45 protein-coding genes, 1 tRNA gene, 2 rRNA genes, 4 pseudogenes and 1 riboswitch (1 of these 53 cut by a window edge) are annotated in these 57,671 nt (G+C 61.0%); of the genes and pseudogenes, 26 read left to right on the top strand and 26 right to left on the bottom strand.

Going from position 1 to position 57,671, the window contains the following annotated elements:
• The 4 genes from MF410_RS21760 to MF410_RS21745 all read left to right on the top strand — a co-directional run.
• Positions 1 to 475: the 3' portion of a FadR/GntR family transcriptional regulator gene (locus MF410_RS21760; RefSeq protein WP_097629976.1), read on the top strand. It extends 281 nt beyond the left edge of the window; the window shows 475 of its 756 coding nt (coding positions 282-756); its start codon lies beyond the left edge, outside the window; its stop codon occupies positions 473 to 475.
• Between the two features lie 55 nt (positions 476 to 530).
• Positions 531 to 1,679, top strand: a complete 1,149-nt coding sequence (dgoD, locus tag MF410_RS21755; protein WP_097629975.1) for a galactonate dehydratase — start codon at positions 531 to 533, stop codon at positions 1,677 to 1,679.
• 97 nt (positions 1,680 to 1,776) lie between these two features.
• Complete coding sequence (locus MF410_RS21750) at positions 1,777 to 2,178, top strand: DoxX family protein (protein WP_097629974.1); 402 nt, start codon at positions 1,777 to 1,779, stop codon at positions 2,176 to 2,178.
• 75 nt (positions 2,179 to 2,253) lie between these two features.
• Positions 2,254 to 3,033 carry an SDR family NAD(P)-dependent oxidoreductase gene (locus tag MF410_RS21745; protein WP_097629973.1) on the top strand — a complete coding sequence of 260 codons (780 nt, stop codon included), beginning with the start codon at positions 2,254 to 2,256 and terminating at the stop codon, positions 3,031 to 3,033.
• A gap of 18 nt (positions 3,034 to 3,051) precedes the next feature.
• On the opposite strand, the gene MF410_RS21740 is transcribed toward MF410_RS21745, so the two are convergent.
• Positions 3,052 to 4,269, bottom strand: coding sequence for an adenylate/guanylate cyclase domain-containing protein (locus MF410_RS21740; RefSeq protein ID WP_097629972.1), 1,218 nt, complete (start codon positions 4,267 to 4,269; stop codon positions 3,052 to 3,054).
• A gap of 64 nt (positions 4,270 to 4,333) precedes the next feature.
• Positions 4,334 to 5,359 carry a LacI family DNA-binding transcriptional regulator gene (locus MF410_RS21735; protein ID WP_097629971.1) on the bottom strand — a complete coding sequence of 342 codons (1,026 nt, stop codon included), beginning with the start codon at positions 5,357 to 5,359 and terminating at the stop codon, positions 4,334 to 4,336.
• Between the two features lie 92 nt (positions 5,360 to 5,451).
• Between MF410_RS21735 and MF410_RS21730 the strand changes: the two are divergent.
• The 3 genes and pseudogenes from MF410_RS21730 (at position 5,452) to MF410_RS21720 (ending at position 8,552) form a co-directional block, all read left to right on the top strand.
• Positions 5,452 to 6,638, top strand: a pseudogene (locus MF410_RS21730) (phytanoyl-CoA dioxygenase family protein).
• 88 nt (positions 6,639 to 6,726) lie between these two features.
• Positions 6,727 to 7,548, top strand: a complete 822-nt coding sequence (locus tag MF410_RS21725) for an SDR family oxidoreductase (protein ID WP_097629969.1) — start codon at positions 6,727 to 6,729, stop codon at positions 7,546 to 7,548.
• Positions 7,549 to 7,640: 92 nt separating this feature from the next.
• On the top strand, positions 7,641 to 8,552 hold the full coding sequence (locus MF410_RS21720) for an SMP-30/gluconolactonase/LRE family protein (protein ID WP_097629968.1): 912 nt from the start codon (positions 7,641 to 7,643) through the stop codon (positions 8,550 to 8,552).
• 3 nt (positions 8,553 to 8,555) lie between these two features.
• Here the strand turns inward: MF410_RS21720 and MF410_RS21715 are convergent, their stop codons facing one another.
• The 5 genes from MF410_RS21715 to MF410_RS21695 all read right to left on the bottom strand — a co-directional run bounded on the left by MF410_RS21715 (position 8,556) and on the right by MF410_RS21695 (position 13,623).
• Entirely contained in the window at positions 8,556 to 9,305 is a 750-nt protein-coding gene (locus MF410_RS21715) for a ThuA domain-containing protein (protein WP_097629967.1), read from the bottom strand.
• Positions 9,306 to 9,326: 21 nt separating this feature from the next.
• Entirely contained in the window at positions 9,327 to 10,409 is a 1,083-nt protein-coding gene (gene ugpC / locus MF410_RS21710; protein WP_097629966.1) for a sn-glycerol-3-phosphate ABC transporter ATP-binding protein UgpC, read from the bottom strand.
• 18 nt (positions 10,410 to 10,427) lie between these two features.
• The gene (locus tag MF410_RS21705; protein ID WP_097629965.1) at positions 10,428 to 11,339 is read right to left on the bottom strand and encodes a carbohydrate ABC transporter permease; all 912 of its coding nucleotides are present in this window, start codon (positions 11,337 to 11,339) and stop codon (positions 10,428 to 10,430) included.
• A 1-nt stretch (position 11,340) separates the two neighbouring features.
• Positions 11,341 to 12,228: a sugar ABC transporter permease gene (locus MF410_RS21700; protein WP_097629964.1), complete on the bottom strand. Its 888-nt coding sequence runs from the start codon at positions 12,226 to 12,228 to the stop codon at positions 11,341 to 11,343.
• A 102-nt stretch (positions 12,229 to 12,330) separates the two neighbouring features.
• Complete coding sequence (locus tag MF410_RS21695) at positions 12,331 to 13,623, bottom strand: extracellular solute-binding protein (RefSeq protein ID WP_097629963.1); 1,293 nt, start codon at positions 13,621 to 13,623, stop codon at positions 12,331 to 12,333.
• Between the two features lie 204 nt (positions 13,624 to 13,827).
• Here MF410_RS21695 and MF410_RS21690 point away from each other — a divergent pair, with 204 nt between their 5' ends.
• The 3 genes from MF410_RS21690 (at position 13,828) to MF410_RS21680 (ending at position 18,226) form a co-directional block, all read left to right on the top strand.
• Entirely contained in the window at positions 13,828 to 14,835 is a 1,008-nt protein-coding gene (locus MF410_RS21690) for a Gfo/Idh/MocA family oxidoreductase (RefSeq protein ID WP_097629962.1), read from the top strand.
• Between the two features lie 6 nt (positions 14,836 to 14,841).
• The gene (locus tag MF410_RS21685; RefSeq protein WP_097629961.1) at positions 14,842 to 15,840 is read left to right on the top strand and encodes a LacI family DNA-binding transcriptional regulator; all 999 of its coding nucleotides are present in this window, start codon (positions 14,842 to 14,844) and stop codon (positions 15,838 to 15,840) included.
• A 139-nt stretch (positions 15,841 to 15,979) separates the two neighbouring features.
• Positions 15,980 to 18,226, top strand: coding sequence for a glycoside hydrolase family 2 TIM barrel-domain containing protein (locus tag MF410_RS21680; RefSeq protein ID WP_239620049.1), 2,247 nt, complete (start codon positions 15,980 to 15,982; stop codon positions 18,224 to 18,226).
• Between the two features lie 6 nt (positions 18,227 to 18,232).
• Here MF410_RS21680 and MF410_RS21675 read toward each other — a convergent pair whose 3' ends face one another.
• The 4 genes from MF410_RS21675 to MF410_RS21660 form a co-directional block, all read right to left on the bottom strand.
• Entirely contained in the window at positions 18,233 to 19,348 is a 1,116-nt protein-coding gene (locus MF410_RS21675) for an ABC transporter ATP-binding protein (RefSeq protein ID WP_239620047.1), read from the bottom strand.
• Between the two features lie 3 nt (positions 19,349 to 19,351).
• Positions 19,352 to 20,323 (bottom strand): carbohydrate ABC transporter permease, encoded by a 972-nt coding sequence (locus MF410_RS21670; RefSeq protein ID WP_131711868.1) that lies wholly within the window; start codon positions 20,321 to 20,323, stop codon positions 19,352 to 19,354.
• Positions 20,320 to 21,273, bottom strand: a complete 954-nt coding sequence (locus MF410_RS21665) for a sugar ABC transporter permease (RefSeq protein WP_131711869.1) — start codon at positions 21,271 to 21,273, stop codon at positions 20,320 to 20,322. The genes MF410_RS21670 and MF410_RS21665 overlap by 4 nt, the downstream gene beginning before the upstream one ends.
• A 111-nt stretch (positions 21,274 to 21,384) precedes the next feature.
• Positions 21,385 to 22,644, bottom strand: coding sequence for an ABC transporter substrate-binding protein (locus tag MF410_RS21660; RefSeq protein ID WP_239620044.1), 1,260 nt, complete (start codon positions 22,642 to 22,644; stop codon positions 21,385 to 21,387).
• 307 nt (positions 22,645 to 22,951) lie between these two features.
• On the opposite strand from MF410_RS21660, the gene MF410_RS21655 reads away from it, so the two are divergent.
• The 4 genes and pseudogenes from MF410_RS21655 (at position 22,952) to queE (ending at position 25,890) form a co-directional block, all read left to right on the top strand.
• The gene (locus tag MF410_RS21655; RefSeq protein ID WP_097629988.1) at positions 22,952 to 24,013 is read left to right on the top strand and encodes a LacI family transcriptional regulator; all 1,062 of its coding nucleotides are present in this window, start codon (positions 22,952 to 22,954) and stop codon (positions 24,011 to 24,013) included.
• Between the two features lie 86 nt (positions 24,014 to 24,099).
• A pseudogene (gene queC, locus MF410_RS21650) lies at positions 24,100 to 24,809 on the top strand (7-cyano-7-deazaguanine synthase QueC).
• Positions 24,809 to 25,165, top strand: a complete 357-nt coding sequence (gene queD / locus MF410_RS21645; RefSeq protein WP_097629990.1) for a 6-carboxytetrahydropterin synthase QueD — start codon at positions 24,809 to 24,811, stop codon at positions 25,163 to 25,165. The pseudogene queC and the gene queD overlap by 1 nt, the downstream one beginning before the upstream one ends.
• Positions 25,162 to 25,890: a 7-carboxy-7-deazaguanine synthase QueE gene (gene queE, locus MF410_RS21640; RefSeq protein ID WP_097629991.1), complete on the top strand. Its 729-nt coding sequence runs from the start codon at positions 25,162 to 25,164 to the stop codon at positions 25,888 to 25,890. Before queD ends, queE begins: the two co-directional genes overlap by 4 nt.
• A gap of 13 nt (positions 25,891 to 25,903) precedes the next feature.
• On the opposite strand, the gene MF410_RS21635 is transcribed toward queE, so the two are convergent.
• The 6 genes from MF410_RS21635 to MF410_RS21610 form a co-directional block, all read right to left on the bottom strand.
• Positions 25,904 to 27,127 carry an adenylate/guanylate cyclase domain-containing protein gene (locus MF410_RS21635; protein ID WP_097629992.1) on the bottom strand — a complete coding sequence of 408 codons (1,224 nt, stop codon included), beginning with the start codon at positions 27,125 to 27,127 and terminating at the stop codon, positions 25,904 to 25,906.
• A 101-nt stretch (positions 27,128 to 27,228) separates the two neighbouring features.
• Positions 27,229 to 28,203, bottom strand: a complete 975-nt coding sequence (gene nrdF / locus MF410_RS21630) for a class 1b ribonucleoside-diphosphate reductase subunit beta (protein ID WP_097629993.1) — start codon at positions 28,201 to 28,203, stop codon at positions 27,229 to 27,231.
• A gap of 116 nt (positions 28,204 to 28,319) precedes the next feature.
• The gene (gene nrdE / locus MF410_RS21625) at positions 28,320 to 30,524 is read right to left on the bottom strand and encodes a class 1b ribonucleoside-diphosphate reductase subunit alpha (RefSeq protein ID WP_097629994.1); all 2,205 of its coding nucleotides are present in this window, start codon (positions 30,522 to 30,524) and stop codon (positions 28,320 to 28,322) included.
• Positions 30,503 to 30,907, bottom strand: coding sequence for a class Ib ribonucleoside-diphosphate reductase assembly flavoprotein NrdI (nrdI, locus tag MF410_RS21620; RefSeq protein WP_097629995.1), 405 nt, complete (start codon positions 30,905 to 30,907; stop codon positions 30,503 to 30,505). The genes nrdE and nrdI overlap by 22 nt, the downstream gene beginning before the upstream one ends.
• A 16-nt stretch (positions 30,908 to 30,923) precedes the next feature.
• The gene (nrdH, locus tag MF410_RS21615) at positions 30,924 to 31,145 is read right to left on the bottom strand and encodes a glutaredoxin-like protein NrdH (protein ID WP_097629996.1); all 222 of its coding nucleotides are present in this window, start codon (positions 31,143 to 31,145) and stop codon (positions 30,924 to 30,926) included.
• Positions 31,146 to 31,402: 257 nt separating this feature from the next.
• A riboswitch (cobalamin riboswitch) is annotated at positions 31,403 to 31,630 on the bottom strand.
• A gap of 204 nt (positions 31,631 to 31,834) precedes the next feature.
• A complete protein-coding gene (locus MF410_RS21610; protein ID WP_097629997.1) occupies positions 31,835 to 34,129 on the bottom strand; it encodes a heavy metal translocating P-type ATPase in 2,295 nt (764 codons plus the stop codon).
• 71 nt (positions 34,130 to 34,200) lie between these two features.
• Between MF410_RS21610 and MF410_RS21605 the strand changes: the two genes are divergently transcribed.
• Both MF410_RS21605 and MF410_RS21600 read left to right on the top strand, forming a co-directional pair.
• Positions 34,201 to 34,623 (top strand): helix-turn-helix domain-containing protein, encoded by a 423-nt coding sequence (locus tag MF410_RS21605; RefSeq protein WP_012559073.1) that lies wholly within the window; start codon positions 34,201 to 34,203, stop codon positions 34,621 to 34,623.
• Positions 34,624 to 34,690: 67 nt separating this feature from the next.
• Positions 34,691 to 35,899, top strand: coding sequence for a TIGR03862 family flavoprotein (locus MF410_RS21600; protein ID WP_097629998.1), 1,209 nt, complete (start codon positions 34,691 to 34,693; stop codon positions 35,897 to 35,899).
• 47 nt (positions 35,900 to 35,946) lie between these two features.
• On the opposite strand, the gene msrB is transcribed toward MF410_RS21600, so the two are convergent.
• Entirely contained in the window at positions 35,947 to 36,429 is a 483-nt protein-coding gene (msrB, locus tag MF410_RS21595; RefSeq protein ID WP_097629999.1) for a peptide-methionine (R)-S-oxide reductase MsrB, read from the bottom strand.
• Positions 36,430 to 36,640: 211 nt separating this feature from the next.
• Here msrB and MF410_RS21590 point away from each other — a divergent pair, with 211 nt between their 5' ends.
• The 10 genes from MF410_RS21590 to MF410_RS21545 all read left to right on the top strand — a co-directional run bounded on the left by MF410_RS21590 (position 36,641) and on the right by MF410_RS21545 (position 48,619).
• A complete protein-coding gene (locus MF410_RS21590) occupies positions 36,641 to 37,600 on the top strand; it encodes a helix-turn-helix domain-containing protein (RefSeq protein ID WP_097630000.1) in 960 nt (319 codons plus the stop codon).
• Positions 37,601 to 37,769: 169 nt separating this feature from the next.
• The gene (gene adh, locus MF410_RS21585; RefSeq protein ID WP_097630001.1) at positions 37,770 to 39,278 is read left to right on the top strand and encodes an aldehyde dehydrogenase; all 1,509 of its coding nucleotides are present in this window, start codon (positions 37,770 to 37,772) and stop codon (positions 39,276 to 39,278) included.
• Between the two features lie 202 nt (positions 39,279 to 39,480).
• On the top strand, positions 39,481 to 39,873 hold the full coding sequence (locus MF410_RS21580) for a DUF779 domain-containing protein (protein WP_097630002.1): 393 nt from the start codon (positions 39,481 to 39,483) through the stop codon (positions 39,871 to 39,873).
• A gap of 139 nt (positions 39,874 to 40,012) precedes the next feature.
• Positions 40,013 to 40,609, top strand: a complete 597-nt coding sequence (locus MF410_RS21575) for a DJ-1/PfpI family protein (protein WP_131711864.1) — start codon at positions 40,013 to 40,015, stop codon at positions 40,607 to 40,609.
• Positions 40,610 to 40,632: 23 nt separating this feature from the next.
• Complete coding sequence (locus tag MF410_RS21570) at positions 40,633 to 40,983, top strand: ribbon-helix-helix domain-containing protein (RefSeq protein WP_097630004.1); 351 nt, start codon at positions 40,633 to 40,635, stop codon at positions 40,981 to 40,983.
• Positions 40,984 to 41,141: 158 nt separating this feature from the next.
• A complete protein-coding gene (locus MF410_RS21565; RefSeq protein ID WP_097630011.1) occupies positions 41,142 to 41,849 on the top strand; it encodes an SDR family NAD(P)-dependent oxidoreductase in 708 nt (235 codons plus the stop codon).
• Positions 41,850 to 41,993: 144 nt separating this feature from the next.
• On the top strand, positions 41,994 to 43,127 hold the full coding sequence (locus MF410_RS21560; protein ID WP_097630012.1) for a calcium:proton antiporter: 1,134 nt from the start codon (positions 41,994 to 41,996) through the stop codon (positions 43,125 to 43,127).
• Between the two features lie 131 nt (positions 43,128 to 43,258).
• A complete protein-coding gene (locus tag MF410_RS21555) occupies positions 43,259 to 44,023 on the top strand; it encodes a DUF4239 domain-containing protein (RefSeq protein WP_179867211.1) in 765 nt (254 codons plus the stop codon).
• A 175-nt stretch (positions 44,024 to 44,198) separates the two neighbouring features.
• The gene (locus tag MF410_RS21550) at positions 44,199 to 45,395 is read left to right on the top strand and encodes an efflux RND transporter periplasmic adaptor subunit (protein ID WP_239620041.1); all 1,197 of its coding nucleotides are present in this window, start codon (positions 44,199 to 44,201) and stop codon (positions 45,393 to 45,395) included.
• A 41-nt stretch (positions 45,396 to 45,436) separates the two neighbouring features.
• Positions 45,437 to 48,619 carry a multidrug efflux RND transporter permease subunit gene (locus tag MF410_RS21545; RefSeq protein WP_239620038.1) on the top strand — a complete coding sequence of 1,061 codons (3,183 nt, stop codon included), beginning with the start codon at positions 45,437 to 45,439 and terminating at the stop codon, positions 48,617 to 48,619.
• Between the two features lie 14 nt (positions 48,620 to 48,633).
• On the opposite strand, the gene MF410_RS21540 is transcribed toward MF410_RS21545, so the two are convergent.
• The 8 genes and pseudogenes from MF410_RS21540 to MF410_RS21505 form a co-directional block, all read right to left on the bottom strand.
• Positions 48,634 to 48,963, bottom strand: coding sequence for a hypothetical protein (locus tag MF410_RS21540; protein WP_097630008.1), 330 nt, complete (start codon positions 48,961 to 48,963; stop codon positions 48,634 to 48,636).
• Entirely contained in the window at positions 48,960 to 49,748 is a 789-nt protein-coding gene (locus tag MF410_RS21535) for a DUF2092 domain-containing protein (RefSeq protein WP_097630013.1), read from the bottom strand. Before MF410_RS21535 ends, MF410_RS21540 begins: the two co-directional genes overlap by 4 nt.
• 201 nt (positions 49,749 to 49,949) lie before the next feature.
• Positions 49,950 to 50,740: pseudogene (locus tag MF410_RS21530) on the bottom strand (hypothetical protein).
• A gap of 366 nt (positions 50,741 to 51,106) precedes the next feature.
• Positions 51,107 to 51,337, bottom strand: a pseudogene (locus MF410_RS21525) (transposase domain-containing protein); the annotation flags it as partial.
• A gap of 41 nt (positions 51,338 to 51,378) precedes the next feature.
• Positions 51,379 to 53,907 carry a HAMP domain-containing methyl-accepting chemotaxis protein gene (locus MF410_RS21520; RefSeq protein WP_097630010.1) on the bottom strand — a complete coding sequence of 843 codons (2,529 nt, stop codon included), beginning with the start codon at positions 53,905 to 53,907 and terminating at the stop codon, positions 51,379 to 51,381.
• A 265-nt stretch (positions 53,908 to 54,172) separates the two neighbouring features.
• Positions 54,173 to 54,249 (bottom strand) — tRNA-Met (locus MF410_RS21515).
• Between the two features lie 127 nt (positions 54,250 to 54,376).
• Positions 54,377 to 54,491 (bottom strand): 5S ribosomal RNA (gene rrf, locus MF410_RS21510).
• Positions 54,492 to 54,682: 191 nt separating this feature from the next.
• Positions 54,683 to 57,482, bottom strand: a 23S ribosomal RNA gene (locus MF410_RS21505).
• Positions 57,483 to 57,671: the final 189 nt, after the last annotated feature.

Genomic DNA, 57,671 nt, shown 5'->3' with positions numbered 1-57,671 from the left:
CGCTGACGTGCTTGAATGGATGGGTCCCTATATCAAGGATTTCGACCTGCTCGGCTGCATTCTCGAAGCCCGCCGCACCATCGAACCGGCAGCCGCCGAATATGCTGCCGAGCGCGCCAGCGCCCAGGAGATCGCCGATCTCGACAAGGCCTGGCGGCAGATGCGTGACAGTGCCGGCGACCCGGAAAGCTTCACCGATGCCGATGTCATGTTCCATACGGTGCTGCTGACGGCTAGCCACAACCAGGTCTTCCGCCGTCTGTCGAGCGCCATTCATGCGGCGCTGAAATATGCGCTGCATGCCTCCAACATCGGCGTCGAGAATCGCGAGGATGCGGTGCTCGTTCACGGCCAGTTGGTCGAGGCCTTGCGCATGCGCGACAAGGCCGGCGCCCGCGACTGCGCCAACCGCATGCTCGATCTAGCGGTGCGCGATCTTGCCGCCGCCGAAAAAGCGATCGGCAGAACGAAATAAGCAATCCGCGGCTGGCCGCCCGTCAAAAAATCTGAAGAGAGACTGAAGAGCAGCGATGAAGATCACCAAACTCACCACCTATATCGTTCCGCCGCGCTGGCTGTTTTTGAAGATCGAGACCGACGAGGGCATCATCGGCTGGGGCGAACCGGTCGTCGAAGGCCGCGCGCTGACCGTCCAAGCCGCCGTCCACGAACTGGAAGACTATCTGATCGGCAAGGATCCCTTCTTGATCGAGGACCACTGGACGGTGATGTATCGCGGCGGCTTCTATCGCGGCGGGGCTGCCCATATGAGCGCCATCTCCGGCATCGACCAGGCGCTGTGGGACATCAAGGGCAAGGCCCTCGGTCAGCCGATCCATTCCCTGCTCGGCGGCCAGCTGCGCGACCGCATCAAGGTCTATTCCTGGATCGGCGGCGACCGTCCTGCGGATGTCGCCAACAATGCCAGGGAGGTGGTCGCCCGCGGCTTCAAGGCGATCAAGCTCAACGGCTGCGAGGAAATGCAGATCGTCGACACCAACGAGAAGGTGGAGAGGGCGGTCGAGACCATCGCCGTCATCCGCGAGGCGATCGGCCCGCATATCGGCATCGGCGTCGATTTCCACGGCCGCGTGCACAAGCCGATGGCCAAGGTTCTCGCCAAGGAACTCGAACCCTACAAGCTGATGTTCATCGAGGAGCCGGTTCTTTCGGAAAACAAGGAGGCGCTGCGCGACATCGTCAACCATACCTCAACGCCGATCGCGCTTGGCGAACGGCTCTTTTCGCGCTGGGACTTCAAGCAGGTGCTGTCGGACGGTTATGTCGACATCATCCAGCCGGATCTGTCGCATGCCGGCGGCATCACCGAATGCCGCAAGATCGCGGCGATGGCCGAAGCCTATGATGTGGCGCTGGCGCCGCATTGCCCGCTGGGGCCGATCGCACTCGCCGCCTGCCTGCAGGTCGATGCCGTCAGCTATAATGCCTTCATCCAGGAACAGAGCCTCGGCATCCATTACAATACGGGCAACGACATCCTCGACTACATCTCGAACAAGGAGGTGTTCCAATATGCCGATGGTTTCGTCTCGATCCCGCAGGGGCCCGGTCTCGGCATCGAGGTCGACGAGGCCTACGTCATCGAGCGCGCCAGGGAAGGCCACCGCTGGCGCAACCCGATCTGGCGCCATGCCGACGGCAGTTTCGCCGAATGGTAAGAAGAAAGGGTCGCGCCAGCGGCCCTTTTTTCATTCGCCGTGTAGCAAATCTGTCGTCTCGTCCGTCATGGTGGAAACGCAAACAGGAGATCCTACGATGGCAAGAGCAACTGCAATCATCGTCGCCCGCATCATTTTCAGCTTCATCTTCTTCATGGCCGCCGGCTTCAAATTCGCCGATATCGGCGCGACGGCGGGTTACATCGCCGCTGCCGGTTTTCCGATGGCGACATTCCTTGCCTGGGTGGCGGCCTTCTTCGAGATCGCCCTGGCGCTCGCTTTCATAACCGGGGCCTTCTTCACCGAGGCCAGCCTGCTGGCGGGCATCTACGTGATCTTCCTTGCCTTTGCTTTCCACGGGCCATCCCATTGGCAGCAGAACCAGGCCGAATTCGGCTTCTTCGTCGATCACTTCACCTTCCTCGCCGGCCTGCTCTTTGCCGCCGTCCATGGACCGGAGAAATGGGCATTGCGGCACAGCCTCCTCGGAGAGCTTTAACGACCCGCTCTCCCTCCGGAACCAACAGCCATGCCGAACATTGGCTTAGCGGCAAACGGCAAGGAGAGCCCGCCCATGGAACTACAGGGAAGGATCGCGTTGGTGACGGGCGCTGGATCCGGCATCGGCAAGGCGGCCGCATTGAGACTCGCCGCCGACGGAGCAAGGGTCGCCGTCTTGAGCCGCACCGCCGACGAGGTCGAACAAACCTGCGCCGAGATCAAGGCGGCGGGGGGCGAATCGATCGCGTTGATCGCCGACACCAGCGAAGAGGCGCAGATGCGCAGCGCCGTGAAGCAATTGACCGATACGTTCCACGGCCTTGACATCGTCATCGCCAATGCCGGCATCAATGGCGTCTGGGCGCCGATCGACGATCTGAAGCCGGATGAATGGGATAAGACCATCGCCGTCAATCTGCGCGGCACCTATCTGACCTTGCATCTGACGGTCCCCTACCTGAAAAGAAATGGCGGCTCGATCGTCGTCGTCTCCTCGATCAACGGCACCCGGACATTCACGACGCCGGGCGCAACCGCCTATACCGCAACCAAGGCCGGCCAGGTCGCCATGGTCCAGCAACTGGCCCTCGAACTCGGCCGGCACGGCATCCGTGTCAATGCCGTCTGCCCCGGCGAGATCGAGACCAATATCGGCGCCAACACGAATAGCCGGCATCGCGACGAGACCGAGGTTCCGGTCATCTGGCCGCAAGGGGATATCCCAATCGCCGGCGGCAAGGCGGGCAAGAGCGAGGACGTCGCCGAAACCATTCTCTTCCTCGCCTCAGACCGGGCCCGGCATATCACCGGCACGCCGATCTGGATCGATGGCGGCCAGGGGCTGCTGCGATAGGCCTGCGTCCTGCGACGATCAGGCGCTCAGCCGGGCGTTATCGAGCGTATAGAGTTCCTGCGCGCGCTGCACGCCGCGCAACGCATAACGTCCGACACAGGCAAGTGCCGCGCGCTGTTCCTCCGGTATCGCTGTGGCGAAATCGGAGGAGATCAACAGGTTGAGATCCACTGATCGGCACATCGAAGCGATGCGGCTGACCTCGTTGACGGCAGGGCCGATGACCGTGAAGTCCAGCCGGTCCTGACTGCCGATATTGCCGTAAAAGACGTCTCCGATATGCAGGCCGATATAGACATCGGTCGTTGGCCGGTCGCCGGCTTTGCGTTCGGCATTGAGCTTGGCGAGCTTTTCCCGCAGAAGCGCTTCGGCGTGGAGCGCCGCACGACAGGTCTCCGCCGGCACCTCGCCCTTGAAGATCGCCAGCACGCCGTCGCCGATCAGCTTCAGCACATTGCCGCCGGATTCGTGGATCGCCGTGATCACCGCCTCGCTATAGTCGTTGAGCAACGGGATGATCTCCTCCGGCGGTACGCTGTCGGATATCTTTGTGTAGTTCAACAAATCCGAAAACCAGAGTGCGGCGGAAATCCGCTCCGATTTGCCGCGACTGATCTTGCCCTCCATGACCTGACGCGCCGCGTCCTCGCCGAGATAGACTTCGGCGATGGTGCGGGCGATCCGCCCGAGCCCGATGCACTTGATCGCCAGTCCCAGCACCGGCACCAGCTTGCGCAGGATGGCGAGGTCGTGATCGGAAAAACCCTCGGGATGTTTGGTCGCGAAATGCGAGAAGAAACAATCCATTTCGCCGATCGTGCCGGCCTCGCTGAAACGATGGACCATCGCTATGAAATCCGTATGGCCGGCTTCAGCGATCGTATCGAGCAGGCTGAAATCGATCGGATCGCCAAAGCCGAGGCGCCGGCGTATCTCCCGTTCATTGTTGGCCCAGAGATAATAAAAGGCCGAGCGCTGCCAGTTCGCCGCGGCCTCCCCGGAGCTCGTCGAGCCATATTCGAACTCGGCCTCGATCTCCTCCTCGCTGTCCCAGCGAAAGGCGCGGCCCTCATGCACCGGGTGCAGCGTATCCATCAGCGCCAGGCCGCGGTCGAGCGGCAGCCCGGCATTGCGGCAGGCCGCGCAGAAACCGGTCATGAGCTCGGCTTCCGAGGCGCCCTTTAGTCCCTGCTCCGTGATCCAGGCTGCAATTGTGCTGACGTCGCTATAATCCATGCCGCTCACCTTCACTCTCGCCCAAGCTGTAGTCCGAATTCGGCATCGAAGGAAGCCGATTGGCTCAATCGCCGACGGGCATGTTGTAGGGCGTGACGATTTCGACCGATGAGAGCGAGGCCGGAACCGCCCGACCCGGTGACGTCGCTCGGCCCATGATCGCCCTGAAGGCCGAACGCGCATCTGTCCTGAGATCATGGTGGAGCACGAAGCCGATCCGGCGGGCGGCAAGCAGCGCGCGGTTGTCGACGTCGAGATCATGAGCGACGAAGACGTGGACCGGGCGTTTGGCCGCATCGAAGGCCGCCAGCACCGCTCGGTTGCCGCCACCGATCGAATAGACTGCATTGATGGTGGGATCGGCAGCAAGTGCAGCCGCCGCAAGCGTTCCCGTCGCCGTATCGGTGCCATGCCCCTCGCTGATTTCGGTGATGCCGATTCCGGGATAACGGGCGCGAATGATGCGGCGAAAGCCGATCTCGCGCTCCTCCTCGCCGCGAAACCGCCCGCTCGACAGCGTCACCAGCACCTTGCCGCCACCGCTCGCGAGCACTTCACCGATCAGATAGGCCGCGGTCTCGCCCGCCGCCCGGTTGTCGGCGCCGGCATAGGCGATGCGCGCCGAATTCGGCAGGTCGGTCACCAGTGTTACCACTGGAATGCCCGCCGCATCCGCCCGCGCGACGGCAGCGGCCACCTCGGCAACGTCAGGCGCCTTCAGCACGATGCCGTGTGTGCCGCGCAGCCGGATGCGGTCGAGAAGCTGCACCATCTCGGCCGGCTTCATCACCTCGGCGAAAAGGAACCGGCAGCGGAAGACCCCGGGCAGGAAGGCCGCCATCTCCGCCTCGAAGGCGGCGCGCACCGCATCGCTGAAACGCTGAGGCGTCTCCATGACGATATCGATCGCCAGCATGCGCCCACTCGTCACCGCTCCGGCCTTCTGCTTTTCGAGTTCGGCAATCGCCGCCTGCACCCGCATTTCCGTCTGCTGGCGCACACCCGGCCGCCCGTTCAGCACCCGGTCAACGGTCGCGGTGCTCAATCCGGCCTGGAAGGCAATGTCCTTGACGAGGAAGAGATGGGCCATGGAATCCGCTTGATGGTTTTTTGATGGATTTCTGATCTATATCACCCGGCATCGCCGCGTATAGTGCCTTCATCGAAAGAGGAGGAGCCATCATGAAAACCGACAATCAGCAGAAATTGCGCGCCGACCGTGTCTGGCTCAGCGAAGACAGCTGCGATCTCGAGGATTTTCGCCGCCTGTCGGAAAAGACCACCGTGCTTGCCGATTACCCTACGGCTTCTGCCGTCGAAAAAACGTGCTGATCTATGACAGCCGCAAGGTGACGGCGGCGGCGGCAACGCCGGAGGGCCGGCGCGCCGTGCTGGCCGAGATCTGCGAGGCCTTCGGCGATGGTCCCGGCGTCGCCGTCTTCAAGCATGCGTACGAGGATACCGCCATTATCGACCGCGCCAGCGTGGTCTTCGATCAGATCATCGAGGAGCAGCACCGCACCTCGACCGGCGGCGGCGATCACTTCGCCAAGCCCGGCGCCAACGACCGCATCTGGAATTCACTGGAAAAACATTGCCTCGCCGATCCCGCGAATTTTGCCGAATATTACGGCAATGCCATCGTCGCACTGGCAAGCCAAGCCTGGCTCGGCCCAAGCTACCAGATGACGGCCCAGGTCAACCGCGTCAATCCGGGGGGCGCGGCACAGTCGGCCCATCGCGACTATCATCTCGGCTTCCAATCGTCCGCGGTGATCGAGCAGTTTCCGGTGCATGTGCACCGGCTTTCGCCGGTGCTGACGCTGCAGGGTGCGGTCGCCCATTGCGACATGCCGCTCGAAAGCGGCCCGACGCTCTTCCTGCCGCACAGCCAGACCTATGTGCCGGGCTATCTCGCGCTCAAGCGCCAGGAATTCCGGGATTATTTCGAGGCCAACCACATCCAGCTGCCGCTCGAAAAAGGCGACGTCGTCTTCTTCAATCCCGCCCTCTTCCACGCCGCCGGCACCAACCGCTCGGCCGATATCAAGCGCGTCGCCAACCTGTTGCAGGTCTCCTCTGCCTTCGGCCGGGCGATGGAAACGGTCAATCGCGAAAAAATGAGCGCCACGCTCTTTCCCACCCTGAAGACATTGCAGGACAGGCTGTCGCCCGACGAGATCGCCAATGCCGTTGCCGCCTGCGCCGAAGGTTATTCCTTCCCGACCAATCTCGATCGAGATCCCCCGCTTGGCGGCCTGGCGCCGAAGACGCAGGCGCAGCTGATGCACGAGGCGTTGAAGGAAGGCTGGAGCGACGAAGCCTTTGCGGCGGCACTTGCAGAACAGGCGCAGAAGAAGCTGAGCTGACTAAGGATCTGGAGCCGACCCGCACTGAAATAAAAGCCTCCCGCACCCCCGCGGGAGGCCATTCGCATATCACCACCAAGGGAACCACATGAGCACAGATCACGGCCGCCTCGACGGCAAGATCGCCATCGTCACCGGCGGCACGCAAGGGTTGGGCGCCACTATCGCCCGTCTCTTCGCCGAACGCGGTGCTGAGGGCATCGTCATTTGCGGCCGCAACGAAGCCAAGGGCCAGGCGAAGGCCGCGGAAATCTCGGCCGCAACCGGTGTGAAGGTTGTCTACGTCATGGCCGACCTCGGCAAGGTCGAGGACGCCAGGAATGTCGTACAGGCCTGCGACGAGGCCTTCGGCCGGGTCGACGCGCTGATCAATGCCGCCGCCATCACCGATCGCGGCACCATCCTCGACACCAGCCCTGAACTCTTCGACGCCATGTTCGCCGTCAACGTGCGCGCACCGTTCTTCCTGATGCAGGAGACAATGAAGGTCATGCGCCGCGAAAAGACCGAGGGCACGATCGTCAACATCGGCTCAATGTCGGCCAAGGCAGGCCAGCCCTTCATCGCCGCCTATTGCGCCTCCAAGGGGGCGTTGGAAACGCTGACGAAGAATACCGCCTATGCGCTGCTGCGCAACCGCATCCGCGTCAACGGCCTCAACATCGGCTGGATGGCCTCCGAAGGCGAGGATCGCATCCAGCGCGAATATCACGATGCCCCCGCCGATTGGCTTGAGAAGGCGGCAGCCGGCCAGCCCTTCGGCCGTCTCGTCGACCCGCACGAAGTGGCGCGCGCCTGCGCCTACCTATCGTCGGCCGAATCCGGCCTGATGACCGGCTCTGTCATCTGCTTCGACCAGTCGATCTGGGGTGCCTATGACGGCTCGCCGCACCCGGTGGCGGCTCTCTAAAAACTGAGCCCGGCATTTCCCTCGCCGGGCTCTGGCACCTGCCGATATTTGCCGCTAGGAAAAGGTCAGCAGCATTCAGGGAGGAAACCGGCGTGGCCGACAATCCGCTTTACGACATCCGCGACGAACGCTTCGGCGCTCTGGTCATCGGCAGCGCAGCCCTCGAGGAGCTCTATTCCGGCTGCCGCTGGACCGAAGGCCCGGTGTGGTTTTCCGACGTGGACTGCCTGCTCTGGAGCGATATTCCGAACGAACGCATCATGCGCTGGACGCCGGATGGCACGGTCTCGGTCTTCCGCTCGCCCTCCAACTATGTCAACGGCAATACCCGCGACCGGCAGGGCCGGCTGGTCTCCTGCGAACATGGCGGCCGCCGCGTCACCCGCACCGAGCCGGACGGCACCATCACCGTTCTCGCCGACAGCTACAAGGGCAAACGACTGAACTCGCCGAACGATGTCGTCGTGCATTCCGACGGCGGAATCTGGTTCACCGATCCGACCTACGGCATCCTCTCGGATTACGAGGGCCACAAGGCAGAGCCCGAACAGCCGACCCGCAACGTCTACCGCATCGATCCCGCAAGCGGCGCGATCGAGGCCGTCATCGAGGATTTCATCCAGCCGAACGGCCTTGCCTTCTCGCCCGACGAGACAAAACTCTACATTGCCGATTCCGGCTCGGCAAAACATGAAGTGCCGCGCCATATAAGATTTTTCGACGTCGTCGACGGCAGGAAGCTTACAAACAGCCGCTATTTCTGCAGCCTCGATATCGGCAATCCTGACGGTTTCCGCTTCGATGTCGGCGGCAATCTCTGGACAAGTGCGTCCGACGGCGTGCACTGCTTTTCGCCGGACGGCACCCTGCTCGGCAAGATCAGGGTGCCGCAGACGGTGTCCAACCTCACCTTCGGCGGGCCCAAGAAGAACCGGCTGTTCATCACTGCGACGCGCTCGGTCTATTCGATCTATACGAAGACCAACGGCGCCCAATATCCGTAAGGATCAGCCCTTCACGGCATCCGGCCTGCCATGCAGCGGCTCGGCGCGGTGCCAGTTCTCCAGGATGCGGCCGTCCGTATGCTTTTGCCGCGCCCAACGGATGCCGTTCGAGATCACCTTGTGCACGGTCTTGTCGTGATAGATCGGATAGGTTTCGTGGCCGGGGCTGAAGAAGAAGATACGCCCGCGCCCACGCTGGAAGGTGCAGCCACTGCGGAACACTTCGCCGCCGGAATACCAGGAGATGAACACCAGCTCGTCCGGCTGCGGGATGTCGAAGGGCTCGCCATACATTTCCGAGGCATTGACCTCGAAATAGGGCGGCAGCCCCTCGGCGATCGGATGTGAGGGATTGACCACCCACACCCGCTCCAAGTCTCCATCCGTCGTCTCGCGCCAGGAAAGATTGGCATTGGTGCCCATCAGCCGGCGGAAGAGCTTGGAATGATGGCCGGAATGCAGCACCAGAAGGCCCATGCCCTTCAGCACCCGCTGCTGCACGCGCTCGATCAGCCCATCGCTGACCTCCTCATGCGCCATATGCCCCCACCAGAGCAGCACGTCGGTATTATCGAGCACGCTGTCCGGCAGGCCTTCATCGGGATCATCGAGCGTGCCGCGGCGGATTTCGAAATCCGGATGGGCGATGCCGGCGGCGATCGCGCCGTCGATACGATCGGGATAGATCTCCTGAACCTCCCTATGGAGCTGCTCGTGGCGTCCTTCGTTCCAGATGGTGACCTTGATTGTCATAGCATTCCTCGATGTTAGCTGTCAGGCGGTTGCCGGACGGATCACCCGTCCGGCGGAATCGAACAGAAGGCAGGCGGCGGGATCGGCGGTCAGCGACACGCGATCGCCCGGCCGCACACCAATATCGCCCTCGGCACGCACGACAATCGGCTGCTGCCCGGAGCCGACGGTCATGTAGGTCTCGACGCCGAGCCGCTCGACGATGACCACTTCGGCCGTGAAATGTCCCTGCCCTTCCGGCGCGATCTTCAGATGCTCTGGCCGGATGCCGAGTTTGGCCTCGCCCTGTGGCACCGCGCCATTGGCATCGGCAAGATCGAGCAACAGCCCGATCGGGCTGTCGAGATGCAACGCACCCACCGAGGTCCGCGTTGCGGTGACCGGGATGACGTTCATCTTAGGCGAGCCGATGAAGGTCGCGACGAATTCATTCTGCGGCTGATGGTAGAGCGACATCGGCGCGCCCTCCTGTGCCACCAAGCCCTTGTTCAGCACGACGATGCGGTCGGCCATCGTCATCGCTTCCACCTGGTCGTGGGTGACGTAGACGACGGTCGCCTTCAGCTCGCGGTGCAGGCGCTGCAGCTCGGCGCGCATCTGCACGCGCAAGGCCGAATCGAGGTTCGACAGCGGCTCGTCGAACAGGATCAGCGACGGCTTCTTGATGATGGCGCGACCGATCGCCACCCGCTGACGCTGGCCGCCGGAAAGGGCGGCCGGGCGGCGGTCGAGATAGTCGGTGAGCTGCAGGATCTCGGCGACGCCTTCCACCTGCCGGCGGATCTCCGTCTCCGGCACCTTTTTCAGGCTAAGGGAAAAGCCGATATTTTCGGCAACGGTCATATGCGGATAGAGCGCATAGGACTGGAACACCATGGCGATGCCGCGTTTGTCGGGCGGCACGTCGTTGATGCGCTTGCCGTCGAGGACAAGATCGCCTTCGTCGATGCCTTCGAGGCCGGCGATCATGCGCAGGAGCGTCGACTTACCGCAGCCGGACGGACCAACGAAGACGGCGAATTCCCCGTCTTCCACAGTGATATCGACGCCCTTGATGACTTCGAGCGCGCCGTAGAACTTGCGAACGTTTCTGAGATTGATCATCCGTTTCTCCTCTTGATCTCAGCCCTTCACGCCGCCCGAAAAGGTCTGGACGAGGAAGCGCCGCGCAAAGCCGAAGGCGACGACGGCCGGCAGCAGATAGATGAAGGCCAGCGCGGTCAGCAGGCCGTAGTCGATCTCATTGATGCGGAGAAAAGCGCGGAAGAGGCCGAGCGGCAGCGTCTGCAGCTCCGGCGACGATAGGAAGATGAGCGGCAGCAGAAAATCGCCCCAGGCCGACATGAAGGCGAAGAGCCCGGCGGCGGCAAGCCCCGGCAGCGCCAGCGGGATCAGCACCCGGCGGATGCGCTGGATCAGCGTTGCTCCGTCCATCAGCGCCGCCTCTTCGTAATCCCTCGGCAGCCCGTCGAAGAAGGTCTTCATGATCCAGAGCGCCAGCGGCAATTGCATCGTCGCCAGCACCAGGATCAGCCCGAGATAGCCGTCGATGAAGCCGGTCCAGCGCATGATGTCGCGGGCATAGCTGCCGAAGATCGGCCTGAGCACCGCCGCCTCCGCATTGTTCAGCGTCAGCAGGAATTTATAGAGCGGCACGACGAGCGCCGTCGGCGGCAGCACGCGGATGAGCAGGATCGCATAGAGGAACGGCAGCTTCCACCAGGCACGGGTGCGCGACAGGGCATAACCGCCGAGCCCCGCCAGCACCATGACCAGCAACGTGGCGCTGCCGACGACGAAGAGCGAGTTGAATAGCCACTTAGCCCCGTCTTCCTTGGTGAAGACTTTGACGTAATTGGCGAAGGTCCATTGCTGCGGCCAATGCAGGAAGAGCTGCGCATTGCCGTCGAAAGAGGCGAGCAGCACCCAGAAGAAGGGCACGGCGCAGAAAATCGACATCAGCGACAGCGTCGCATATGCGATGAGGTCGGAACGGCTCTTATTGGCGGTCTCGCTCGGGGAAACGACGGCCATGTCAGACCTCCACCTTCATGGCACGGACATAGGCGATGCCTAATATCAGCGAGATGACGAGCGCGACGACGGCGACCGCGGCGCCATAGCCGAGCTGGAACGCCGTGAAGGACTGGTTGTAGATATAAATGCTGACCACCTCGGTCGCCCCGCCCGGGCCTCCGCGCGTCAGCGCATAGACGAGGCCGAAGACGGCGATGGTCGATACGGCCGAAATCAGCATGTAGAGAAGGATCGTCGGCATCATCAGCGGCAGGGTGATGCGGCGAAACATCTGCGATGGCGTGGCGCCGTCCATGCGCGCCGCCTCGTAGATCTCGGCCGGAATGGTGCTGAGGCCGGCCGTCAGCAGGATCATCGCGGTGGCGATGCCGCGCCAGATGTTGACGATGATGATCATCGACAGCGGGAAGACCTGCAGCCAGTCGGCCGGCGTGACGCCCAAGAAGCTGACGATGCGGGTGAGCGTGGCATTGTCACCGCCCGCCAGCATCGAGATCCACATGAAGCCGGCGACGACTTCGGGGGCGGCATTGGGCAGCAGGATGATCGACGAGAACACACGCCGGAAGCGGATCGGCCGGCGCAGCGCGATTGCCGAGATCAGGCCGAGCAGGAACTGGCCGATCACCGCGGAACCGATGACGAAGACGAAAGTGACGAACAGCGAATTCCAGAACTTCGCGTCGTTGAACAGCCTGACATAATTCCGGAAACCGACGAAGCGCGGCCGGAGCGCCGCCGCCCCGGTCAGCGCCTCGTTGGTGAAGCTCAGATAGATGGAATAGACGGCCGGATAGATGACGAAGGCCAGCAGCAGCACGAGCGAGGGCAGCAGGATCAGCAGCCATTGCCGCTCGGCGCGCTTTTCATGAGAGTTTCTGGCCATGGAAGCTCGCAACCTGTCGAATGTACCGGCTCATCGAACAATGACGGGGAGACGCGGTGCCCTGGCGCCGCGTCCCCGTTCGCGGGGAAAGCAAGCGTACGCTTACTTCACCATGTCGTCGCCGAGCGTTTCCTTGACGTAGTCGACCAGGATCTTCTGGGCGCCGGCAGCATCGGTTTCCTTGCGCAGCATCGCTTCCGTCGCCCGCGCCACGCCTTCCGAAACCGTGCCGAAACCGGAGGCCTGTTTCAGGAACACGCCATTTCCGGCCGCCGCATGGATCGGAACCAGCTCCGTCAGTTTCTGGAAGTCGGCATTGTCGGCCGCATCCTTGCTGGCGGGGATGTTGCCGATGCGGGCGGCGTAGGAAACCTGCGTCTCGATCGAGCCGATCTCCATCAGCGCCTTGATCGCGAGTTCGCTATTGGCCGATTTGGAATTGACGGCCCACGGCGCGGCAAGGTTGGCGAGCACATACTGACCGCTGCTCTGGCCCGGCACGGTCCAGGTTCCCACAACCTTGGTCACTTCGGGGATCGGGTTCTTGCTCTCGCGGCCCCAGTCGAAAATATAGCACCAGGAGCCGCAGGTGGTCGCGGCGAGCTTGCCTTCCGGGAACATCTGGTATTTTGGCACGACCCAGGGCTCCGGCCCGAGCAGCGGCTGCGTCGGCATCAGATCCTTGTCGATCAGCTCCTTGTAGACGTTGAAGACATCCTTGATGCCCTCGCCGTTGAGATCGAGCTTGCCGTCGGCATCGACAAGCTGCGGCGTCTTGGAGCCGACGAGCAGGTGCTGGAAGCCCTCGTCGAAGGCGCCGCTTCCCCAGGATACGCCGGCCGGGAAAAGCAAGCCGTAGGCGCCGGTCTTATGCTTGATCTCGGCCGCACGGTCGAGAAGCTCCTGCCAGGTCTTCGGCTGCTCTGTGGAGATGCCGGCCTTTTCGAGAACGTCCTTGCGATAATAGATTTCCTGAATGCCGAGCATGAACGGCATCACATAGGTCTCGCCATCCGGGCTGACGGCCAGCTGCTTGGCAACGTCATAGAGGTTAGCATAGCCGTCCCAGGCCTTGAACTCCTTGGTGATGGGCGTGAGGTAGCCAGCTTCCACCATATCGGCGACCGCGGCCGTCGTCGGGATGGAGAACAGATCGGGCGCGTTGCCGGCCCCGAGCTCCGTCAGCAGCTTGGTCAGATAATCCTTATCGGGCGCCGGATATTCGATGACCTCGACGGTCACGCCGTATTTCTTTTCGATCCGCTCGACCGTCGACTTCATCGCATCGATGCCGGCCTGGCCGTGATTGGCAATTCGAATTGTTTCGGCCTGCGCCAGCGTCGAAACCGCGCTCAGCAGAATGGCGCACAGGCCACCAAGAACCGTCTTCTTCAACGAAAAGTCCTCCCTTTTTTAGAGACACGGCGCCCTCCAGCACCGGCTGCAAAAATGTACACGCATTCCAATCGCTGGCAAGCTGGTTTTTGAAAAGATTCGAATCTCGAATTCAATTAACTGATATTACTGAGATATATAGATATTGCCATCATCGTACAGCTTGTGTAATCGTATACACAAACATTCAGGGAGAGCATTTTCATGGCTGAGAAATTGCGCCTCGGCGTCATCGGCGCCGGGCTGAAGGCGGTGGAATATGCCAAGAGCTGGGCTGGCATGCCCGAGATCGAATTCGCCGTCCTTGCGGACACCACGGCCGCCTCGCGCCAGCGGCTGATCGACGTCTGCCTCGCCGCCGGCGCGCCCGAACCGAGTAGCTTCGAGGACTATCGCGAAATGCTCGTCCAATGCCGGGACGAACTCGACATCCTCTATATCTCCACCCCGCATGCCTTCCATGCCGAGCAGGCGACCGCCGTCGCCGAAGCCGGCCTCGACCTCTTCCTGGAAAAACCGATGGTGACGACGGTCGCCGAGGCCGAGCGGCTGATCGCGGCGCAGAAGAAGAGCGGCGTTACCATCGTCACCGCTTTCCAGGGCGGTCTGTCGCCGCTGGTGCTCGACACGCGCCGGCGGGCGCTTTCCGGCGAATTCGGTGAGCTGATCGCCATATCGGGCATGATTTGGGAAAGCTGGTCGTCCAATTATGACGGCCATTGGAAACAGCAGCCCGAGATTTCTGGCGGCGGCTTCATGTTCGATACTGGCGCCCATATGATGAACACCGTCTGCCTGCTGGCCAATTCCGATTTCGACAGCGTTTCGGCCTACATGGCCAATCACGGCAAAAAGGTCGATATATCAACAGCCGTCTCCGCCCGGCTGAAGAACGGCGCCCTGGCAACGCTGACGGCCGCCGGGGAAGGCCCTCCCGGCTGCGCCTCCCACATCACCTTCTTCTATTCCAAGGCGATCGTGCGCATCGATGCCTGGGGCGCCTGGCGCGAGATCAGCGTCGGCCGCAACGCCGAGCCGCGCGAGGAAGCCGAGATTCTCGGCAATCCGATGAAAAATTTCCTCGCCATTCGCGCGGGAAAAATGGAAAACTCCGGCTCCGTTGAAATGGGCCTCAGATTCGCTAGGCTATGGGACGCAATCAAGGAATCGGCAGCGGCCGGCGGCGCCTCCGTCAGGATCGTCGCCCAATAGGCGCAGATGAGCGGAATGAACAGACGGCGGATCACCTCGAAGGAGCTGGCGAAACTCGCCGGCGTTTCCTCCGCCACCATTTCCCGCGCCTTCTCGCCGGATTCGCGCATTGGCAGCGCGACGCGCGACCGCATTCTCGCCGTCGCGCGTGAACATGGGTACCAGCCGAATGCAATCGCCCGCTCGCTGAACAACCAGCGCTCGCGGCTGGTCGCGCTCGTCGTCAACGCAATCGGCAATCCGTGCGAGGCCGAAGAACAGCAGCTTCTCGTCCACCGCCTGCAGGCGCGGCAATTGCTGCCGATCATCCTCTGCTGCGCCGATCATTCCGACCGGTTGCAGCTGATGCGGCTTGCCTCCACCTATCAGGTCGATCACGTCGTCGTCTTTTCCGACATGGTGTCGATGCAGGATGCCGTCGACATCTTCCATACGACGAAGCCGATCATCGTCTCCTTCGAACCGCTCGAAAACGAAAACGTCTCCAGCATCCGCATCGATGGCTCCGCGGCCGCCGACGAGATCATCGACAAGATCGTCCGCGACGGCAAGAAGCGCTTTGCCTATCTCTCCGGCACCAATTCAAGCTGGATCGACAAGCTCAGGCGCAAATGGTTCGCCGATGCGCTGGCCAAGCGCGGCCTCTCTTTCGCAGCCCAGGCTTTTGGGGATTATTCCTATGATTCCGGCTTCAAGGAAGCCGTGCTGCTGCTGCATCGCGACAAGGTCGACGCCATCATCTGCGGCAACGACGTCATGGCGATCGGGGCACGCGATGCGGCCCGCCGCGTGCTCGGCAAAAACACGCCCGACGACATTGCCATCGTCGGCCAGGATGGCATCGCCATGGCCGCCTGGGATTGCAACGATCTCACCACGCTGAGCCTCGACCACGTCGCATTCATCGACGCCGTCGTCGAACTAATCGAACGCCATGACGCCGAGATCGAAGGCCCGCACAGCATCGCCCTCACCTGCACCGCCCGCTGGGGCTCGACCGCCTAGTATCTGCCCGGCTTGGCCTTTTCGGCATCATGTTCTAAGGCTCACCTATCAATTGCATCAAGGAGGAATAGCATGACCCGATTTTCACGCGCCGAAAGGCGCCGCAGCACTCCTGATGCCGTGATCGGGAGAGCCTGAGATGCGTTCGGTCGTTTCCTTCAACGAAGGCTGGAGTTTCCATGAGGGCTTCGGACAGCGTCTGCTCGAAAGCTTCGACGCCGCCAAGTCGGTCAGCCTGCCCCATACCGCCGTCGAACTGCCCTTCAACTATTTCGACGAAAGGAGCTATCAGCGCGCCTTCACCTATCAGAAGGTGCTGCGCTGGCTGCCGGAATTCGAGGGCCGCGAGGTGTCGCTCGTCTTCGACGCCGCCATGGCCGACAGCGTCGTCTATCTGAACGGCGAAGAGATCATTGCCCATAAGGACGGCTACACCCCTTTCGAGGCCCGCCTCACCGGTAAGCTCGTCAAGGGCGAGAACCTGGTGACCGTCAAGATCGACGGCAGCGAAAACCCTGAGATCCCGCCCTTCGGCGGCCGCATCGATTATCTGACTTATGCCGGCATCTACCGCGACGTCTGGCTGAAGGTCACCGACCCCGTCTCGATCCGCAATCTCAAGATCGAAACCACCGACGTGCTTGCCCCGGAAAAATCGGCGGCCATCCGCGTCGATATCGCCAATCCCGAGGGCCGCAGCTTCTCGGCAACCGTCACCGCCACACTGAAGCAGGCGGACGGTACGGTGATCGCCACCGCGGCGACCGAGACGATCGGCGACCGCACCAGGCTTTCCTTTGGCGGCCTCACCGGCATCACGCTCTGGGACATCACCGATCCCACCCTCTACGAGGTCACCGTCGAACTCAGGACCGAGCACGGCTCCGACCGTATCTCTACCCGCTTCGGCTTCCGCACCGCTGAATTCACGCCGGAAGGTTTCCTTCTCAACGGCAAACCGCTGAAGCTGCGCGGCCTCAACCGCCACCAGTCTTTCCCCTATGTCGGCTATGCCGCCGGCCGGTCCGCCCAGGAGCGTGACGCCGATATCATGAAGAGCGTGCTGAAGTGCAATATCGTCCGCACCTCGCATTATCCGCAATCGAAATGGTTCCTCGACCGCTGCGACGCGATCGGCCTGCTGGTCTTCGAGGAAATCCCCGGCTGGCAGCATATCGGCGATGCCGACTGGCAAAAGGAATCGATCGAAAACGTTCGCCGGATGATCGAGCGCGACTGGAACCATCCCTCGATCATCATCTGGGGCGTGCGCATCGACGAGTTCCAGGATAGTCACGATTTCTATGTCGAGACCAATCGCCTCGCCCGTGAGCTAGACAGCACCCGCCAGACCGGCGGCGTGCGTTATATCACCGAGAGCGAACTGCTCGAGGACGTCTATACGATGAACGACTTCATCCTCGGCAATGAGGAATTGCCGGGCGCCAACCGCCCGCGCACCGTGCTGCGCGGCCAGCAGGAAAATACGGGCCTGTCCCGCAAGGTGCCGTACCTCATCACCGAGTTCAACGGTCACATGCACCCGACGAAGATCTATGACCAGGAGCAGCGCCAGGCCGAGCATGTGCGCCGTCATCTCGAGGTGCTGAACGCCGCCTATGGCGATCCCGATATTTCGGGCGCCATCGGCTGGTGCATGTTCGATTACAACACTCACAAGGATTTCGGCTCCGGCGACCGCATCTGCTATCACGGCGTCATGGACATGTTCCGCGAGCCGAAATTCGCGGCCTATGCCTATATCAGCCAGTGCGACCCGTCCGAGGAGATCGTCATGAAGCCGGCGACCTTCTGGGCGCGCGGCGAGCGCAATATCGGCGGCGTGCTGCCGCTGATCATCCTGACCAATTGCGACGAGGTCGAACTGCAATATGGCGGCCTCAGCAAGCGCATCGGCCCGGACCGCGAGAATTATCCGCATCTGCCGCATCCGCCTGTCGTGCTCGACCATCGCCACTTCACCGCCGACGAGCTCGGCACCTGGGGCCTCGAATGGATCGACGGCACCTTGACCGGTTATATCGGGGGCGAGCCGGTAACGAGCCTGACGCTCGCGGCCGATCCGCTGCCGACGACGCTGGAAATCGTCGCCGACAGCTTGACGCTGAAAGCCCGCGAACGCGACAGCACCCGCATCATCATCCGCGCCCTCGACCAGTGCGGCCAGCGCCTGCCGTTCATGAACGACAGCATTTCGCTGAAGGTACATGGGCCTGCAAAGATCGTCGGCCCGACCAATTTGCCGCTGCAGGGCGGCACCGCCGGCTTCTGGCTGGAGGCGACGGGGCTCGTGGGCGAAATTACCGTCGAAGCGGTCTCCTCGCGTTTTGCGCCGGTGACCCTCACTGTGACGGCCGCCGCCTGACGGCTGTCACGAAATCCTGAGCTGGCTGTCGGGATCGAAGAACACGGCCTTGTCGAGATTGAAGGCAAGGCGGGTGTTCTGTCCGGGCGCGATGCCGGCATCGGCGCGCAGGCGGGCGACGACGGATTTGCCGCCGAGCTTGGTGACGGCAAAGGTGTCGGAGCCGGCCGGCTCGACGACCTCGATCAGGCAATCGTCCTCGGTCAGCGAGCGCGCCTTGCGGTCGGCTCCGTCAGGATCGGTCAAGGCTTCGGGGCGGATGCCGAAGATCACTTGGCGGCCGGCATAGGAAGACAGGCCGTGATTGCCGGAAACAACTGGCAGTCTGAGCGGCGCGCCATTCGGCCGCTCCAGTGCGACGGCAAGGCCGCCGGCGCCGTTCTCGACGGTGGCGGTCAGCAGGTTCATCGCCGGCGATCCCATGAAGTCGGCGACGAAGAGATTGGCCGGGCTGTTATAGATCTCGGCCGGCGTGCCGAACTGCTGCAGCACCCCGTCCTTGAGCACGGCGATCTTGGTCGCCAGCGTCATCGCCTCGATCTGGTCGTGGGTGACATAGACGAAGGTGGTGCCCATGCGCTGATGCAGCCGCTTGATCTCGGTGCGCATGTCGACGCGCAGCTTGGCGTCGAGATTGGACAAGGGCTCGTCGAACAGGAAGACCTGCGGATTGCGCACCAAAGCCCGGCCCATGGCGACGCGCTGGCGCTGGCCGCCGGACAGCTGGCTCGGCTTGCGGTCGAGCAGATGGCCGATCTGCAGCATGTCGGAGACCTGCTTGATCGCCTTGGCCCGCTCTTCCTTCGGAACGCCGCGGATCTCCATGCCGAAGGCGATATTGCCCGCCACCGTCATGTTGGGATAGAGCGCATAGGACTGGAACACCATGGCGATGTCGCGCTTGGACGGATGCAGGCCGTTGATGGCGCGCCCGTCGATCCTGATATCGCCAGAGGTGATCGTCTCCAGCCCGGCAATGGTGTTGAGCAGCGTGGACTTGCCGCAGCCGGACGGGCCGACCAGCACGAGAAAGCCGCCCTTTTCGAGTTCGAGGTCGATGCCCTTGAGAATGTCGACGGCGCCGAAGCGTTTTCTGAGACCGGAGATTTCCAGGAAGGCCATGACTTACCCTTTGACTGCGCCCGCCATCAGACCGCGCACGAAGTAGCGGCCGGCGAGGATATAGACGATGAGCGTCGGAACGGCCGCGATCATCGCCGCCGCCATGTTGACATTGTATTCGACCACCCCCGTTGAGGTGTTGACGACATTGTTGAGCGCCACCGTCATCGGCATGGAGTCACCGGTGCCGGCATAGGCCGAGGCAAACAGGAAGTCGTTCCAGATATTGGTGAACTGGTAGATCACCGTGACGACGATGATCGGCAGCGAATTCGGCAGCATGATGCGGCGGAAGATCTGGAAGAAGCTGGCGCCGTCGACCTGGGCGGCGCGGACCAGCTCGGTCGGGAAAGCCTCGTAGAAATTGCGGAAGAACAGCGTGGTGAAGCCCAAGCCATAGACGACATGGACGAAGACCAGGTTGACGGTCGAATTGCCGAAGCCGAAGTTCCAGCCGGTGGCGTTCTGCAGCGTCACCCCGAAGCGGCCGAGCGAGCCGAGAATGGTCGCCATCGGCAGAAGCACCGACTGGAACGGGATGAAGCAGGCAAACAGCATCAGCCCGAACACCAGCGTATGGCCGGGGAAGCGCCATTTGGTCAGGATATAACCGTTCAGCGCCCCCATGATGGTGGAAATCGCCACAGCCGGCACCACCATTTTGATCGAGTTCCAGAAGTAGCCCTTGATGCCGGCGCAGGTCAGGCCGACGCAGGTCTCGCCCCAGGCCTTCACCCAGGGATCGAAGGTCGGCGCCTGCGGCAGCGCCAGCATGTTGCCGCCCTGGATCTCGTCCATCGTCTTGAACGAAGTCGTGAGCATGACGAAGAGCGGCATCAGATAGAGGATGGCGAAGATCGTCAGCAGGCCGTAGATCACCAGGCGGCCGATCCAGCGTGTGTTGTTATTTCTGCTGTCGCTGCTTTGTGAAAGCGGTGCGGTCGAAGGTACGGTCGAGGCGGTGACACTGCTCATCGGGCCTTCTCCTTCAGTTCGGAATAGAGATAGGGGACGATGATCGCCGAGATCGTCATCAGCATGATGATGGCGCTGGCCGAGCCGACGGCCATTTCGTTGCGCTTGAAGGTGTATTCATACATGAAGTTGGACGGCAGCCAGGCCGAGCCGCCCGGCCCGCCCGAGGTCAGCGCCACCACCAGGTCGTAGGACTTGATCGCCATATGGGCGAGCACGATGAAGGCGGAGAGAAAGATCGGCCGCAACAGCGGAATGACGATGCGGCGATAAAGCTGCAAGGGCGAGGCGCCGTCGATCTGCGCCGCCTTCATGATCTCGCCGTCGATGCCGCGAAGGCCTGCCAGGAACATCGCCATGACGAAGCCAGACGCCTGCCAGACACCGGCGATGACAACGGTGTAGATGACGAAGTCCTTGTTCTTGATCCAGTCGAAGTGGAAGCTCGTCCAGCCGAAGTGGTGCAGCGTCTGCTCCAGCCCGAGGCCGGGATCGAGGAACCATTTCCAGGCAACCCCGGTGACGATGAAAGAGAGCGCCATCGGATAGAGGAAGATCGGCCTGAGCAGCCCCTCGCCGCGGATCCTCTGGTCGAGCAGGATGGCAAGCAGCAGGCCGAGCGCCAGGCAAATGCCGACATAGAGGAAGCCGAAGATCGCCATGTTGGTGATCGAGGTATACCAGGAGGACGGCGGATCGCTCTCGAAGGTCCAGCGCCACAGCCGCTGATAGGCGCGTGGCCCGGTCAACGCATAAGACGGGAAGGTCTTGGAATTGGTGAAGGACAGGTAGGCCGTCCAGACGATGAAGCCGTAGACGAAGATGAGGGTGATGACGAAGCTCGGCGCCAGCACGATCTTCGGCAGCGCATCCTGCAGCCGGCCCCGCAACGAGATCGCCGTCGAATGCCGCGGCGTCAGAACCGGATCGGTGGTGGCAACTGTGCTCATGGATATCATCTCCCTTCCCGCAGGATCGGCCCGGCAATGATCGCTGCGGAGCCTGAAGCCTCCCCGCGCGATCGCGCGGGGAAGCATATTCATCGACAGATCTCAGCGGTCTCAGCGGGCGTCGTCGATCGCCTGGACGAGTTGCTTGACGGCTTCGTCGGAGCTCTTGATCTGGCCGTGGACGAACTTCGAGACGACGTCCTTATAGGCATTGGCGATCGCCGGCGGGGCGCCATAGCCCTGCGCCAGCGAGCCGAACAGCGTGCCGCCCTCATTGGCCGCCTTCAGATCGGCGATGCCCTTCTTGCCGCAGGCGTCGAAGTCGGTGTCGGGAACGTCAGTGCGGGCCGGCACCGAACCCTTGACGACGTTGAAGGCCGACTGGAAGCTCTTCGACAGCGTCGCCGTCGCCAGCGCCACCTGCGCCGCCTTGCGGTCGTCGGGGACGTTGAACATGCCGAACATGTCGGAGTTGTAGACGACGCTGCCATCGGTGCCGGGGAAGCGGTAGCACAGGAAGTCCTTGTCCGGGGTCTTCTTGGCGGCGACGAATTCGCCCTTGGCCCAGTCGCCCATCACCTGCACCAGCGCATCACCCTTGATGACCATGGCGGTCGCGAGGTTCCAGTCGCGGCCGGAGAAGTTCGGGTCGACGTATTTGACGATCTTCGCCAGATTGTCGAAGGACTTCTTCATCGTGTCCGACTTCAACGACTCCTCATCGAGGTCGTTGAAGGCCTTCTTGTAGAACTCCGGGCCGCCGGTCGACAGCACGATGGAATCGAACATCGTCGCTTCCTGCCAGTTCTGGCCGCCGAGCGCCAAGGGGATCACACCGGCAGCCTTGGCCTTGTCGAGCAGCGCGATCAGGTCGTCGAAGCTCTTCGGCTCAGTGCCGCCGATCTTGTCCATCACAGCCTTGTTGATCCACAGCCAGTTGACCGAGTGGACGTTGACGGGGGCTGCGACCCATTTGCCGTCATAGACGGAGAACTTCTGCAGCGCCGCCGGCACCGACTTGTCCCAGCCTTCCTTCTTCGCCGTCTCGGTCAGGTCGCCCATGACGCCCGCCTGGGCATAATCGAGCACGGTATAACCCAGCATCTGCGAGGCGGTCGGATAGGTGCCGGCCGCCACCATCGCCTTCAGCGCCGTCATCGCCGCATCACCGCCGCCGCCGGCAACCGGAACGTCCTTCCAGGCAAAGCCTTCCTTCGACAGATCCTGCTTCAGAACGTTCAAGGCCGCCGCCTCGCCGCCCGACGTCCACCAGTGCAGCATCTGCACTTCCTTCACGTCGGCTGCCTGCGCCGCACCGAGGCCAGCCATCATCACGACGGCAACAGCCGCCGAGCTCAAAAACTTGCGCATGAATTTCCTCCCATTTGAAAATCGGCGGCGGGCCCTCCCTGCCGCCCGATGCTTTCCGCCGTTGCGACGGTCGACATACGGCCGCGCTCCTCTGCGCGGTTGCTAATTTAAAACGTTATAAGTCGCTGATCGTCAAGCCCTTTCTCGACTCCCGAGAAAAATATGGTTATTTCTATATATGATTGAATTTTATAGATATTTTTGATTTGGCTAACAGATCGTTAAAATTTAAAACGTTTTCATTCCTCGATTGCGCGTCGGAGTCATCGTGTTATTGTATCGCCAATTCCAGCATGGAAAGCCGAGAGTGACCGAACCGTCCTGGCCGCGAAGCGGCGAAAATCTCGAGATCACGCATAAGCGCGGCAAGCCGACCTTGCGAACGATCGCCACGATCGCCGGCCTTGCCGTGACGACGGTGTCGCGGGCGCTCTCCGATGCACCGCAGATTTCGCTGGAAACCCGCCAGCGCGTGCACCGCATCGCCCGCGAGATCGGCTATCTCCCTGATCGGGCCGCGCAGCGCCTGAAGACCGGCCGCACCAATGTGATCGCCATCCTGCTCGATTCGCATGAGGAAGTCGTCGGTTTCAGCACCTCGATCATGTACGGCATTGCCAAGGCGCTGAAGGAGACTTCCTACCATCTCGTCGTCGCCCCGAACTTCCTGTCGACGACCGATGTCGAGGCCGCCGAATATATCGTCCGCAACCACCTCGCCGACGGGCTGATCTTCACGCGAACCGAACCGCTCGATGCCCGCGTCCGCCTGCTGCTCGAAACCGGCTTTCCCTTCATTTGCCACGGCCGCACGGAATTTTCGACGCCGCACCCTTATGTCGACTACGACAATTTCACCTTTGCCTACGAGGCGACGCGCCGGCTGATCGCAAAGGGCCGCAAAAAGGTGGCCGTGGTCCTGCCGCCGAAACGGCTGACCTTCTGCCAGCATATCCTGCACGGCTTCATGACGGCTGTGCGGGAGGCAGGCATTGCCTATGAGATACCCGAAACGGTCGATCTCGATACGCCGGCGGATGTGCTGCGCGATTTCATCTCCAGCCGCGCCGCCGCTCTGGAAGCGCCCGATGGTTTCATCTGTCCCGGCGAAGTCTCAGCACTCGCCGTCATCAGCGGCATGAGCGACGCCGGCCGAACACTCGCGGTCGATTACGACATCGTCGCCAAGGAAACGTCGCGCCTTCTCACCCAATTGCAGCCGAAGGTCGACACGATCCACGAGGACCTGACGGCGGCGGGCGAGGATCTCGGCCGCATGCTGCTGCAGCGCATCAACAATGCCGACGCCGAAGACCTGCATCTGCTGCTGCCGCCGCAGATCAATTTCCCGGTCGATCAAGCCCTCTGAAGGCTATTCCCAACACGGGTGATTTGCCCTAAAAGCACGCCGTAATCCGGTCGCAGCCCACCCGGTCAAAACAAGGGATCCAAACTATGAAGACTATCGTCGTCTGCTCCGGCGGACTCGACTCCGTTTCGCTTGCCCACAAGATCGCAGCGGAACAACAGCTTATCGGCCTCGTCTCCTTCGACTACGGCCAGCGGCATCGCAAGGAACTCGATTTCGCCGCCCGGTGCGCCGCGCGCCTCGCCGTCCCCATCATATCATCGACATCGCCGCCATCGGCGGCCATCTAAGCGGATCGGCCTTGACCGATAACATCGAGGTTCCGGATGGTCATTATGCCGAGGAGACCATGAAGGCCACCGTGGTGCCGAACCGCAACGCCATCATGCTGGCCATCGCATTTGGCCTGGCCGCAGCGCAGAAGGCAGATGCCGTCGCCGTCGCCGTGCATGGCGGCGACCACTTCATCTACCCCGACTGCCGGCCGGGCTTCATCGACGCCTTCCAGCGCATGCAGAACGAGGCACTGGACGGTTATGCCAGCGTCAGACTGCTTGCGCCCTATGTCGATGTTTCGAAAGCGGCGATCGTTACCGACGGCGAGAAACATGCGACTCCGTTTGCGGAAACATGGTCCTGCTACAAGGGCGGCAGGCTTCATTGCGGGCGCTGCGGCACCTGCGTCGAACGCCGCGAGGCTTTCCATCTCGCCGGTATTGCCGATCCCACGGAATATGAAGACCAGGATTTCTGGAAAGCGGCGGTGTCGCAATATTCTGCTGCGGAGGTGCGTTGATGTACCGCATCACCAAGGAGTTCCATCTCTCCGCTTCGCACCAGCTGGATCATCTGCCGGCCGACCATCAATGCGCCAGGCTGCACGGCCACAACTACATCGTGGTCGTTGAGCTCTCCGCCGAAAGCCTGAACGATGACGGCTTTGTTCGCGACTATCACGACCTTTCGCCGCTCAAGCGCCATATCGACGAGTCCCTCGATCATCGCCACCTGAACGAGGTCTTCGGCCATTCGAAAGTCACCTCCGAGTTCCTGGCAAAGCATTTCTACGACTGGTGCAAAGAGCGCTTCCCGGAGACATCCTCCGTCCGCGTCAGCGAGACGCCGAAGACCTGGGCGGAGTATAGGCCGTGAGCGGGGAGACCATTCGCGTCAGCGAGATCTTCGGCCCGACCATACAGGGCGAAGGCGCGTTGATCGGTCTGCCGACGGTGTTCGTCAGGACCGGCGGCTGTGACTATCGCTGTTCCTGGTGCGACAGCCTTCATGCGGTCGATAGCGCCTTTCGGGATCAATGGCTTTCGATGTCCGTCGAGGCGATCTGGCAGGAAGTGACAAAGCTCTCCGGAGGCAGGCCTCTGACGGTTTCCCTTTCCGGAGGCAATCCCGCGATCCAGCCGCTCGGGCCATTGATCGAATTCGGGCATTCGCAAGGATATCGTTTCGCCCTGGAAACGCAGGGGAGTGTCGCCCGGGACTGGTTCCGCGATCTCGACATGCTGGTCTTGAGCCCCAAGCCGCCGTCAAGCGGAATGCTGACGGATTGGGATCAGGTCGACGACTGTCTTCGTCTCGCCGCCGGCGGGCCGGAAGTCGTCTTGAAAATCGTCGTCTTCGACGATGAAGACTACGCCTTCGCCCTGGAGGCGGGCGAGCGCTATCCCTATATTCCCCTGTTCCTTCAGCCGGGCAATCATACGCCGCCGCCGCCCGATGACGACGATGCCCGCATCGATATCGACGGCGTGATGGACCGGATGCACTGGCTGGTCGAAAAGGTGACCGCCGATCGATGGTTTACGCCACGCGTGCTGCCGCAGCTGCACGTGCTGCTGTGGGGCAACAAACGCGGCGTCTGACTCTGCCTGCTTCCTATCGCTCCGGGAAAGCAAAGACATCAACAGGCTCTCCGAGCCCGCGCAGCGGGTAGGTGCCGAGACTGTCCATGTCTTTGGCGCAGTCCGCCATTTCGACGAAGGCCCGCGACAAGAGCACTGGGCGCTTGACCTCCTTGGTGAGGCTTTCCAGCCGCGAGGCGACATTGACCGCCGGGCCGATGACGGTGAAATCGAGCCGGCGGCGTGAGCCGATATTGCCGTACATGACGTCGCCGACATGCACGCCGACGCCGTAGCGCAGCGGATCGCGCCCCATGCGCACATGCTCCTCGTTCAGTTCGGCCATCGACGCCTGCCCTTCGCGGATCGCCTGCAGCAGATCGGCGCAGGCCGTTTCCTTGCTCAGCGGGAAAATCGCCAGCAACCCGTCGCCCATGAACTTGAGGATCTCGCCACCATACCGTTCGATCGGATCCGATATCGCATCGAAATAATCGTTGAGCAGATGGATGACATCGTCGCGCGGCCAGAGATCGGAGATTGCCGTAAAGTCGCGCAGGTCGCAGATCATGATCGCCGCGCCGACGGTGGCGCCGCTGCCACGCGTCGTCACGCCCGACAGGATCTGCTCACTTGCATGCGGCCCGACATAGGTCTGCAGCAGTGTACGCGCCATGATGTTCTTCAGCCTGATTTCGCTGACAAGGGTCAGGGCCGGCAGAAGATCGCGCAGGAAATCGACGTGTGCGCGCTCGAAGCCGCCCGGCCGGCTGGTGGAAAATGTCGCCACATGCCGTTTGCCGAAGGTATGCTCGAGCGGCCAGGCGATATACTCGGTCAGGCCGTCGTCATGCAGTTCCTGATAGAATGAATCCAAGCCGCCTGCGGCTGTACCTTCCAGCTGCCTGCGCACCTCCTCCGCACCCTGATGGATCGCGTTGACGGGACTGGTCAGGAACTCCGGCGTGTTCTCGACGCCATAGGCAAAGGTGTTGATTTTCGCATCGGTGAGCCCCTCTTTCCAGAGGATGCGCGCCCCGATCCATTGCGGATGGTTCGTCCGGAAATGCAGGGTTGCGCGGGCCACCGGCACGCCTGCCGCCACCAGCTTCCCGCACATTTCCACCAGGATATTGTCGATGAAGCGCTCACCGCGCGTCTCGTTCACCAGCCAGTCGAGAATCCGTCTCCTGCGGATCGGCCAGACGCCATCGTCCGCTTCGGCGGCAGTTCCGGCCTTGTTTGGAAAAGACGACATTAAAAACTCCGCTGCGCCACATCTTCGGCGAGGATCGACTTCATTTCCGCTGAATGTGGGCGATGGGGAAGCAAATGATAAGGGCCGACTGCGATAAAGCCTCAGAAATCCCAGTCCTCGTCGTCGGTCGCAACAGCCTTGCCGATCACATAGGAGGAACCGGAGCCGGAGAAGAAGTCATGGTTCTCGTCGGCATTCGGCGAAAGCGCCGACAGGATCGCCGGATTGACCTTGCAGGCCTCGGCCGGGAAAAGCACCTCGTAGCCGAGGTTCATCAGCGCCTTGTTGGCATTGTAATGCAGGAATTTCTTGACGTCCTCGCTCAGCCCGACGCCGTCATAGAGCGCCTCGGTATATCTGGCTTCGTTGTCGTAGAGCTCGAGCAGCAGGTCGAAGGCGAAATCCTTGATCTCCTGCCGTCTCTCCTCGGAAAGCCGCTCCAGTCCGCGCTGGAATTTGTAGCCGACATAATAGCCGTGCACCGCCTCGTCGCGGATGATCAGCCGGATCATGTCTGCCGTGTTGGTAAGCTTGGCGCGGCTCGACCAGTACATCGGCAGGTAGAAGCCGGAATAAAACAGGAAGCTTTCGAGGAAGACGCTGGCGACCTTCTTCTTCAAGGGATCGCCGGAACCATACTGCTCCATGATCAGCGCCGATTTGCGTTGCAGGAACTCGTTCTCCTCCGACCAGCGATAGGCATCGTCGACATCGGGCGTCGAGCACAGCGTCGAGAAGATCGAGGAATAGGAACGCGCATGCACCGCCTCCATGAAGGAGATGTTGGAAAGCACCGCCTCCTCATGCGGCGTTACCACATCCGCCATCAGCCTGATGGAGCCGACGCCGTTCTGGATCGTGTCGAGCAGCGTCAGCCCGGTGAAGACGCGGATGGTCAACTGCTGCTCGGCCGCCGTCAGCGTCGCCCAAGAGGGAATGTCGTTGGACAGCGGCACCTTCTCCGGCAGCCAGAAATTGCCGGTCAGCCGGTTCCAGACCTCGAGATCCTTATCGTCCTCGATGCGGTTCCAGTTGATGGCGCGCATGCGGGAGATTGGCTTGATGGATATGTTCATTGGGTGGTCTTTCTTCGACAAATTCTAACGGAGTGCGGAGCCCCCTCACCCTGCCCTCTCCCCGCTGGGGAGAGGAGGGGGCTACAAGCTCGAAACTCTCGGCCAGCAGCCCAAAATCAAAGCGTACAAGATACGCAGCCCTGCACCTCGGTGCCGGACAGCGCCATCTGGCGAAGGCGGATGTAGTAGATGGTCTTGATGCCCTTCTTCCAGGCGTAAATCTGCGCCTTGTTGATATCGCGCGTCGTTGCCGTGTCGCGGAAGAACAGGGTCAGCGACAGGCCCTGGTCGACATGCTGGGTCGCCGCCGCATAGGTATCGATGATCTTCTCCGCGCCGATCTCATAGGCGTCCTGATAGTAATCGAGATTGTCGTTGGTCATGAACGGCGCCGGATAGTAGACGCGGCCGATCTTGCCTTCCTTGCGTATCTCGATCTTCGAGACGATCGGATGGATCGAGGAGGTCGAGTGGTTGATGTAGGAGATCGAGCCCGTCGGCGGCACTGCCTGCAGGTTCTGATTATAGAGGCCGGAAGTCATGACCGCCGCCTTCAACGCCACCCAATCCTCCTGCGTCGGAATATGGATTCCGGATTTGTCGAACAGCGCCTGCACCTTCCCGGTCGCCGGCTTCCATTCCTGCTCGGTATATTTGTCGAAATAGTCACCGGAGGCATATTTCGAATTTTCGAAGCCCTTGAAGCTCTGGCCCCGTTCGACCGCCAACAGGTTCGAGGCGCGGATCGCGTGATAGGTCACCGTATAGAAATAGATATTGGTGAAATCGACGCCTTCCTCCGAGCCGTAGAAGATGCGTTCGCGGGCAAGATAGCCGTGCAGGTTCATCTGGCCGAGGCCGATCGCATGGCTCTCGTCGTTGCCCTTTTCGATCGAGGGAACCGAGGCGATGTGGCTCATGTCGGAGACCGCCGTCAGCGCCCGGATCGAGGTCTCGATCGTCTTGCCGAAATCGGTGGAATCCATGGCCGCGGCGATATTCAGCGAGCCGAGATTGCAGGAAATATCCTTGCCGAGGTGCTTGTAAGAGAGGTCGTCGTTGTATTCGCTTGCCTTGCTGACCTGCAGGATCTCGGAGCAGAGATTGCTCATCGAAATGCGCCCGGCGATCGGGTTGGCCCGGTTCACCGTATCCTCGAACATGATGTAGGGATAACCGCTCTCGAACTGGATCTCGGCGATCACCTGGAAGAATTCACGCGCCTTGATCTTCTTCTTCGAGATGCGAGCGTCCGCCACCATCTCCCGGTACTTTTCCGTCACCGAAATCTCGGTGAAGGGCACGCCGTAAACGCGCTCCACGTCGTAAGGCGAGAACAGATGCATATCCTCGTTGTTCTTGGCGAGTTCGAAGGTGATGTCGGGCACGACGACGCCGAGCGACAGCGTCTTGATGCGGATCTTCTCGTCGGCATTTTCGCGCTTTGTGTCGAGGAAGCGCATAATGTCGGGGTGATGGGCGTTGAGATAGACGGCGCCCGCGCCCTGGCGCGCACCCAGCTGATTGGCATAGGAGAACGAGTCTTCGAGCAGCTTCATGACCGGGATGATGCCGGAGGACTGGTTTTCGATCTGCTTGATCGGCGCGCCGGCCTCACGGATATTCGTCAGCGACAGAGCCACGCCGCCGCCGCGCTTCGACAGCTGCAGCGCCGAATTGATCGAGCGGCCGATCGATTCCATATTGTCCTCGACGCGCAGCAGGAAGCAGGAGACAAGTTCGCCACGCTGCTTCTTGCCGGCATTGAGGAAGGTCGGCGTTGCCGGCTGGAAACGGCCGGAAATGATCTCGTCGACCATGTCGCGGGCAAGGGCCTCGTCACCCCGCGCCAAGGTCAGCGCCACCATGCAGATGCGGTCCTCGTAGCGCTCGAGATAGCGCTTTCCGTCGAAGGTCTTCAGCGTATAGCTGGTGTAATATTTGAAGGCGCCGAGGAAGGTCGGAAAACGGAATTTCCTCGCATAGGCCTGATCGAACAGGTCGCGGACGAAATTGAAGGAATACTGGTCGAGAACCTCCTGCTCGTAATAACCCTCGGTGACGAGGTAATCGAGCTTTTCCCTCAGATTGTGAAAGAACACGGTGTTCTGGTTCACATGCTGCAGAAAATACTGCTTCGCCGCCATGCGGTCCTTGTCGAGCTGGATCTTCCCCTCGTCGTCATAGAGGTTCAGCATCGCGTTCAGCGCGTGATAGTCGAGCGTCTCCGCCGCTTTCAAAGGGCGTTCGCCGGCGGGATGAGCAAAAGTGTTATGCGGTTTTGCGCCCGCATCCCGCGTCAGAGTTGTTCCCGTGTCCAAAATTGTTCCATTCCGTGTTTGACGTTGGCGACATCCTCGGCCGTGCCCATGAGCTCGAACCTGTAGAGGTAAGGCACCTGGCATTTTTGCGAGATCACGTCGCCGGCGAGCCCGTATGTCTCGCCGAAATTGCTGTTGCCCGCGGCAATCACGCCGCGGATATGTCCTCGGTTTTCCGCATCGTTCAAGAAACGGATCACCTGCTTGGGAACGGCACCCTTGCCACCGTCGCCGCTGTAGGTCGGCACAATGAGAACGAAGGGTTCGCGGATAGGGAACGCCTCTGCGCCGCCAGCCGGAATGCGCGCCGCGCGCAGTCCGAGCCTGGCGACGAAGCGATGGGTATTCTCGGAGCGGCTGGAATAATAAACGATCAGCCCCATCGCCTTTTTCCTCGGGTCAGGAGAGCGCGCTGATCATATCGGGGCGGAAACCCGCCCAATGCCGCTCGCCGGCGATCACGACCGGCGCCTGCATGTAGCCGAGGCTGCGGACACGATCGAGCGCTTCGGTATCCTGCGAGATATCGACGATGTCGTAATCGACGCCCAGCCGGTCGAGGGCGCGATAGGTGGCGGTGCACTGGACGCAGGCGGGTTTGCTGTAGACGGTAACGCTCATCATGTTCCTCGTGATGTCAAAGAATTCAGGACGCAAGACTGGGATCGGGCGCCTTGCAGCGTCCGGGGCAACATTTGGTGATCTGGCAAAGTCGGCGTTTAAACGCCTGATACGATCCCTCTCGGGATTTGCGCGGGCGGCGGCCTTGATATTCTGGACATGACTTCAACCCCGAAGTGCTCATGCGGACGTTCGGGGCAGCGTAACAGGCGCGAATCATTCCGCTGTCATTCACGCGACCTTCCGGACACCCCGCCCGTGGACATCTAGTTCAAGGCAGGTCTCCTGGCTTGCGGGTCGAAGCACCCTGCCCCAGCCTTCCCGAGGCATCATGCCTCAGTGACCTGAAATCGGACAGTTGCTCGCCGCTTACAGTTGCGGGGGCAGCTCCGGCCTTGCTGCGCCGTCATGGCGAAACGCACCGTATTCCCGTCTTAGCCCGCGATCCGACACGAATCGAAGGAACCTTGAACACTAGATATAGTACGCGAATCCGAAATCACGTCAACGGATGGTTTGTGCATTGCGTTACGACAGGTTTGAAATCGCTACGTTCCTGTGAAAAACATGGCTAACGAAGGCTTAACGAAAAGAGGCTGTCGAGAAGGCCGAAACGAAGAGAGCCGGCCTATAGCCGGCTCTACGATTGTCGATTCCGGATCAGCCCGCATCGTCGCTGCGAAGAGAGTTTATCCCTCGACCCGCAACAGCCTCAGCGCGTTGATCGTCACCAGCACGGTCGCACCGGTATCGGCGAGAATCGCCGGCCAGAGCCCGGTGATGCCGGCAATCGTCGTCACCAGGAACACCGCCTTCAGCCCGAGCGCGATGCTGATATTCTGCAGGATGTTGCGCATCGTCCGTTTGGACAGTTCGATCATCCGCGCCACGTCGCCGACGCGCCCGTGCAGCACGGCGGCATCGGCCGTCTCCAGCGCCACATCGGTGCCGCCGCCCATGGCGATGCCGATATCGGCGGCGGCCAGCGCCGGAGCATCGTTGATGCCGTCGCCGACCTTGGCGACGATGAAGCCCTGGCGCTTCAATTCGCCGACGACCCGCTGCTTGTCCTCCGGCATCATTTCGCCCCGCCAGTCGATGCCGAGCATGCCGGCAACGGCTGCTGCCGTCCGCTTGTTGTCGCCCGTCAACATCATCGCCTTGACGCCGGCTGATTTGAGCGCAGCGAGCCCGGCCTCGGCGTCCTCACGCGGCTCGTCACGCATGGCGATCAGGCCGGCCGCAACACCGTTGACGAGCAGCACCGACACGCTCTTGCCCTCGTCGTTCAGCGCCCTGATGCGTGCATCCTTTTCCCCATCGAGCGCCCCGCGCTCGCGAGCAGCGGATGGGGACAGCAGATCGAGCGTCTCACCGCCGACGTTGCCGCTGACACCCTTGCCCGGCAGCGCTTCCAGCTCGGAGGCCGGCGGCACGGGAACGCCGTCCGCCTTGGCGCGGTTGAGGATCGCCAGCGCCAGTGGATGGCTGGAGCCCTGCTCCAGCACCGCCGCTCGCGACAAGACCTGCGTCTCGCTCAATCCGAAGGAAACGATATCGGTCACCTGAGGCTTGCCTTCCGTCAGCGTGCCTGTCTTGTCGAAGGCGACCATCGTCACCTTGCCGAGCGTTTCCAGCACTGCGCCGCCCTTCATCAGCAGCCCGCGCCGCGCACCGGATGAAAGCGAGGCAGCAATCGCCGCCGGCGTCGAGATGACAAGCGCGCAGGGGCAGCCGATCAGCAGAATGGCAAGGCCCTTATAGACCCATTCGCTCCACGAACCGTCGAACAAAAGCGGCGGAACGACCGCCACCAGCCCCGCGACAACCACAACGCCGGGCGTGTAGTAACGCGAGAACCGATCGATGAAACGTTCGGTCGGCGCCTTCGATTCCTGCGCCTCTTCGACCAGCTTGACGACGCGGGCGATGGTATTGTCGGCAGCCGCCGCCGTGACGCGAACCCTGAGCACGGCATCGCCATTGACCGTGCCGGCAAAAACGATGGCATCGACGCCCTTGCGCACCGGCGTGCTCTCGCCCGTCACCGGCGCCTCGTCGATCGCGCTCTCACCGGAGACAACGACGCCGTCCGCCGAGATCCGGTCGCCAGGGCGAACCACGATGACGGCGCCGACCGAAAGGCTTTCCGCTGGCACCTCCCGTGTCTGCCCATTGTCTTCGAGTAGCGCGGTCTTCGGCACCAGCGACGTCAGCGACTGGATGCTTTCGCGCGCCTTGCCCGCTGCCACCCCTTCCAACAGCTCGCCAACGAGGAACAGGAACACAACGGTTGCCGCCTCTTCGCCGGCATTGATGATGACGGCGCCGACGGCGGCGATCGTCATCAGCATCTCGATCGAAAACGGTGTGCCTGAGAAAGCGGCCATGACGGCACGCCGCGCGATCGGCACCAGACCGATCAGCATGGCAACGATGAAGGCATAGGATGCAATCGCCGGCACGAGATGGCCGACGGTGTAGGCGACAACGAGTGCCGCACCGGAAAGGATGGTCAGCCGACCCTTCTCACTCTGCCACCAGGGACCGGCCATTGGCGCATGGTCGTGCCCGTGCAGCCCCTCGATTTCCTTCTCGCCATGATCGTCGTGGTCATGACTTGCATGGTCATGGCTATGGCCTGCATGATCGTGGCCTTCATGATCATGCACCGCATGTTCGTGGTCATGGTCCGCCTGATCGCGGTGATCATGTCCATGGTCGTGACGATGCTGCGGACCGCGTTCATGTGCTGGCGCAGCGTTTCCGGAAAGCGGCGCGACGGAATAGCCAAGCCCGGTTACCTTCTTCTCGATCGCCTTGAGATCGCTGCTGCCATCGTGCCGGACAGTCATCGTGCCCGCCATCACCGAGACGGATACATCGGCGACACCCGCCACGCGTCTGACCGCCGTATCGATCTTGGTTGCGCAGGAGGCGCAATCCATGCCGCCAACCCGATATCGTGTCTCGCTCTCTGCCATGATCCGCTTCCTTGTCAAACAGAAGCATCCCTCCTACATCCTCTAGTGACTAGAGGTGCAAGAGGAAAATCATGAAAAAGATCACGATCGGTGAAGCCGCCCGCCAGAGCGGCGTCAAGGTGCCGACGGTGCGTTATTACGAGAGCATCGGCCTGCTCGCGGCGCCGAGCCGCAGCGAAGGCAACCAGCGCTCCTTCGAACCTGCCGATATCAGTCGCCTCGCCTTCATCCGCCATGCCCGCGAACTCGGCTTCGAGATCGAGGCGATCCGCACGCTGCTGACCCTGCAGGATGATCCGCACCAATCCTGCGCCTCGGCCGATGCTATCGCCAAGGCTCGTCTCGTCGAGGTCGAGCAGCGCATCCGCAGCCTGATGGCGCTGAAGGCCGAGCTGGAAACCATGGTGGAAGGCTGCGGCCACGGCCGCGTCGATCAATGCCGCGTCATCGAGGTTCTCGCCGACCACGGCCAGTGCACGCATTCGCATCACTGAACCCGCCCTTGCGGGCAAGGCGCAGCCGCGCCAAAACGGCACCAGAAAGAATCGGGCAAAGACATCCATGGACCAGAAGCGAATGGCCATCATCGGCGGCGGCCCGGCGGGACTGGCGGCCGCCGAACTGCTGTCGCTCTCCGGCCATGCGGTGACGGTCTACGACGCCATGCCAACCTTCGCCCGCAAGTTTCTGCTGGCCGGCAAGTCGGGACTGAACATTACCCATTCCGAGGATTATGCCCGTTTCGCCACGCGCTTCGGCGCCGCTTCTTCCCGGCTGCGGCCGGCTCTGGATGCCTTTACCCCTGGCGATATCAGGGATTGGGCGGCAGGGCTCGGGACGGAGACCTTCATTGGTTCGTCCGGTCGAGTGTTCCCGAAGGTAATGAAAGCCTCTCCCTTGCTGCGCGCCTGGCTCAGACGATTGGAGGCGCAGGGCACAACGCTCCGCACCCGCCATCGCTGGATCGGTTTTGCCGATGAGGGCTATGTTTTCGAAACGCCGGAAGGACGCAGTATCGTCCAGTGCGACGCCGCCCTGCTGGCACTCGGCGGCGCAAGCTGGCCCCGCCTTGGCTCCGATGCGCGCTGGCTGCCGTGGTTATCGGAAAAGGGTGTCGAGATCGACGCCTTCGAGCCCGCCAATTGCGGTTTCGTCGTCGGCTGGAGCCAAAACTTCCGCGAGCGTTTCGCCGGCGAGCCGGTGAAGTCGGTCGTCGCCACCTCCGAAGCCGGAACCTTTCCTGGCGAATTCGTCATCACCGCAGGCGGTATCGAGGGCAGTCTGGTCTACGCTCATGCGGCGAGCCTCCGCGACCGGCTGCTTAACCGCGGCAGCGCCGCCCTGACGCTCGACCTCGCCCCCGGCCGGACAGTCGAAAGGCTGCACCGCGACCTCACGCGGCAGGACGCCAAATCGAGCTTCTCGAACCGCCTGCGCAAAGGTGCCGGCCTCGACGGCGTCAAGGCGGCATTGCTGCGGGAACTCGCTCCCGAGCGCGATCGAACCGATCCCGGACGTCTCGCCGGCCTGATCAAGGCCCTACCAGTCCCGGTTCTCGAGACGAGGCCGATCGCCGAGGCGATCTCCTCGGCCGGCGGCATCCGCTGGAGCGGCATCGACGGCGGCTTCATGTTGAAGGCGCTGCCAGGCACCTTCGTCGCCGGCGAAATGCTCGACTGGGAGGCGCCGACCGGCGGCTATCTCCTCACTGCCTGCCTGGCGACCGGCCGGGCCGCTGCGCGCGGCATCGAGGCCTGGCTGCACAGATAGGCCCCGGCGCTCGCAGGTACTCAGCGGAAAACAAGACCTTCCCTGAATCAGGCCGAGGCTGGATGAAACGTCATGACAAGGCCATTCATGCAGTAGCGAAGTCCGGTTGGCTTCGGACCATCATCGAAGACGTGGCCCAGATGGCCGCCACAGCGACTACAATGGACGGCCGTGCGCGCCATCCCGAAAGTGGTGTCGTTTGTGGTTCCGACAGCATGGTCGAGCGGTGCCCAAAAGCTCGGCCATCCGGTTCCGCTGTCGAATTTGGTCGCCGAGGAAAAGAGCTTTTGGTCGCAGCCGGCACAGGCGAAGGTGCCCTTCCGCTCCTCATGCAGCAGGGCGCTGGTGAAGGGATTTTCCGTCCCCGCCTGACGCAGGATGACAAATTGATCCGGCGTCAGCAGCTTGCGCCATTCATCCTCTGTGTGCGTCACCGCAAAGGTCTCGCCAGCGATCGCCTTGCCGGCCCCCAAACGAACCGCAAGCCCGCCGAAAGCGGCACCCATCAGCAACAATCGTCTGTTTAACATGGTCGGGATCTCCTCGCCCTGCAAAAGCTGTTTCTGCACAGAACTACGGGCGAGAGCGGTCTTTTGTTACACTCTCTGCGTTCGAACACTGAAATGTGATTTCTGCCGCCTTCGTCTGAAAAACCCGCACGCCGCCGGCCGTCTAGGACCGGCCGATTGCAAACCGACCGCTTTTCCCTCAGACTATGCTCAAGTTCCGTGGGAGGAGCCGATGCACGAACACTCAGCACACGCCGAGCATGTCTACACCTCTGCCCAGCGCGATTCCGCCGCAGCCAGTTCTCCCGTTGTCGCCTCTTGGCGGCGATGCATGACCATGCATCAGCTCGCTCCGGAAGACGAACGGGCGCCACTGCGCGTTACCGATGAGGAATTCCGGCGTGCCCGAGAACAGTCCGGTCAGCTGATCGCCAGCGCGACCGAAGAGCTCGATCGTCTCTTCACCACCGTCGGCAGGGCCGGCTGCTGCCTGCTTCTGACCGACAGGAACGGCATTGCATTGGAGCGTCGGGGTGCTGCCGGCGACGACAAGGAGTTCCAAGAACTCGGCCTGTGGACCGGCTCGGTCTGGACCGAGGCGAGCATCGGAACCAACGGCATCGGCACCGCGCTTGCCGACGAGCGTGCCGTCGCCATCTTCCGCGACCAGCATTTCTTCTGCGCCAATACCAGCCTCAGCTGCACCACAGCACCGATCCGCGATCACCGTGGCCGGGTGGCCGCAGCCCTCGATATTTCTACCTGCCGCGAAGACGTCAACGAGATGACGCTGACCATCCTGACGCAGACCGTGCGCGATGCGGCGATGCGCATCGAGCTCAACCTCTTCCGCTCGGCTTTTCCCAGCGCCCGTTTCCTGATGGTTCCCGCCGGCGTCAATTCCGCCGCCGCCCTGCTTGCCGTCGACCGGCATGACCTGGTGCTGGGAGCAACGCGCGCTGCTCGCATCGCGCTGCAGCTGGACGACAAGCGGATCGCCGCCGGCATTCCGGCGGCCGATGCCCTGCATGAGGCCGGCGTCTCGCAGCAGGAGGAGATCGTCGAAGCGGAAAAGGCGGCCCTGTTGCGGGCGCTGTCACGCACCAGCGGCAACGTCTCGCAGGCGGCTGTCGCCCTCGGCATTAGCCGCGCCACCTTGCATCGGAAGATGAAGAAGTTCGACCTGCACTGACCAGGCGCCCGAAAGTTCCACCGACGCCTTCGATCGTGACGCGAGCTGTCGCATCCGTGCGACACTGTGCGCTGCGGTATTGAAAGGCCGCCCTGTTCCCTCCGCCAAAACATGCACATTTTCCTCCCACTGGTTCGCTTCGGAACCTGGACCATCAAGGGAGGATGACATGCTTCATCAGAAAATCGTCGAATCGCCGTTCAAGCTGAAATACGGCAACTACATCGGCGGCGAATGGCGCGAGCCTGTCGGGGGCAAATACTTCGAAAACCTGACACCGGTGACCGGCGGCAAGCTCTGCGACATTCCCCGCTCCGATGAAAAGGACATCAATCTTGCGCTCGACGCCGCCCATGCGGCCAAGGAGAAATGGGGCCGCACCTCGGCTGCCGAGCGCTCCAATATCCTCATGAAGATCGCCCAGCGGATGGAGGACAAGCTGGAATTGCTCGCCCAGGCCGAGACCTGGGACAATGGCAAGCCCATCCGCGAGACCATGGCGGCAGACATTCCGCTGGCGATCGACCACTTCCGCTATTTCGCTTCCTGCATCCGCGCCCAGGAAGGCTCGATCGGCGAGATCGACCACGATACCGTCGCCTATCACTTCCACGAACCGCTCGGCGTCGTCGGCCAGATCATTCCCTGGAACTTCCCGATCCTGATGGCCACGTGGAAACTTGCTCCGGCGCTTGCCGCCGGCAACTGCGTCGTCTTGAAGCCTGCCGAACAGACCCCCGCCTCGATCCTGCTCTGGGCCGAATTGGTCGGCGATCTGCTGCCGCCCGGTGTGCTCAATATCGTCAACGGTTTTGGCATCGAGGCCGGCAAGCCGCTGGCGACCAGCGCCCGCATCGCCAAGATCGCCTTCACCGGCGAGACGACGACCGGCCGGCTGATCATGCAATATGCCAGCCAGAACCTCATTCCGGTGACGCTGGAGCTCGGCGGCAAATCGCCGAACATCTTCTTCGCCGATGTGATGGCCGAGGACGACGACTTCCTCGACAAGGCGCTCGAAGGCTTTGCGATGTTCGCTCTCAACCAGGGCGAAGTCTGCACCTGCCCCAGCCGCGCCCTCGTCCAGGAATCGATCTACGACCGCTTCATGGAAAAGGCCGTCAAGCGCGTCGAGGCGATCAAGCAGGGCAATCCGCTCGACAGCGCGACGATGATCGGCGCCCAGGCCTCGACCGAGCAGCTGGAAAAGATCCTTGCCTATCTCGACATCGGCAAGCAGGAAGGTGCGGAGGTGCTGGCCGGCGGCACGCGCAACGATCTCGGCGGCGATCTGGCGAACGGCTATTACGTCAAGCCGACGATCTTCAAGGGCCACAACAAAATGCGTGTGTTCCAGGAGGAAATTTTCGGGCCGGTTGTCTCGGTCACGACCTTCAAGGACGAAAAGGAAGCGCTCGAAATCGCCAACGACACGCTTTACGGCCTCGGCGCCGGCGTCTGGAGCCGCGACGCCAATCGCTGCTATCGGTTCGGCCGCGAGATCCAGGCCGGCCGCGTCTGGACCAACTGCTACCACGCCTACCCCGCCCATGCCGCCTTCGGCGGTTACAAACAGTCGGGCATCGGCCGCGAAACCCACAAGATGATGCTCGAGCATTACCAGCAAACTAAAAACATGCTGGTGAGCTACAGCCCGAAGGCGCTCGGCTTCTTCTGAGGCGTGGTGAGGGCGTAAAACCCTCCCAACCCCTCCCCACAAGGGGAAGGGACTTAACGTGCGGCTCTCGCCGTATTCACTGTTGAGCGCAGCACATGCATCCGGCTTGTTGTTCTGCGAGCCAAAGCGGCAGCTTAGCCCCTCCCCTTTGTGGGGAGGGGTTGGGGAGGGGCATCTCTCCCAAAACTTTGGAGGAAGACCGATGGAAGCCACCGTCAACGGCGATCCGCGAGTTCTCGCGACCGACGCAGCTCTTGACCTGATTGCTGAGATCAAGCACGATCATCCCGATATCCTCTTCCACCAGTCCGGCGGCTGTTGCGACGGCTCCTCGCCGATGTGTTATCCCGCCAATGAATTCATGGTCGGCGACAGCGACGTCAAACTCGGCGAGATCGGCGGCGTGCCGGTCTATATCAGCGCCAGCCAGTTCGAGGCGTGGAAGCATACGCAGCTCATCATCGATGTCGTTCCGGGCCGCGGCGGCATGTTCTCGCTCGATAACGGCCGCGAGAAACGCTTCCTCACCCGCTCCCGCCTCTTCGCCGGCGGCGAGGCCTGCGCCGTCCCGGATGTGACAGTCAAGGCGGTGTAGAGCATGCCGATAACTGTGCGCGGTTTTTCGGCATCATGTTATTCTAACTCTCAGGGAATTTCGGCTGTAGTATTCCCATAGTACCTTCTGCCCGCCGCTCTTTGTTAATCTCCGGCGGTTGGTTTCAAAGGAGGATACGATGCCAGCTTCAAAAATCCTAATGATCACGGGTGATTTCACCGAAGACTACGAAACCATGGTGCCGTTCCAGACGCTGCTTGCCTGCGGCTACACGGTCGACGCCGTCTGCCCCGGAAAGAACGCGGGCGAGACGGTGGCCACCGCTATTCATGATTTCGAAGGCGACCAGACCTATTCCGAAAAACGCGGTCATAATTTCGCACTGAACGCCACTTTCGATAGCGTGCGCCCCGAAGATTACGACGCCCTCGTCATCCCCGGCGGCCGTGCGCCGGAATATCTGCGCCTCAATGCAGACGTTATCAAAGCGGTCCGGCACTTCTTCGATGCCGGAAAACCCGTTGCCGCCATCTGCCATGGCGCGCAGCTGCTCGCTGCCGCAGGTGTCTTGAAGGGCCGCACCTGCTCGGCCTATCCCGCCTGCCGGCCGGAAGTCGAGCTTGCCGGCGGCACCTATGCCGATATCTCGATCACCGATGCGGTCTCGGATGGTAACCTGGTAACGGCGCCGGCCTGGCCGGCACATCCGTCGTGGCTGCGCCAGTTCATGGCCGTGCTCGATGCGGCAGCGTTGCTCGAAACCAACGCCGCCTGAGGAGGCGGCACCGGGAGGATGACATGTGCGAATTGTTTATCAAGGCGGATGCGCGGCTCTGGGAAAGCACCACTCGGTCGCTGCGCATCGACGGTATGGTCACCAGCGTCAGGCTGGAGAACTTCTTCTGGTCGAAGCTTGAGGAAGTCGCCCGGCGCGACGGCATGAATGTCGTCCAGCTGATCACCCGGCTGCATCATGAATCGATCGATGCCGGCCATGATCTTGGAAACTTCACCTCCTTCCTACGCGTCTGCTGCGCCCGCTATCTCGACCTGCAGCTCACCGGCGACATCCCGGCCGATGTCACCCGCCCGATTTCCGGCCTTGACGCGCCCGATATCCTCGATCGCGAACGGACGAAATATCACTGACGGCGGGTCCGACGAAACTGTTGAGCAATGACGGCGGAACTGCCTGAAAAGGGCAGTTCCGCAAGATCTTCGACCTGGACGCGGATGCGTGGGCTTGCGCTGCGGCGCAGCCTGGATCAACAATGCGCGCCACCAAAGCCCGCCAGGAGATGATTGCCATGAACGACCAGAAAGCCGTCATCGTCACAGGCGCCGGCGGAAACCTCGGCAGCGCCGTTGTCCGCGAGCTTGCTGCCGGCGGAGCCAAACTCGTCTGCATGAACCGGTCGAACCAGGAGCTGGAAGCCTTGGCCGGCGATCTTCCCGCCTCCGTCGAGTTTCTGTCGATCGCCGGAACGGATCTCACCGATTATGCCTCCTGCGCCGCAGCCGTCGCCCGGGCCGTCAAGCGTTTTGGCGGTGTCGGTGCCCTGGTCAACACGGTCGGCGCCTTCCAGATGGGGCCGGTCGGGCCGGATGCGCCTGCCCAATGGGAGACGATGATGAACGCGAACGCCCGGACCGCGCTGACGATCAGCGCCGCGGTTCTCCCAACGATGAAGGCATCAGGCTATGGCCGCATCGTTCATGTCGCCGCCGCACCCGGCCTGAAGGCTGGCCCCAATCAAGCCGCTTACGCTGCCTCGAAAGCCGCCGTCATCCGACTGACGGAAGCGCTCGCTGCCGAATGCCGCGACGACCGCATCACCGCCAACTGTATCCTGCCCGGAACGATCGACACGCCTGAGAACCGCGCCGCCATGCCCAATGCGAAAACGGACGGCTGGGTCACGCCGCAATCGATCGCCCGCCTCATCGCCTTCCTGATCTCGCCGGCCGCAGCCGTCGTCACCGGCGCGGCAATCCCTGCGACCGGCCGCGAATAAGGCCAGGGCTATTCCGCTTTAGACGGTTGCATGCCGCTCGGCTTGAGGTACGATTCCCCTTCATATGATGCGAGACAGCGGGCGGGGCGCGATGGTGTTGATGATCGCATTGCGGCGGTATTTGCCAGAAGGCGGGTGGTTTCGATGACGGAGGGTCCCGCATTGCGCGCCGTCGGCGCTACCAGCCTGCTGCGCGAGGAATGGTTCCTCGTCGTCAGCGTTGCGACGAGCTTCGCATTTCTTGCTTTCCAGGAGCAGCTCTTCGGGCAGCTTTCCGATCCGCTTTGGTTCACCGTCGTTTTCGGGTGGCTGTTTGCCGTCGTGCTCGGCTCCGCTCTGTCGGTCGTGCGGCACGCAGACCACCTGGCGGAGCGGCTGAAGGAGCCTTACGGCACGCTTATTCTAACCCTTGCCATCACCTCGATCGAGGTGATGGCAATATCGGCTGTCATGCTTCACGGCGAAAACAACCCCACGCTTGCGCGCGACACGCTGTTTGCCGTCGTCATGATCATTCTGAACGGCATGGTCGGTCTGTCGCTGCTGCTCGGCGCGTGGCGGCGGCCGGAACAGCAGCATAACCTGCAGGGCGCCAACGCCTATCTCGGGGTAATCGTACCGCTGGCGACCCTGAGCCTGGTCATGCCGACATTTCTCGCAGGCCCGGACGGACAGCATCCATCGGCACCGAGACAACTGATACTGGGCATCATATCGGTCGGCCTCTATGCCACGTTCCTGTCTCTTCAGGCCGGCCGCCATCGGGACTATTTCGCGGATGACAGCAACCGTCAGGCGCCTCGCAGCGAACATGTCGTTGGCCGTGGGCCGGTCTGGCCGCATGCCGTTCTGCTTGTCACCTATATGGCTCCCGTCGTCTTCCTGGTCGAACAGCTCGCGCGGCCGATCGATTACATTATCGAAACCCTGCATGCTCCAACCGCATTTGGCGGTGTGGTGATGGCTATTCTTGTCGCGACACCTGAGGCAATCAGCGCCGTGCGCGCGTCTATCGCCAACAATCTTCAGCGCTCCGTCAACATTTTCCTTGGTTCGGTATTGTCGACGATCGGGCTAACGGTGCCGGCGATGCTTGTTGTTAGCCAGCTCTACGGACACAGCGTGACGCTCGGCCTGGAGCACGGAGATCTGGTGATGCTCCTGCTCACGCTTGCGGTCAGCATCATTACCTTTGCCAGTGGCCGCACGCATCTGATGCAAGGTGCGGTCCATCTGGTGCTTTTCCTGGCCTACGTGCTGCTCATTTTCCAGCAGTGACGTCCACCCATGCGAGAATAAGAAAGTAAAAATCTCCACGCTATGCCTGTCTTCCGCTATGGTGACAGTAACGATCGCGCCACTTGCAAGCCTCGCGGTGCTTACAGGGTTGACGTGATGGGGAGCGGAACTTGAACTCACTCTTGCTTGGCGGGTTAGTCTTTGTTTTTCTATCGGCGGCAACATCGATAGGATTGGTGATGCGCAACCGCTTGCCGGATCACCACCTCAATGCCGAATCCAAGGATGTCATCAGGCTGGCGACCGCGGTGGTGGGAACGCTGTCGGCCCTGGCGCTCGGCCTTTTGATTGCATCCGCCAAGACGACATACGACAATGCCGAAGTGGAAATGAGAACGGCGGCGGCGCGGGTGCTCCTGCTTGATCGCGTCATGGCGCAATATGGGCCGGAAACCGACAAGGCACGGCAGTTGCTGCATGAGTTGATCGAGAAACGGCTGAGCCGTGGCTGGTCTGCCGAGACCACCGACGATGCGTCCGGCAAGGCGCTCGGGGAATATCAGGATATCGAGGCGGTTCAGGGCGATCTTCGATCCCTCTCGCCGAGGGATGCCGTACAGCGTAGTCTTCAAACACGGGCGCTGGATGTGAGCGGGATGGTGGCCGAGACCCACTGGCTGCTGGTCGAATCCGGCAAAGAGGGTTTGCCCTGGGCCTTCCTCGCCGTTCTCGTCTGCTGGCTCTCGCTGCTATTTGCGACCTTCGGGCTGCAGGCGCCAGCCAACCCGACGGTGCTGTCAATTCTGCTCGTTTGCGCCCTGTCCGTCGCGGGTGCGATCTTTTTGGTGACGGATATGGCCAATCCCTATGTCGGGCTGATCCATGTTTCGGATGCACCCTTGCAGTCGGCCATCGAGCGGCTCGGAAAACCATAGCCACTTTGTGCCCGCAAACGGCGAACTCCGACTGAATTCAATTGTGGATCGGCAGCTATTGCAATTTGCATCAATGCCGCGACATAATATCGCATGCCCGGAACTTTTCGGAGAAGGGTCGTCTCCGCCGAGGCACGCATGAAGACTGGGGCTCGTAAACATCGGGGCGGCGGCAATGCGTGTGAGATTGGATCAGGGTCTGCACCTCTTGGCGGTGCTCGCCGGCATAACAATTCTTGCCGGCTGCGAGGAAAGCGGCAACACCTATGTTCCTCCGCCGCCACCTCCGGTTCGGGTCGCACAGCCGGTCCAGCAGCCGGTGACGCTCTATTTCGAACTCACCGGCAATACGGCCCCACTCAATGCCGTCGATATCGAGGCGCGCGTCCAGGGCTATATCCAGTCCATCGACTACCAAGATGGCATGATGGTGAAGAAGGGCGCCAAGCTTTTCGGCATCGAGCGCGACACCTATCAGGCGCAACTGGATCAGGCAAAGGCATCGCTCGCCTCGCAGCAGGCCTCCCAGGTCGGCGCAAAGCAGGAATATGACCGGCAGCTCAATCTCATGAAGCAACAGGTCACCACCCAGACCGCAGTCGACAGCGCCAAGGCGACCCTCGACGAGGCGAATGCTTCCATCCTCAACGCCCAAGCCAATGTCGAACTCGCGACGATCAATCTCGGCTATACCGAGGTGCTCGCTCCTTTCGACGGCATCGTCACCGATCATCTCGTCGATATCGGCACGCTGGTCGGCGTGTCCGGCCCCACCAAACTCGCCAGCATCGTCCAGACCGATCCGCTGTATGCCTATTTCAACGTCAGCGAAACGCAGGTGCTGATGATCAAGGAAACCCTGGCAAAGCAGGGACATACCTTCAGGCAGACGGACCTCCCGAGCATACCGGCGGAAATCGGTCTGCAGACGGAGGAAGGTTACCCGCACAAGGGGCATCTCGACTACGTATCGCCTCAGCTCGACGCCTCCACAGGCACGCTCCAGGTCCGGGCCCTGTTCGACAACACGGATCACGCCATGCTGCCCGGCCTCTTCGTGCGCGTTCGGGTGCCGGTCGGCCACAACGACAAGGCTCTGCTGGTGCGCGACGATACGATCGGAACGAACCAGCTCGGCAGCTACGTGCTCGTTCTCGGCAAAGACGACGTCGTCGAGCAGAAGCAGGTCAAGACCGGCCAGCGTGAAGGTGCGCTCCGGGTCATTCAATCCGGCCTCGATCCGGCCGACTGGGTGGTGACTCAAGGGATCCAGCAGGCCATTCCCGGCAGCAAGGTCACGCCCGAGAAAATCGAAATGAACCCGACGGCCAATGCCGCCGGTGATGCCAAGGCCAACTCCATCACGCAATGAATTCGCCACCACGCTTCATCTGAACGTCTGAGGACAACAGCATGATCTCGCGTTTCTTCATTGAGCGACCGGTACTCGCCAACGTCCTGGCATTGGTCTTCGTGCTCGTCGGCGCGGTCGCGCTCTACCAGCTGCCGGTGGCGCAATATCCGAATGTCGTCCCGCCGACGGTGCAGGTGACGACACGCTTTCCCGGCGCCAGCGCGCAGACCCTCGTCGACACGGTCGCGCTGCCGATCGAGCAGCAGGTCAACGGCGTGCAGAATATGCTCTATATGCAGTCGACCAGCGCCAGCGACGGCACCTATTCGCTGATCGTCACCTTTGCCATTGGAACGGATCCAGATCAGGCCCAGGTTCTGGTACAGAACCGCGTGGCGATCGCAATGTCTTCGCTTCCCGAAGCGGTGCAGCTTCAAGGCGTGACGACGCAGAAAAAATCGACGGCGATCCTCGGCTTCGTTAGCCTGACCTCATCAGACAGCCGCTATGACAGCCTGTTCCTGTCGAACTACGCGGTCATCAATCTGCAGAACGAACTCGCCCGCCTGCCGGGCGTCGGCAATGTGACGGTGTTCGGCGCCGGCCAATATGCCATGCGGATCTGGATGGATCCGAACCTGCTGCAGGCGCGCGGCCTGACGCCGCAGGATGTTGTCAGTGTCGTGCAGCAGCAGAGCCAGGAGGTCGCCGCCGGCCAGATCGGCATTCCGCCGGTGCCGAAAGGGCAGATCTTTCAATACACGCTGAATGTGAATGGCCGGCTGAACGAGGCCGCCGACTACGAGAATATCGTCGTCAAGGTCGAAAGCGGACAGGGCGGCCGCATCACGCGCGTCCGCGATATCGGCCGCGTCGAGTTCGGCGCCCAGACTTACAGCCAATCCTTCATGCAGAACGGCCGGCCGGCGGCCGGCATCGGCATTTTCCAATTGCCGGAAGCGAACGCCATTGCCGTGGCGCAGGCGGTGCGCGCAAAGATGGATGCGCTCTCGAAGAGCTTCCCGCCTGGCCTCGAATATCATCTGCCGTTCGACACGACGAAATTCGTCGAGGCCTCCATCGACGAGGTTTACGTCACCCTGATCGAGGCCGGGGTTCTCGTTCTCATTGTCATTCTGGCCTTCCTGCAGGATTGGCGGGCGATGCTCGTGCCGGCGACCACCGTTCCGGTCACCATCATCGGCGCCTTCGCGGCCATGGCGGCCTTGGGCTTCACCGTCAACCTGTCGACGCTGTTTGCCATCGTTCTTGCCATCGGCATTGTCGTCGATGATGCCATCGTCATCGTCGAAGGTGTGGCACGGCACATCGAGGCCGGAATGTCGGGCCGAAAGGCCGCCGAAAAGGCGATGGAGGAATTGCTTGGTCCGGTCATCGGCATCACGCTGGTACTGATGGCCGTTTTCATTCCGGCCGCCTTCCTGCCTGGCCTGACCGGCCAGCTCTATCGGCAGTTCGCCCTCGTCATTGCCGCGACCGCGCTGATCAGCGCCGTCAACGCCGTCACGCTGAAACCGACACAATGCGCTCTTTGGCTGCGCCCGCCGGTTCCGCCGGAGAAACGTAACGCCCTCTATCGCGGCTTCAACAAGGGCTATGATTGGGGAGAACGGCATTATGCCGGGCTGATCGGATCGATGACCCGTCACAGCGGTATCATGGCCATCGCAGCGCTCGCGCTGATCGGCGTCGCCGTCTGGGGGCTCTCCCGTCTGCCGACCGCCTTCCTGCCTGTCGAGGATCAAGGCTACGTGCTGATCAGTGCGCAACTGCCCGATGGCGCCTCGAAGGAACGCACCGATGTCGTCATGGAAGAGGTCGGCAAGATCGCCGAAGCCACGCCTGGCGTCGATCAGGTGCTGACCATCAGCGGCCTTTCCGTTCTCGACAACAGTGCCAGCCTGCAGAATGCCGGCGTCGCCTATGTCGTTCTGAAAGATTGGGACGAGCGCGGCAAGCAGAAGGGACAGGACCTGTTGTCGATCTACCAGCATTTGAACGAGGCACTGCAGCATGTGCTGAGCGCCAAAACGCTGGTGGTCGTGCCGCCGCCGATCCAGGGCGTCGGCAATGCCAACGGCTTTACCATGCAGGTCGAGCTCCGCAATGGCGTAGCCGACTATCCGCTGCTGCAATCGCTTGCCGACACGATTGTCAGGAACGGCAATGCCCAATCATCGTTGCAGAGGTTAAGCACGCCTTTCCGTTCGAACGTGCCGCAGCTTGCGGTCTCGGTCGATCGCATCAAGGCGGAAACGCTGGGCATTACCGTGGGCCAGGTCTTCTCCGCTCTCTCCGGCTATGTCGGATCGAGCTATGTCACCCAGTTCAACAAATTCGGCCGCACCTTCCAGGTCTATGCGCAAGCCGCTTCCGATTTCCGTGTCAGCCCTGACGATATCCGCAATCTGAAGGTCAAGGCCGGTGACGGGACGATGGTGCCGCTCGGCACGGTCGTCGATGTCACCTCGACGCAAGGTCCCTCGCTGATCAGCCTCTACAATCTCTATCCCACCGCCACGATCGTCGGTGGACCGGCCGCCGGTTTCAGCTCCGGCCAGTCGCTCGAGGTCATGGAGCAGATCGCCGATCATACATTGCCGACGGGAACCGGTTTCGAATGGACGGCGCTCTCCTATCAGGAGAAGGCTGTCGGCGGGCAGATCTACTTCATCTTCGCGCTCGCCATGCTGCTCGTCTATTTCGTGCTCGCCGGCCAATATGAAAGCTGGATCCTGCCGCTGGCGGTCATCCTGGCCGTGCCGCTCGCCCTGCTCGGCACGGTGGCGGCACTGATGGCGGCGGGTGTGGCCAATAATCTCTATACGCAGATCGGCCTTATCCTGTTGATTGCGCTGGCAGCCAAGAATGCCATTCTCATTGTCGAATATGCTCGGGAAAAACGGGCGGAAGGTATGGAAATCCTCGACGCGGCCGTCGAGGCCGCCCGCCTGCGTTTCCGGCCGATCCTGATGACATCCTTCGCCTTTATCCTCGGTGTGCTGCCGCTTGTGCTGGCGACGGGCGCCGGCGCATCAGCGCGCAAATCGATCGGCATATCGGTCTTCAGCGGCATGATCGCCTCGACCTGCCTCGCCATCCTCTTCGTTCCCTCGTTCTACGTGCTGCTGCAGCGCCTCGAGGAATACTGGAAGCGGCGCAGAGCGCCCGCAAACACGGCCGCGAGCGTGGAGGAAGCGGAGATATCGAACGTCGGGTGAGGCGATCGCAGCAATTATTGTACGATCACCTGCACATAGACGTTGCCGCTCTTGGCGTAATAATAACCGCCGCAGCGATAATAATAGCCGCCGTAATAGGGACCATAGCGGCAACCCGCCGGAAGCACGGCGATGGTTGTCGTCGTGCGTGTGACGACCCGCCGCGTCGTCCGGCGGGCCACACCAGCATAGGAGAGCGGCGTCAGCGGCCTGCCAATGACTGCACCCGCCGGTGTGGCAAAGCCGATCGACAGCGACATGGATCCCTGCTCCTCGATGTGAAAGCCGGTGAATGTCAGAACGCCGGCAAGGCCGAGGGCGAAGAACAGCTTCCTATAGGTCATTTTACCTCTCCCATATCGGCAGCCTCAGGCAGCTCGTCGAGCGACTGCAGCTCACTAAGATCGACCGTCTTTGCGCTGGCTGGAACCTCAATCGTGTAGGAAACGGCCGCGACATCCGCTCCGCTTTTGAAATCGCTGATTTCGAGCGTGTATTGCGGCGCCTGGACGACGTGTTTGCTGGTGATGACGTAACGGCGGGGTATCGGTTGCGGGCCGCTCTGTATCCAGATCTGCCAATCGATCTCAGGCGTCCGGAAGGCCAGATATTCGCATTCGACCCCATCCACGAACGCGCTGGAAATATGCTTGGCCTCCGTCACATCGGACATGAGTTCGTCATAGACATTGGAGGATAAAAGATCGGCGCCCGGCGCTTCGACGCCTGCGGTCATCAGCCTGTCGATCAGATCATCGAGCGAACCTTTGCCATCGATCTTGGCATAGGCGTCGAGGTTCTTGCCATGAACCGTCAGCGACGAACCGTCGAAACTCACGTCGAGGTCAGCAAAGCCGCCGGTCCTCGTGACGCGCAGCTTGTCGGGACGAGTCAGGTTGGCTGTGCCCGAACTGACGAACTGGAGTTTCTCGAAGGCGGGCGTCACTGCTTCGAGCGACGATTGGTATGTGAAGGAGATCGTCTTCTGCGCCGTTAGAAAATCGGACATCGTCTTCAGGAGAGCCTTCGCATCATCCGCCCACGCGCTCGTCGGCGGTGCGAGGCTGGCGGCAAGTGAGGCATAGAGGAGGATCCGCTTCAATCGCGGGAAAGAGAAAGTCGATGACATGGCAATGCCTTTCGTTCGTGTCGTCATTGATTTCATCGAATTGCGAATGGGCGACTGCCGAATCTTCCGCAGCCGGACATGACATGTGAGAGATGCAATGCAGGCGGGCAAACGGGCGCTTGCCGGCCTTCGCAGGATCGCGCACCAAATTTTTCGCTGGAGCGCGACGACCTCTTTCTGAGAGCAAGGCTCGAACGGGCGCTACAATCCCGAAGTCAGCACGCGATGGCACGCTGGTGATACGCGCTGCAGATTGTCGCGCAGGCAGGCAATGCCCCGCCCTCCCCTAAAGGCACCATGCGGCACAAGGCCCGGAAGTCTGCTCCGCAGGTTTCCCGCAGGATCATCACTTCCTCACGCGGGGAGAAGGCTGGCATTGCCCGAGGGGCCGGCGTGATCGCGCCGGTGGCAGCCGCATCCCCAGCCGTAGGCGCCCCCGATCCCCCCAATGCCGCAACGGCTTGCTGACATGGCGCCGATAAAGCGGCATTATGCTGTTGCAAGCAGCTGAGGGCCGCCGCACCGCCCGGCGTGACACCGGAACATTGCGCCATGAAATCGCGCTGACAGGCCGATTTGACCGCATTGCGCTGCGCCAGAGTCGGCTGGTGCGCCGGGGTGGCGGTTGCAGGCGCCGGGGTGGCCGTCGCGGTATTTGCAGGTGCCGCCGGCGCAGGTTCCGCAGATGTCGACTTGGGCTTGACGTTCACCGCCGACACCGCTTTCCGGCAGCCTTCCGAAAGCGTAGCGCTATGCTGCTGCAGGCAGGTGAGCGCCTCGATCCCTCCTGGCGTCACCCCCGAACATTTCGCCATGAAATCGGAGCGGCACTCTGCCTTGATCGCATCGCGCTGCTCCTCGGTCGGCGCTTGCGCTGACGCAAACCCTGCGAAGAATACCAGTGCACTGAACGCAGACAACGCGGAGATTGCCGATAGAAGACGATGCCTCCGATGCGGAGACGTGAGTAGAGAAGACCCCCACTTCATCATAATTCCCCCTATAAATCCCTGATCTACTTCATCAAATCGAACTTCCCTCTGAATAGAATAATAGGCGCCGCCGAATGGACGGACGTTTTTCTCTACCGTAAAATATAAGATGCGCCTAATCTAGGTATATTAGAATATTATCCATTTAGCAACTATCTAGTCGTCGCTTGAAAGCAGCCCGCAACTCGTCGAAATAACGTGTTGCCTTACCCAATACGCAAAAACCCGCCGCTGGGCGGGTTTTTGCGTATTGGCAATTGGGAAAGATTGGTTGCTGGGGGCAGGATTTGGTAGTCTGTCTCTCTTCGTCGGCTTTGCCTCCTTGCAGGCCTCTGACGAGGGTAATCATTCGCTGAGGGCCGCAAGTTAGGCTGCTTGGCCTTGCAGGCTCGGCCACCGCCAGTTCCACGGCAGCAGTTGCCCAAACCTAGTGATCGGGGTGTCGGCGATGCGGGCAAGCACGTCGGCAAGCCAGGCCTGCGGATCGATATCACTAAGCTTGGCGCTGATGGTTAGCCTGGCCATGAAGGCAGCGAGATCGGCACCACGGTCGCCGGCGAACAGCCATGACTTTCTGCCGAGAGCGCAGCCATGTATCTCTACGCGAGTTAACAGGCTCCCGCGAATACATCCAGCCGTCATGCCGCAGCCTCGTAACCTCTTGAAGCCGAGTTCTTGGGGCCTTCCAGCCGAAAGCGTGCAATCATGTCGGTAAGTGCAAGCGCCTCGGACGACAGCTGTCGGGTGGCAGCATTCGTCTCTTCCACCATCGCCGCATTTTGCTGCGTCATACGGTCAATATCGTTTACCGATGCGTTGATCGAATGGAGTGTCGTTGCCTGGTCGCGGCTTGACGAGGCCATAAGCTCGATATGCCCGACAATGTGGACGATCTCGCTGGAAATCTCTATCAGCGCATCGCCGGTACGGCCGACGAACTCGGAGCCGGACGCAACCTCGCGGACGGAATTGTTGATGAGTTCGCCGATTTCCTTGGCCGCGCGCGCCGATCGCTGCGCCAGCTCCCGCACTTCCTGCGCCACGACAGCGAAGCCCTTGCCGGCCTCACCCGCTCTTGCGGCTTCGACTCCCGCGTTTAAGGCCAAAAGGTTGGTCTGGAAGGCGATAGAGTCGATGGCGCTGACAATCTGAACGATCTTGCCGGAGGCGTCCTCAATTCGTCCCATGGCCGAGACCGCGTTTTGGACAACTGAAGCGGAGGCGTCTGCACCCTGTTTGGCGCGTTGCACAAGTGCAAGCGCTGCTGCCGCCCGCCCTGAAGAGGTGTTGACGGCAGAAGAAATCTCCTCCACAGCCGCTGCGGTTTCCTCAAGTGCGGCCGCCTGCTTTTCCGTTCGGCTGGCCAGGTCATCAACGGCTTCCGCCATCTGGCGGCCATTGTCGCTGATGAGGGAAGACGTCTCGCGGATATCGCAGAGCGTTTCCCTGAGACCCGCGATCGACATGTTGAAATCGGTGCGGATCCGGTCGAGTTCGGAGGCAAAGGGCGTATCGATCGAAAAATTCAACTCCCCGCGCGACAGCCGCGTGAGACCCTCTGCAAGCGCCTCGATTACGGCGTCAACCTGGGCCTTGGCGCTGCGTCGCTCGAGTTCGTTGCGGGCGCGCTCAGATTCCGCATCGCTACGAGCGATCTCGGCCTGGTGTTCCATTTCGACGTTCGATAGCGCATTTTGTTTGAAGACGGAAAGCGCACGGGCCATTTCCCCGATTTCGTCGCCTCGTGCCTCGCCGGTGATTGTGGTATCGAGCCTTCCCTCTGCGATCTTGCGCATCGCTGCGGTAATCTGGGTGATCGGTCCCTTCAGGGTGACGACCAGCGCGGCACCCGCGGTCATAGCAATCAGGATGCCGATGACAATCGCGCCGCCAGATATCCTATTGGCCTCTTGACGATTCTGCCCAGCATTTTGCCTCTGCGTCTCGGCGAATTGAGCAAGCAGGTTCCAGGTGTTATCGATCTGCCCCGCAGCGCTGTCGAACTCAGCCAGCTTGCGCGCCGCACCTTCGGAGAGCGCTGCCGCGTTCGCCGCGAGCAGATCGAGGACGGGCTGAGCCTTCTTCGGAATTTCGCCAAAGACGGGATCATCGTTCACCACGCCGGCGAGACGGCCGAGCTCGGTCTGATACATGTAGATCGACTGCTGGACTTTCTTCACTCGCGCATCGTCTGGATTGCCGGCGAGTTCGGCGAAGCCGACGCGAATCTCGTTATTGCTGTTAACGATGGCGCGCAGCGCGTTGCCGACATTCGTCGCCTGCGAGATATCCTTGTCCGACGCGGCAAGCGCAAGCACGGAGGTCCGCATCAGATCGTCGCCAATCGTCTTGAGACTGTCGCCAGTTGCAGCAAGATTGGCGACGGCGGTATCCGTTGCTGGGACATCCAAAGTGTCAGGCGGCACTTTCGAAGCGTTGGCGATGGCATCCACTGCAGCGGCATACTGCGCGGCAAGGGCTTGTTTGTCGGTCGCGACAGCAGACGAAAGCTGCTCCTTTGCCTTTAGCAATTCGGACGCATATTTGGCTAGCAGGCTAACTTTATCAGCCGGCGTCGTCGCATTCGTATAGTCATTGCGAAGTTTTGTCGCGACACTGGCGGCGGCGCTGATGGAGACGGAATTGCTCAGGCCGCTCTTGTTAGCATTTTCCATCTTTTTTGCACTGGCCATCAGCATGAACGAGCGCTTGCCAACCTGCCCTTGCAGGTCAAGAAGTGCCGCGGAAGCAGCGTCCACATCACTGAGAATTTTCTGCTGTCCCGTTTCGATTTGCCAGATCGCTTCGATCTTTTGCGGGATGATTTGCGACTGATCAAGCGCCCGGTCAAGAAGCCCCACATCGGTCGTCGGCCTTAGCCTCTCGATCGTCTGCTTCAGGTTTGCCAGTTGCTCTCGGGCGTCCGTAAGCGCGGTATCACGGGCTTCCTGCGACGGCTTCATCAGAAAGCCGGTCATGCTGGAATAAACATGTTTGAACCCGTTCAGGGACTGCAAAACATGGTTGGAGATCTCCATCCGTCCCTCGAGAAGGCTGGACGCGTAGTACCCCGTCAGTCCCACTGCGCATAGGCTAATGACGAATGGCGCCAAAAGTACGAGCACTTTCGTCTGAATGCGAACCCGCGACATCAAACCATTTACCACGACTGCATCCCCACCACCGATTGGAGCTAAGCTGTCATTTTTTGCTTAAGAACCGATAAATGGGTTGATCCGAGGGTTATGCACGCCTCATCTGTCGCGGCGAGGACGTGGTTCAGACACTCGAAGCGGTGTAGGCGGATCGGCTATTCATTGTCGCTTGGCCTTGTTGCGGCCCCCTGCTGAGGTGTTAACTCCTCGCCCCAGGTCCGGAAACGCAAAAAAGCCCCTGCATGAGAGGGGCTTTGGAGTATCGAAGGGAAAGGATTGGTTGCGGGGGCAGGATTTGAACCTGCGGCCTTCAGGTTATGAGCCTGACGAGCTACCGGGCTGCTCCACCCCGCGCCATGGCAAGTCTGATTGACTTGCTTGATTATAACACGAAAGGCCGCTTTGTGAGCGGCCCTTTGATCGGCTTTGGGCCGTTAGTTTTGTGTGAGAAGATTTTATTTCAAGAAGTTGCGTTTTGCAGACCTGGCAGCGACCTACTCTCCCGCGTCTTAAGACGAAGTACCATGGGCGCAGGGGCGTTTCACGGCCGTGTTCGGAAAGGGAACGGGTGCAGCCACCCCGCCATAACCACCAGGTCGGCAAAGCGCAACTTTATGTTTGAGAAGCTGGTACACGAGTGACTAGTGATTAGTGACTAGTCGGTAGTGTTTTGTTTTGAACACGTCTTTGAGGCTTGTGAGGAAAGAGGCGGAGCAGTTTTCACTACTTGCTACTGCCTATTCACTACTCACTATCGAACTTCGTTCGATGAGCACAGTCAATGAGAACGATCAAGCCGATCGAGCTATTAGTACCGGTAAGCTTCATGCGTTGCCGCACTTCCACACCCGGCCTATCAACGTGGTCGTCTTCCACGGCTCTGATAGGGAATACTCGTTTTCAGGTGGGTTTCCCGCTTAGATGCCTTCAGCGGTTATCCCGTCCATATATAGCTACCCTGCTATGCCCTTGGCAGGACAACAGGTCCACCAGAGATATGTCCATCCCGGTCCTCTCGTACTAGGGACAGATCCTGTCAATATTCCTACACCCACGGCAGATAGGGACCGAACTGTCTCACGACGTTCTGAACCCAGCTCACGTACCGCTTTAATTGGCGAACAGCCAAACCCTTGGGACCTGCTCCAGCCCCAGGATGCGATGAGCCGACATCGAGGTGCCAAACAACCCCGTCGATATGGACTCTTGGGGGTCATCAGCCTGTTATCCCCGGCGTACCTTTTATCCGTTGAGCGATGGCCCTTCCACGCGGGACCACCGGATCACTATGACCGACTTTCGTCTCTGCTCGACTTGTCAGTCTCGCAGTCAGGCGGGCTTATGCCATTGCACTCGACGACCGATTTCCGACCGGTCTGAGCCCACCATCGCGCGCCTCCGTTACTCTTTCGGAGGCGACCGCCCCAGTCAAACTACCCACCATACACTGTCCCGGACCCGGATGACGGGCCGCGGTTAGACATCCATGACGATAAGGGTGGTATTTCAAGGATGGCTCCACGGAAACTGGCGTCCCCGCTTCAAAGCCTACCACCTATCCTACACATGCCGACACGAATGCCAGTGTAAAGCTATAGTAAAGGTGCACGGGGTCTTTCCGTCTGACCGCAGGAACCCCGCATCTTCACGGGGAATTCAATTTCACTGAGTCTATGTTGGAGACAGCGGGGAAGTCGTTACGCCATTCGTGCAGGTCGGAACTTACCCGACAAGGAATTTCGCTACCTTAGGACCGTTATAGTTACGGCCGCCGTTTACTGGGGCTTCGATTCAAAGCTTGCACCTCTCCTCTTAACCTTCCAGCACCGGGCAGGCGTCAGACCCTATACGTCGTCTTGCGACTTCGCAGAGCCCTGTGTTTTTGATAAACAGTCGCTACCCCCTGGTCTGTGCCACCCCATCATACTTGCGTAAAATGGGGTCACGCTTCTTCCGAAGTTACGCGTGCAATTTGCCGAGTTCCTTCAACATAGTTCTCTCAAGCGCCTTGGTATACTCTACCTGACCACCTGTGTCGGTTTCGGGTACGGTCTATACGGTGGAGCTATTTCCTGGAACCGCTCCGCTGCCCATCCAATCCAATAAGAATGAACAACTTGTGCAATCCGTCACTACCACCAGGCCCACGAATATTAACGTGGTTCCCATCGACTACGCATTTCTGCCTCGCCTTAGGGGCCGGCTAACCCTGCTCAGATTAACTTTAAGCAGGAACCCTTGGTCTTTCGGCGAGAGGGTCTCTCACCCTCTTTATCGTTACTCATGTCAACATTCGCACTTCCGATACCTCCAGGAGCCCTCACGGGTCTCCCTTCATCAGCTTACGGAACGCTCCGCTACCACGTGTATTGCTACACATCCTCAGCTTCGGTGCATGGCTTCAGCCCCGTTACATTTTCGGCGCAAAGACCCTTATTTAGACCAGTGAGCTGTTACGCTTTCTTTAAATGATGGCTGCTTCTAAGCCAACATCCTGGTTGTTTTGGGATCCTCACATCCTTTCCCACTTAGCCATGACTTGGGGACCTTAGCTGGAGGTTAGGGTTGTTGCCCTTTTCACGACGGACGTTAGCACCCGCCGTGTGTCTGCCGAGTAGTACTCCCCGGTATTCGGAGTTTGGTTAGGATCAGTAAGACGGTGAGTCCCCATAGCCCATCCAGTGCTCTACCCCCGGGGGTATTCGCTCGACGCTCTACCTAAATAGATTTCGCGGAGAACCAGCTATTTCCGAGTTTGATTGGCCTTTCACCCCTAGCCACAAGTCATCCCAATCTATTGCAACAGATGCGGGTTCGGTCCTCCAGTTGGTGTTACCCAACCTTCAACCTGCTCATGGCTAGATCACTCGGTTTCGGGTCTAATGCAACAAACTAAATCGCCCTATTCAAACTCGCTTTCGCTTCGCCTACACCTACCGGCTTAAGCTTGCTTGTTACACTAAGTCGTTGACCCATTATACAAAAGGTACGCCGTCACCCTTTCAGGCTCCGACTGTTTGTAGGCATCCGGTTTCAGGTTCTATTTCACTCCCCTTGTCGGGGTGCTTTTCACCTTTCCCTCACGGTACTTGTTCGCTATCGGTCATGCACGAGTACTTAGGCTTGGAGAGTGGTCTCCCCATGTTCAGACAGGATTTCTCGTGTCCCGCCCTACTCTAGGACAATCATGATATCTACGCGTACGGGGCTGTCACCCACTACGGCCGCACTTTCCAGAGCGTTCCACTTTAATCACAATTGCCACTGGCCTGGTCCGCGTTCGCTCGCCACTACTTGCGGAGTCTCGGTTGATGTCCTTTCCTGCAGGTACTTAGATGTTTCAGTTCCCTGCGTTCGCTTCTTACACCCTATGTATTCAGGTGTAGATACCTTATCACAATGCTTGGAAACCCAAGCCGACCTTACAGTCAGTTTGGATTTTCCAAGCATTTAAGGTGGGTTGCCCCATTCGGAGATCCATGGATCAAAGCTCATTCGCAGCTCCCCACGGCTTTTCGCAGCGTATCACGTCCTTCATCGCCTGTGCATGCCAAGGCATCCACCAAATGCCCTTACGACACTTAATCGTTCTCATTGCCAATGCTCATCATCTCGTTGCTCGCTCCATAAGAAACGGCAACAGACCGGGTTACCTTTTACAACCCAGTCAATCCAACAATGCCATCGACGTGTTCGACCTGATCACTTTATTGGAGCTACGCCGAGCAGCTCGCTTGTGTCAGGTCTTAAGACCAGCTTCTCGAGATTGGATCCGA

It is taken from the genome of Rhizobium sp. C104, from assembly GCF_022354505.1.
GTDB classification, from domain to species: Bacteria; Pseudomonadota; Alphaproteobacteria; order Rhizobiales; family Rhizobiaceae; genus Rhizobium; species Rhizobium redzepovicii.
The sequence above is the reverse complement of the archived record's forward strand: the minus strand, read 5'-3'. Positions and strand labels throughout refer to the sequence as shown.

What these genes read in the sequence shown, in the direction of transcription:
- dgoD (WP_097629975.1), top strand. Translation starts at nt 531, where the DNA reads ATGAAGATCACCAAACTCACCACCTATATCGTTCCGCCGCGCTGGCTG.
- MF410_RS21750 (WP_097629974.1), top strand. Translation starts at nt 1,777, where the DNA reads ATGGCAAGAGCAACTGCAATCATCGTCGCCCGCATCATTTTCAGCTTC.
- MF410_RS21745 (WP_097629973.1), top strand. Translation starts at nt 2,254, where the DNA reads ATGGAACTACAGGGAAGGATCGCGTTGGTGACGGGCGCTGGATCCGGC.
- MF410_RS21740 (WP_097629972.1), bottom strand. Translation starts at nt 4,269, where the DNA reads ATGGATTATAGCGACGTCAGCACAATTGCAGCCTGGATCACGGAGCAG.
- MF410_RS21735 (WP_097629971.1), bottom strand. Translation starts at nt 5,359, where the DNA reads ATGGCCCATCTCTTCCTCGTCAAGGACATTGCCTTCCAGGCCGGATTG.
- MF410_RS21725 (WP_097629969.1), top strand. Translation starts at nt 6,727, where the DNA reads ATGAGCACAGATCACGGCCGCCTCGACGGCAAGATCGCCATCGTCACC.
- MF410_RS21715 (WP_097629967.1), bottom strand. Translation starts at nt 9,305, where the DNA reads ATGACAATCAAGGTCACCATCTGGAACGAAGGACGCCACGAGCAGCTC.
- ugpC (WP_097629966.1), bottom strand. Translation starts at nt 10,409, where the DNA reads ATGATCAATCTCAGAAACGTTCGCAAGTTCTACGGCGCGCTCGAAGTC.
- MF410_RS21705 (WP_097629965.1), bottom strand. Translation starts at nt 11,339, where the DNA reads ATGGCCGTCGTTTCCCCGAGCGAGACCGCCAATAAGAGCCGTTCCGAC.
- MF410_RS21700 (WP_097629964.1), bottom strand. Translation starts at nt 12,228, where the DNA reads ATGGCCAGAAACTCTCATGAAAAGCGCGCCGAGCGGCAATGGCTGCTG.
- MF410_RS21690 (WP_097629962.1), top strand. Translation starts at nt 13,828, where the DNA reads ATGGCTGAGAAATTGCGCCTCGGCGTCATCGGCGCCGGGCTGAAGGCG.
- MF410_RS21685 (WP_097629961.1), top strand. Translation starts at nt 14,842, where the DNA reads ATGAGCGGAATGAACAGACGGCGGATCACCTCGAAGGAGCTGGCGAAA.
- MF410_RS21680 (WP_239620049.1), top strand. Translation starts at nt 15,980, where the DNA reads ATGCGTTCGGTCGTTTCCTTCAACGAAGGCTGGAGTTTCCATGAGGGC.
- MF410_RS21675 (WP_239620047.1), bottom strand. Translation starts at nt 19,348, where the DNA reads ATGGCCTTCCTGGAAATCTCCGGTCTCAGAAAACGCTTCGGCGCCGTC.
- MF410_RS21670 (WP_131711868.1), bottom strand. Translation starts at nt 20,323, where the DNA reads ATGAGCAGTGTCACCGCCTCGACCGTACCTTCGACCGCACCGCTTTCA.
- MF410_RS21665 (WP_131711869.1), bottom strand. Translation starts at nt 21,273, where the DNA reads ATGAGCACAGTTGCCACCACCGATCCGGTTCTGACGCCGCGGCATTCG.
- MF410_RS21660 (WP_239620044.1), bottom strand. Translation starts at nt 22,644, where the DNA reads ATGCGCAAGTTTTTGAGCTCGGCGGCTGTTGCCGTCGTGATGATGGCT.
- queD (WP_097629990.1), top strand. Translation starts at nt 24,809, where the DNA reads ATGTACCGCATCACCAAGGAGTTCCATCTCTCCGCTTCGCACCAGCTG.
- MF410_RS21635 (WP_097629992.1), bottom strand. Translation starts at nt 27,127, where the DNA reads ATGTCGTCTTTTCCAAACAAGGCCGGAACTGCCGCCGAAGCGGACGAT.
- nrdF (WP_097629993.1), bottom strand. Translation starts at nt 28,203, where the DNA reads ATGAACATATCCATCAAGCCAATCTCCCGCATGCGCGCCATCAACTGG.
- nrdI (WP_097629995.1), bottom strand. Translation starts at nt 30,907, where the DNA reads ATGGGGCTGATCGTTTATTATTCCAGCCGCTCCGAGAATACCCATCGC.
- nrdH (WP_097629996.1), bottom strand. Translation starts at nt 31,145, where the DNA reads ATGAGCGTTACCGTCTACAGCAAACCCGCCTGCGTCCAGTGCACCGCC.
- MF410_RS21610 (WP_097629997.1), bottom strand. Translation starts at nt 34,129, where the DNA reads ATGGCAGAGAGCGAGACACGATATCGGGTTGGCGGCATGGATTGCGCC.
- MF410_RS21605 (WP_012559073.1), top strand. Translation starts at nt 34,201, where the DNA reads ATGAAAAAGATCACGATCGGTGAAGCCGCCCGCCAGAGCGGCGTCAAG.
- MF410_RS21600 (WP_097629998.1), top strand. Translation starts at nt 34,691, where the DNA reads ATGGACCAGAAGCGAATGGCCATCATCGGCGGCGGCCCGGCGGGACTG.
- msrB (WP_097629999.1), bottom strand. Translation starts at nt 36,429, where the DNA reads ATGTTAAACAGACGATTGTTGCTGATGGGTGCCGCTTTCGGCGGGCTT.
- MF410_RS21590 (WP_097630000.1), top strand. Translation starts at nt 36,641, where the DNA reads ATGCACGAACACTCAGCACACGCCGAGCATGTCTACACCTCTGCCCAG.
- adh (WP_097630001.1), top strand. Translation starts at nt 37,770, where the DNA reads ATGCTTCATCAGAAAATCGTCGAATCGCCGTTCAAGCTGAAATACGGC.
- MF410_RS21580 (WP_097630002.1), top strand. Translation starts at nt 39,481, where the DNA reads ATGGAAGCCACCGTCAACGGCGATCCGCGAGTTCTCGCGACCGACGCA.
- MF410_RS21575 (WP_131711864.1), top strand. Translation starts at nt 40,013, where the DNA reads ATGCCAGCTTCAAAAATCCTAATGATCACGGGTGATTTCACCGAAGAC.
- MF410_RS21570 (WP_097630004.1), top strand. Translation starts at nt 40,633, where the DNA reads ATGTGCGAATTGTTTATCAAGGCGGATGCGCGGCTCTGGGAAAGCACC.
- MF410_RS21565 (WP_097630011.1), top strand. Translation starts at nt 41,142, where the DNA reads ATGAACGACCAGAAAGCCGTCATCGTCACAGGCGCCGGCGGAAACCTC.
- MF410_RS21560 (WP_097630012.1), top strand. Translation starts at nt 41,994, where the DNA reads ATGACGGAGGGTCCCGCATTGCGCGCCGTCGGCGCTACCAGCCTGCTG.
- MF410_RS21550 (WP_239620041.1), top strand. Translation starts at nt 44,199, where the DNA reads ATGCGTGTGAGATTGGATCAGGGTCTGCACCTCTTGGCGGTGCTCGCC.
- MF410_RS21545 (WP_239620038.1), top strand. Translation starts at nt 45,437, where the DNA reads ATGATCTCGCGTTTCTTCATTGAGCGACCGGTACTCGCCAACGTCCTG.
- MF410_RS21540 (WP_097630008.1), bottom strand. Translation starts at nt 48,963, where the DNA reads ATGACCTATAGGAAGCTGTTCTTCGCCCTCGGCCTTGCCGGCGTTCTG.
- MF410_RS21535 (WP_097630013.1), bottom strand. Translation starts at nt 49,748, where the DNA reads ATGTCATCGACTTTCTCTTTCCCGCGATTGAAGCGGATCCTCCTCTAT.